Source organism: Lysinibacillus sp. UGB7 (genome assembly GCF_049058285.1).
Taxonomy (GTDB): domain Bacteria; phylum Bacillota; class Bacilli; order Bacillales_A; family Planococcaceae; genus Lysinibacillus; species Lysinibacillus sphaericus_B.
Genome location: NZ_JBMGUV010000007.1, coordinates 1 through 57671, shown reverse-complemented (window position 1 = coordinate 57671; position 57671 = coordinate 1). Strand labels below are relative to the sequence as shown.

Here is a 57671-nt window from a genome sequence, read left to right as displayed (position 1 = left end):
GAGTAATAAATACATGGCGGTTGTCTGTACCAAAGTGAGCGCGGATTCCATTGTTTAATTTAATAAGTAGCTTTAACATTTCCGCTAGTTCCGTATCTATAGGGAGCTTTAAAAATTTGTGATTCTTTAGCGTAGAGCCGTCTAGGTTTAAGCATAGGTTTTCAAAGTCTATATGACGCTCTCTAAGCTCTCCAAGCGTACGAATACGAATACCTGTCTTATACATTAATTTAATAGCGGCGGCGTCTCTAAAGCCTATAAAGGTTGTTTGGTCAATCAATTGCAAGAGCTTCTCTATATCAGACTCCCGCGCTCCCTTCTTTACTTCCTTATCAATCTTAATTTGAATATTGCTCCAGAAACGGTCTTTTACCCACCCATTATTATAAAACTTGCTTAATACGGCTTTAATCGACTTCAAGCGTATTAGTTTAGTCGCGGTAGTAACTTGTAGCACATCCAAATAGTGATAGAGCTTATTCATATCAATATCCTCTACATACTCAATCCGTCCAACTTCTATAAACTGTTTAAAGATGTACTCATAACTTTCAATTGTGCGCGGTCGATTCCCCGCAATACGCATTTGATTGAATACCGTATCAAGTGCAATGCTAATGTGCGTACAGTTTATTCTTTCCTCTTTACCACTAGCTAGAACGACAACATCCCCTTCCACTGCAAAGATACCGTGTTTACGTTTCCTATTTGCCATAGAAAAAAACCTCCTAATATGTTTTATTAGAAGGTCTTGAAACAAGCTCAAATATGCTAATTTTCCATAGGGATAAGAAAAGGGATATTCAACAAGAGTTCAACTCCCATTCAATATCCCTAGCTCTTAAAACGTTGATATACCGCCGTTTATAGGCTGGTAAATTATGGAGACGGCGGGAGTCGAACCCGCGTCCAGAAACTCCAATACTTCAGCTTTTATTTTGCCTTTTTCAGTGATCTTTTTTTAATTATAAGCTTATTCTATTTCATCTCATAACTATTCATTCTTCATATCATTCCCTTTATTTTTAAAATGAAGTTCTACAACACTGTTATCGGTTTCCCCAACTTCGACAATAATTTCACTAAGATTATTATATGTTTTTAAGTTATTACTAGTCTTTATACCATCATTAGAATGATAATAGTCGTTTAATTTATTCTTTTTTTTCTTAGTATTTAAGTAAACATATGAATAAAGCCTGTTCTCATACTCATTTTCATTAATGTTATCACTTTTGCTAAGATATTGTGCCAGGGATAATAATATTAATACCACACTTAGAAAGACCTGACTCACATGAATAATTCCTATTATTAAATTATTATAATCCATTGAATATGATATGTTAAAAACTCCAAGACTCATACTAATTAAGAGTGATTTTAAAGGACTTATAACTTCTAATCTATTATCTAAACCATAAGCCCAATCACAGAAAATATAAATCGCACTATACAAATAAAATAATTCTACTAATGTATGCATTGCTAAAGAAATTCTAGCTTCACTTCTTAAAATTGAGGATTTAAATTTATCAATATATACTATGTTTTTAGTAAGCTCTTCTCCATAAAATTCACATATAACTCCATTATTACACCTTAATATGTGGTTATTAATATCATATTTATCGTTTTGATGAAAAACCTCTCCTGAATAAACTTTTCCTGTTGATTTCTTAAAAACTTGTGATTGCACTTGAACAACATCTGAATAAAATGCTATCGAAATTTCTATACCTCTTGATATCATTCTGAATATTAAAAACCAAATCAATATTATTAATATAGAGTTTTCGCTACAAAAATAGAATAAGCTAACACTTATAATTACCGATAATACCGTAATCAGAATATTTAGCCAGTTAGTCCATTCAATAAAGAACTTTCTTTCAATTTTAATTTTGCACCATTCTATATTAGAATAGTTCTCTCCATTTTTTCCAATTGAATAATAAAGTTCATTTTGAGAATTATCTTTACTTACTTTATTTTTTGTTAATTCATGCTTGAAGAATTTTGAGAAAAATAAATCTGGGGAAACCAAATTTTTAAGGAAATTTAATACTTCTCTCCATGATTTAAAAGAAAAGTATTTTTTCGAACTAGACCATAATACATAAAAAAAAGATATATATAAATTTCTCTTATTAATTTGATATATATCATTTGTTGCCTTCTTTATTACAGAATAACTTATATATCTTTGTAAAAAGCATATGAAATTGTAAAGTAAAAAGGTAGTTCCTATTAAAATAAAATTAAAAAAATCTTCTTCAATCTCTGCAATTTTAGGTATTTTATAATGAATCTTAAAACTAATTAATATTGTAAAATAAATTACAAAAAATACTATAGAAATATTTTTACAAATATTTATCCATTTAAAATTTTCTAATCGAAAAAATAGTTCCTTATGTGTAGAATCATAAGGAAATTCCACTTTATGTATAGCCATCTTTCCACCCCTCACTCAACTCTGGACACTGTTAATTTTGGCGAATGTTACGTTGCTTAGCTTTCTGAATACGTTATCTTTGAACTTTATAATTATAGCTTATATTTGCATTAATTGGATAAACACTTTACTTTTCTAATCATCACAAAAGGTTAATTTTATGATTCTAAAAGAGTTATTTTCAGACGATTTGTTTACAAACCTAATGTTTAATGTCCAAATGAGAGGGCAACAATCACTTCCTATAAGTTCATACAATTTAGTTATTGAAATATAGGGGTTTAACTAACAGTATAAAAATAAGCCTAGAAATACAGCTTCTAGTTTACCTATTTTGAAATTCACATAGCATTGTACCAATAAACAGGCGTCCCTAGAGCCGCAATCATTTAGAAGTCTTCCATACGTCTTACATTAAACGATTTTCTCCGCTAAGAAGTATAATATAGTTCACGAACATGCTTCTAAGATCTGCTATTAATATATAGCAACTGATTACCAAATAATAGAACCTGCAGTTCACTATAGATTCTCTCAAGAATCTATAGTCCACTCAATCATTGTTAATGACCTACAAGTAATGCCTTACACTACACACTTAACAATACGATTTTTTCTCATTCATATATACTAAATCGCTTAAATGGCAAATATTAGAGTGCATGCAAGAGTTGGTAACAACGGAGCCTTATATGTAACTTCTAGTAAAAGAACAGCGTTTCAATTGACTAATTTTTCAGAATATAATATGATAAATATACAGAACAACCTCTATTGTTCTGTACCCTCACTATTTGCGTAATGTACAGGCGCTATGTTTTTTACAAACTTATACAACTTCAGCGGGCTTACAATTGAATAATGTTTGAACAAATTTTTTGAAAGATTAACGGGCGTATAACGTTACCGATCATCTTTTGAAATAAGCATTTGAGAGAAACAAATAAAAGTGAACACTTTCCCTTAGAATTTCTTTTTTGTTAACCCGCATAGTGAATGTACAATACAAAATATGTGAACAAACAGTTAGTTTTGTTTTCACGACCAAGTAGGCTTAGCCAATTGCTAGCAGCTGTGTGATAGATTTTTTCATTGATTGATGTTACCTTCTTCTATACAGAAGTTAAGTATGTGTGAACGTAACTCCTCCCTTTAATGGTAAAGGAATCACCAAGTAGCTGTTATCACTTTGCGAAAGGCTGTTCATCTGAGTCGTGCTAACAACAAATAGAATGATCGTTTTAGGCAACGATTTTTCCGAAGTATGTACATTTAAGCCATTGGTAATAACGAAGCATTAAGCGTAAAGGAAGTAGGAACTAAAGTGATGTTATGTAATACCTTCCCGCTGAAGGAACAATAAAAGCTGCCCATCTGAACACTAGATGATGGCAGCTTTTTTTAAACTTTCTATCTTACTGGTGGTAGTACCTGTGATTCACTTAATATCCGCGGTAGGTAATCGTTGGTATACCCGCGATTCAACTACAAATACACGCGATTCTCGTTACGATACTCGCGATTCAATCCCAAATACACGCGGTAATCTCTGGAATACCCGTTGATTCACTTAATACCCGCGTTTATCGTTACAATATTCGCGATTCAGCCCCTAATACCCGCGCTCATCGTTACAATACTTGTGATTCACTCTCTAATACATGCGGTAATCGTCCCAACACACGCGATTCAATCAAGAACCTGCAATTGGTGACAAACAATTGCAAAAGCACCTATCGAACAGCGCCAATGACTTCATCAATTTCCGCAAGTAGCGCAGCATTTTTCATCGTTGTGCTTAATTTCAAGTGGCTTTGATCGACTTGAATAACGGCTACATGCATGCCCTCTTTAATGCTTGCACTTGGTACAGGCCTCATGCTTTCCGTATCGAATGTCATGAGTAAGTCGGGAAATTTAGAATGGATGGTACCTGCTTTTGCTAAAGTCATATACTCGTTCCAGACTGTCAGGCTGAAATCCTCAACCGATAATTTGCCTACGTCAAAGCCATTGTCCTTGGTTAGAGAATAGTCTGTTACTTTTCCCGAGACAATGTGTACGCCATTCAACTGACGCATGACATTTTCCAATTTTTCATCCATTGTTTGTCCCTTAAGGAAGCTATAACCAAGCGCAATGGCATCAGAAATGGCATATGGTGCGCCATGTTCTTTTAAATAGCTAATGGTTACTGGGTTTCGCGTTACCCCCACCATGCCACCAGCTAACACGGAAGCATGGCGAACGCTTTTGGCCGTATTTTGCAAATCACCTTCTACAAAACCTTGTATGGCCCATTTATTTTTCCCACCAGCATAAAACTGCACCGATTGATAATGTTGTTGTTCATGTAAATTCAAGGAGCCCATGATGCCTGTTGGATGTGCTCGCCCATTACAGGGGGCATCCACGACCGGTACATGTAATAACACCGATTGCAGCCAGCCATTAATCGTTGTAATCGCCCCGTTTTCGTTCGTAATGATGCCTTTTAGTCGATTAGTCATATAGCTATTCATCTTACTAAAGCTCCAGCATAGCTGTTCATTTGATATATATTGATTGGCTGCTGACGGAGCACCCACCATGGCCACACAAGCGATTAAATCATCATTGCTCAATTCGGATATATCCATTAACTGAGGTGCCCCCACCGCGAAAATTTCCTCCACAAGCTTTAAGCCTTCCTCTAGGAGGCCACCCCCACCGCCTCCTAGAATCGTACCGCCATAGACAGCTGCAATACCATCTTCATACGTTAGCACTTTTACCATCAAGATACCCCCTTGCTATTTCCCCATTTTGAAAATGGAAGAGAAGAAACTATATAAAGCATCCCCAGCAATGACACCTGCTGCAAACACCGTCATTTCAGACTCTTTCTTCCCTTTCGTGACTTTAGTGAAAATAATACGCAGTAAAATACCGATTAACACTGCCCACCCAGCAAGAGGATTGACAAGCAATAAACCTGTCGCAAACAAGATACCCATTTGTCTCTTTGACCCACCAAGAAGTTGGATCAATGCGCCCGGAATGGCCCAAATCATTAACTGTTTCGCCACATCGCCTGTAACACCCGATTGAATAGTTGCCGCATAAACATGGTTGACCGGTGCTACCAAATCTTGTGCAAAATAAGATTTGTACGATAGTAAAACAACAATGGCAGAAATAGAAAAGGCTATAATCCCAGCGATCATTTGCTGTTTACGCCCTTCTTTTTCTAATGCTGGATTACTACCATGTCCACGTAAAATATACCCCGTTTTCAAATCATAGCCCATATCCGCAAATGCAACCCCTGTTGCTGCACTATAGCCAGCTAATAATGCCAGTGCTGGGGGCGGGAAACCAATCAAAATGCCGACAATTAGCGTAATAAATGCAACGGCAAACGCCGGGAACCATCCTGCATGCATGGCAGCAATACCAACGATGAGCTCATGGACAAAGGCAGCAACGGTTGCGAACACGATGAAGCCTACTAACATACCAATAGACATATGTGAAATGATTCCACCTAAAAATGCGATTAATAACGAAATCATTAAATAAGCGATAAATCCAGCACCAAAGGCCTGTCTAATTTCTTTCTTATTTTTAGAATATTGTAATTCTTCTGTCTTTTTATCGGACTTTTTCGCTAGTAAAGTAAAAGCTACTTGGAACAGCGCCACAATACCTGCACCAATCATAATGCCATGTGGAATATAATATTGATTTAAATCTACATTTAATAATTGAACCGAATAGCCTCTGAGTAAAAGACCAATTCCAAACATGGTAAGCGCCCAAATATTCCCGATAAACGCTACACCAAAAGCTGACATTGGAATTTTTAGTACGGAGCCCACAATACCGACTAACACACCACCGATTAAAACTTTTGCATTCTTACCGCCCTTATCTCCAGCTTTAATCGCTTCAGCAGTGGCAATCCCCGGTGGCCAAGTACCAGCCGCCGGGAAAATCTTCGTATCAAAAAATTTATATAATAATAAAGCATCTACAAACATCGCTAAAATAACACCAATAAACAATGGTAAAACTAAGGATTCATAGCCTAAAACATACGGAATACCAATGGGCAGCATTAAACTACTCGCTGCACTAAACGTTGCCGAAGATATTGCCGTTTGGATAATATTTTGACGATGAACTGATTTAAACTCTATGAATTTCCCAATAGGAATTCTTCCTATAATCATGGCGAATATAGCACCGACAATCGACGTATTTGCAGAAATTCCTAAGGAAGTAATCAGTTGCATCCCAATTATGGCACCAACAACAGATGTTAAAACTATCATTAGTAGAGTCATAGGTTCTAAGGCTCTAGGATGTAATACTTTATTATTCATTAAGTCAGCTCCTATCTAGTTATAGTTTAGTAATGTGAGATTGAATTTGATGAGAAACTTGTAATAACTGTGCAAGCATATATTTCTCCCTCTGCTCATTCATGTCATATATCAAACCAGAAATCGTAAGAGACGCCATAATTTCTTTCTTTTTATTGAATAATGGAACACTTATACCAAAAGCATGCTCATTGTATTCACCTACTGTCATACACCAATTATGTTGTCGAATGATTTGTAGCTCATTTTTCAAGTGTGCAAGAAGCTGTTTATGTTCTTCTTCTGACTGTTCTTTATTAAAATGCGCTAACAATTCAAGCTGTTTTTCTTCGTCTAAATAGGCAAACATTACTTTACAGGAAGCACCGATATAGAGCGGCGTTTTCGTTCCTAATGACACCGCATATTTTATATTCTTATTGCTTTCAGCTATTTTGGTTGTGACACCGTATTCATTATCCATATAAGTTAGAAATACGGATTCATTGATTTCACTAGCGAGATTTTGCATCAATTCATAAATGGTAGAATGCGGGTCATTTGAATGCGAAAGCACATCATAAAATATAAACATTTTGTAACCCATTTTATATTTTTTAGTGCCTTCATCTTGTATTAAGTATCCCGCTTCTGTAAATGTATTGATTGTTCTTTGCACAACACTTGTATGCATGTTTGTCATGCGTGCAATTTCACGCACCCCTAATGCGTTTTCTGTAGAGGCAAAACATTCTAGTATATCCAATGAGTTCTTTAACGTCTTGACAGTCATTACCTTCTCCTTTTTTTATGCGTTTTTATAGCGATAGTGCTTGTATGCCATTTCCAAAGAAATGTATTCATTCAACAAGTCTTTTTCGATTGCGTCTATGCTTCTCTCTTTGGGGTTGCCATAACCTCCCCCTGTTGCCGTAACAAGCTCTATTTGGTCTCCTTTTTGCAGTTCATAATTTGCTAGTACACCAATTGGCCCTACCTTCGTTCCATCTTGTTTATGAATAATCAGATAGTTATGTGAACCTTCATGTCCGCCATTTAGGCCAAAAGGTGAAAATTGATGTCTGCCTAAGTTAACAGAAACCTTTTGTCCATCATGATTAATGGTATAAACTCGACGTACACCAAAACCACCTCTAAATTCTCCTGCGCCTGCACCATCACAGTTTAAGCTATATTCATCGATATGGATACCGTATTTTGTCTCCGCAATCTCCACAGGGAGGTTATACGTTTCCCCATCCCCCATACAATATTGCCCGCTTTGCCCATCTACATCATTGGATGCGCCCCAACCACCAACAGATGGCTCGACAATTAGGAATGAATCGTCATTGTGTGGGTTTTTGCCCGTTAAAATAAACGTACAAACAGACTGTAAATGTCCTGCCGAAAGTCTGTCTGGCAGGTGCTGTGCAAGTGCTTTCCATATTAAATCGGCTGCGCCAATACGCGCCTCAAAGTTCATAGAAACGGGATGTGGCCGTTTAGCAGAGACGATGGAATTATCATCAGTTATGATTTTCAAACGATGAAATACCCCTTCATTGATGACATCGATATCACCAAGTAACGCTAAAAACATCACCCTCACACTGGCCATTAATCCAAATTGCGAACAGTTGACAGGTGCGTGCACCGCAGGATGTGATCCTCTAAAGTCACAAATGAATGCTTGGTCACTAATCGTAACTTTTACTTTTATAGGGTATGGTCCACCTTTTAATGGATCGCCCTCAATAAAATCTTCCGCATAAAACTCGCCCTTTGGTAATTGCTGCAGTTCAAGCTTTGCAATTTTTTCACCCTTGTCCAATAATTTTTGGATAGACAATTTAACAGCATCCGCACCGAACTTCTGACAAAGTTCACGGATGCGTTTTTCACCTGTTTTCAATGCGGCAACTTGTGCAAACATATCGCCGATGGATAGTTCGGGTAAACGCACATTGGTCGCAATAATTTCATAGACTGCTTCACTTAGTTCGCCTTTTTGATAGAGCTTGACACCTGGCAACTGTAAGCCTTCTTGATAGATTTCATTTGAATTACTGGTAAATGAACCTGGGTCCATTCCACCAACTTCTGTCCAGTGCGCCTTATTTGCCGAATAAGCAATCACTTCTCCATTGTAAAAGATAGGTATTACTAAGCCAACATCGGATAAATGCGAGCCACCCCCAACATAGGGGTCATTAATAATAATGACGTCACCTTCGTGTAAATCCGCACCGCCATTAAACTTGTCAATAACATGTTGGACCATTGGACTTAACATGCCGATAAAACTTGTCACACCGTTTCCTTGGCTAATTAAATTACCTTTTGCATCTGTCAAACCACATGCATAATCTAAAACTTCATAGATAACAGGACTCATTGAAGAACGGGCTAAAGCGACAAACATTTCATCCCCGATGGCTAGCAACGAATCTTGAATAATTTCTATTGCAAAAACATCTTTATGCATGATTTACTTCCCCTCCATCTCTACAATTAGATTGCCGTATTTATCTATTTTAATGGACTGCTTGTCATTGATTACTACCGTAGAGCTAGAATTTTCGACAATGGCTGGACCTTGAATCACATAGCCGGGCACTAACTTTTGTTGATCATAGACATTTACATCTACCCAACCCGTGTGTTTTACATATAATTGACGTGTCAATTTCATGCAAGTTGTACCATCAATGTGCGAGAAATCTAATTCCTTAAACTGAACAGCTTCGTCTTTGCCATAAATCGTGAGATGAAGATTCACTAGCTCAATCGGTGTTTGAGGTAGCTCAAAAGAAAATTCTTGCTGATGTTTAATATGGAAGTCTGCTGTTAAGCGCTGTAGTTCCGCTTCATCGAGACGTCCATTGGATGAGTTTAACTTTACAGCGTGTTCCTGTCCTTTATAACGTAAATCGTAATTCATTTCAAAATGATAGTGTTCTGTTGATAAAGGTGCTTCAGCATAGGCTTTTTGCATCACTTCTTTCATATTTCGTTGAATTTCGGCTAAATGATCTTTATGGAAATTCAATAAATTGGTTTGGATATAATCTTGTCGGTATTCGGTCATCATCATACCTAATGCTGAAAAAACGGATGAACCATATGGAATAATGACTTTTTTCATCCCTAACTCCTGTGCTAAATGAATAGCATGTAGTGGACCGCCGCCACCAAAGGCCACCATTGTAAACTCCGCTGGGTCATAGCCTTTACGAATAGAGATTAACTTAAGCGCATTTAACATATTTGAATTGGCTATATCTAAAATTCCTTGGGCCGCCTCTTCAGCCGTAACATTAAATGGTCTGGCAATCGATTGCATAAGCGCCTCTTCAATTTTGTTCATGGCTACTGGATGATCAAAGTTGGCTAATGATAGTTTGCCTAAAAAGACATTCGCATCCGTAATGGTAGGTTGTGTATTGCCTAAGCCATATGCCACAGGGCCTGGGTTCGCTCCAGCAGAATCTGGACCTACTTTTAATGAGCCAAATTGGTCGACTCTTGCAATGGAACCTCCCCCATTGCCAATCTCCACAATATCGACAACGGGTGTTTTAATGGGATAACCTGCAAACTTGTCGTTTTTTTCTATATAGTAATCTGTTGTGACATTCACTTTGCCGTCGGTAATCAGCGAACATTTAGCCGTCGTTCCGCCAACATCAAAAGCGATAATATTTGATTCATTGAGAAGCTGTCCTAATTTAGCAGCACCGAACATGCCCGCAACAGGACCAGATTCAACGAGGTTGATTGGCAACTCCATTGCTTTACCAAAACTGGTCGTCCCCCCATTGGATTGCATAATTTTTAAATGTTGTGTAATACCAATTGTCCCTAACTTTTCTTTCAAACTTTTTAAATAAGCATGTGCAATAGGTTTTACATATGAATTCAAGACGGTTGTATTGGTTCTTTCATACTCTCGATATTCTTTAATGGTTTCGCTAGAAAGGGTTATATAGACCTCTGGCCAAATTTTTAAAATTTCTTCTTTTAATTGTCTTTCATGTAGTGGATTTTTATAACCGTGAATAAATGAAATGGCAATTGCTTCAACACCCAATGCTTTAAATTTATTTACTAACGGACCTACTTCATCAATGTTAAGCGCTTTCATGATATTTCCTTTAAAATCGATTCTTTCATCGATTTCTTGTCTTAAATAGCGCTCTACAAAAGGTTGCGGCTTTATATATTTAAAATTGTACAAATCTGGTCGATTTCCCCGAGCGATTTCTAAGACATCACGAAAGCCTTTCGTCGTGATTAACCCAACTACTCCCCCTTTTCTTTCCGTTAATGTGTTAATAATAACTGTCGAACCATGAATAAATGACTCGACCAGCGATTGTTCCGTTACATGTCGACTTAAGACATTTAAAATCCCATCCTCAAAATGGCCTGGCGTTGTATGCCCCTTATCAAAATGAAGATTCCCCTTTTCATCTGTGAATACTAAATCGGTAAAAGTGCCACCAATATCTGTTGCTATTTTCAAATCCTCATCCCCTTCTGTTCCGATTATAGGAACACTGTTCCATTTAGAATTAAATAGATTATAGTCAAAAAAGATAGAAAATTCAATGTATTTTATAATAATTTTTTAGTCAAATTCTTTTTCATAGTAAAAAATGTCATTCACTTACATTTAAAGTGAAAATTACACTATAACTTATATGATATTTTCAGCAAAAGGAACGTCTTTATTTCCTTTTTGTATGTCAGCAAAAAGTGTTGCCATCTATGCAACGAGAGTCAACTATTGCCCGTTTATGCGAAAGATTTTTTGGCATATTTAGCACTGATTTTTAATGAATCGATTTTCTCCAATAAAAAAAGCCTATTCGAAAAAAAGTATTCGAATACGCTTTATGCCATGTTAAGCCTGTTCTTTAATAATTCCGTAATATATCAAATCCTCATATTTACCATCTTTCATAACATGGTCCTTTAAAGTCCCTTCCTTTTCCATGCCAATCTTCTCCATCACTTTTCCTGAAGCAGGATTTGATGAAAAATAGCGGGCAAACACTTTGTGCAGCTTCTTTTCTTTAAAAGCAAATTGTAAAATTGCTTGCGCTGCCTCGGTTGCATAGCCATTGCCCCAATAAGGTTCGCCAATCCAATAGGCTAGTTCTCCTTGGTTAAAGCTGGGATTGTTCGATAATGCAATAGCGCCCAATACTTCACTACTGTCCTTGTCTGTTACCGCAAACTCATACGATTGATCTGCCATAAAATTAACATAATGGTGCTCCATCCATGATAATGCATCGTTTAAACTATATGGGTAAGGTAAATACAATGTATTTTTGTAAATATGATAATTATTGCACAGCGTCGCGACCGCTTCGGCATCGGATGTTTGAAATAATCTAAGGACCAGTCTTTCCGTCGTAATCATTAATTTTTCACGATCATATCCCATTCCATCGACTCCCTTTATCTCCAATATGACAACCCTGTGTTTTACTTAACTTTCTTGGGTTATAGATATTGGTTCTACAAATATTACCAAAAATCCTGTCGCGCTATCCTCAGAATCGTTGCGTTTGTTTCATTCGGGATATATGGAAATTTCCAGCGTCAGAGAGTTTTAAATCACAAAAGACAAGTCATCTCACAAAATTTTAGAAAGGACTTGTCTTACACTGTAGCTATTAATAAGTAATGAACGAACTGTTTCGTTTCCTCTTTCGCTATTTTACCGTTGCAAAACTCATTTTTACGCAGGAGCCTCGCAGCTTTTCTCTCCTGATATGACTGTTTTTGGCATTCGTTCTATGCGTCAAATGATATCTTGCTGAACGTATTTTTCTTTAATGCCAATACCTATTTTAGCGATTCCCACAATTAACAGGAACAAAGGTAGTAAAAAAAACAAATGCCCTATACCTGGAGCAAATAATGTTGTCGTAGACAACGGACCAAATAATTTTGGGAAACCAATTAAAATAATCAATGGAAGTAGCAAATGGAATACGCCTAAAGACAAGCCATCTAAAATAACACGGATGGTCGTTACTTTCCGTTTTTTAGGTTTGAAAATTCTGTAAGCAGACCAAACAATGTAAGCGATGATGGCCAGTAAAATCAAATCCAAAATGATATATTTCATAAATGGATTGCTTGTAGATATAGCAGGTACTTTATTATGGACGAGCTTGAGAATGCCACTCGTTATTGCTTCATATTCATTCAGATTGAAATAATCCATGGAATTGATAAGTAGACTGATGCCATACTCCCCATCTAACATGACTTTTGAGTAGGTGTTTTCTGTCCAGCCATTATGGGCGATTACATCATTCACTTCCCATCCCATGGCATAGTAAGTATCATTGCCAACGAGTGCTGATGGATGATGCATTGTATCCATGGCATTTGCTGATAAAATACTTCTTCCTTTGAACTGTCCCTGATTCAATTGTGCGATCATGTAATTTGCCATATCTTCCACACTGGAAATAATGTAACCAGAAGCAACAGTTCCTTGGTGGTTTAATTGCTCAGTTGGCATCTTAAATCCAAAGACAGTTTGATAGCCTACCGCAATTGTATTGTTTAAATCATCTATAGGGTCCGCATAGCTATTGTTCATTGCAAGTGGTTTGAATACGTATTCCTTTATATACGCTGTATACGATTTATGTGTAACTTCTTCGATGACTGCACCTAGGATGCTGTAATTTAAATTCGAATATTGATATTGCTTACCAACCGGGAATGTCAATACTGTATTAGCCAAACCTTCTATATGTTCTTTTACTGTGCTATCTCCTTGTGATATCGCTACTTGACCATCAAATGTAGAAAGTCCGCTTGTTTGATTTAATAAGTGCTGTATGGTGATTTTTTTTGATGCCTCTTTATCTGCTAATTGAAACCACGGTATCACTGATTGTACTGGATCTTCTAGATTGATTTTTCCTTGTTCCACTAGCTGCATAATGGCTAGCGCTGTAAATGATTTACTAACCGAGCCAATAACAACTGGCGTTTGCGCTGTCATTGCTGTTCCATCTGGGCTCGAAACACCATATCCTTGCAAGTATTCCACCTGATTTCCTTTTACGATGGCCAATGAAGCACCGGGAATGTGCAATCTTTCTATTTCATGTGACATAAACGCATCAATTTTAGAAATATCTAGATTACTAGCTGTAGACTCATTTTCGTTTGCCCATACCATACCGTTAACATTTGTCATGAGCATGACTATGGCGATTACGATCATTTTAACGATTGAAAAGTATTTTCTTGTCATCATTTAATTTCCCTTTAATTGTTAATTTTTCCGACCTTATTATTGCTTTTATTAATTTGTTAACACCTTCTTAATTTTGAAATTTTTTGAACTTTACTTTATACGTAATTACACTAGAAAAAGTTTCAACATCACAATCTAAGGTATATACTTTGAGGTTTCTTACATAAATCAGTTCTCAGCTTGTTCGGACTTTAAGTAGAACGTGAAAAAGGCTCTACTTCTTATCGAAGTAAAGCACTTGCAATAGCCTTAGTGATTATTTTCACTTTTCCATTGTGCTTTGTTAAGTGTGTAATGATAATGCGTTTGGTTGTCGATCTCCATTTCTCCATTAAAATAAAAACCGCATTTTTGTATCACTTTATTTGAACTTACATTGCGGGGCACAACCACTGCATTAAGGTGTTCTACATCTGTCTGGTCAAACAAATATTGCAGCAAGCCTTTTATTGCTTTTGTGGTGTAGCCACGATTTCTGTAATGCTTTGATATCGCATAGGCAATTTCCCGGTTTGGTTCCCTTAGTTCTTCTTTTATACCTGTATTGCAGAAGCCTATGAATTCGCCCGTTTCCTTTAAGATCATGCCCAACCTCAAATAATTGTGACCACTGATATGAGGGACGGCAGACAAAAACTCTTTATTTTCAGGTATCTCATAATTTGTCACCCCGTCTAATCGTGCTCTCGTGGAACGCCAATCCGGCAAAAATTCATAAACTTCCGGTTGTGAAGTCAGTTCATAAAGAGCATCAACATCTTCCATACTAAACTCTCTCAGTAATATTTCACCACAGTCTATTGTAAATAAATTGTTCATCTCTCCATCCCCTATAGCTCGATAAAATTAAAAAATCTTCAAATCTTTTTTTAAATAGTAATGCTGAAAATCTCTACCGACATTATCTAAACTGCCAAACACTTTATAGCCATGTTTTTCATAAAAACCTAACGCTTGAAAACTTAACGTATCCACCTTTATGAAATCACAGTCTTTTTCTACAGCGATGTTCTCAAGCTCTACTAATAATGTCGTTCCTAATCCCGATTTTCGTAATTCTTCATCAATCATAAACGTATGAATTTCCAACCAGTTCCAACATACTTCTGCGAGTATGCCGCCAAGGACAATGCCGTTGTCATCTTTAAGGAATAAATTAATTTCTTCGTATCTACCTCTTAAATCTGTTGGGAAATGCTTTAAATTAAATTGATAAAGCGCCTCCTCGATTTTCTGTCTATTTATTTCTTGCGTAATCGAAAAATTCATCTTTCATCTCTCCTTTTATCTTAAGAGTTGATTTGATTATAGCCGACTGACATTCCTTGAAAAAACCTCATCGTTTTTTCCTAAAAGAAAATAAGCCAATGTGGTATTCAACCACATTGACCTATTTCAAAAGTTTGTACTTTTTCTTTTTTCTTGTAGTACAATTCTTTGTATACTCTTTAATGACAAATAATATTTTTCTGCCAACGTAATAGTCATTCCTGTTTGATAATCGTTAAAAATCTTAGCATTTCTTACAGCTAATTCTCTTCTCGTAGCAGTACTTGATCCCCAACTCTTTTTATTATCTTCTCTTCGCGGGATATAAATATATTCACCATCAACATAATTTTGTATTAACTCTACCAACTCAGCTGGTAGTAGATTCTGTGCTTTTTTATAGCTCATTTTTGCACTCCGCAGCTGGAAAGTTGTTCTTCTTAAAGTTAAGCGCCCTACAGATCAAAAAGAGATAGTGGGTTAATCCTTTACATCTTCCTTGCATTATTTCACTAACTAGCTACCATAACGCGTTGTTTTCTTTATTTTTCGGTCCAAGTCTATTACAATTTTCATATTGAGGCTTTGAATTCCTTTATTTTTTGCATTAAACCCTACTAAATTTTTCAGAGGTAACTAATTATTATGTCGTTTGTTAACTTCAATCGTAATGAACTCCGGCAAATAGCTGGGAGTACATCCTTTTGCTACTATTTCATCTTTGTAAAGACCCGTTTTCTCACCAAGTTTAATACAACGTGTACGATTCTTTTCATCATAAACGCCTATCCAGCCTGCGGTGAAATTCATAGCCCATTGAACTTCCGGTTCTTCCTTCGTAATATTAGCTTCTAATGCAGATAGCAAGTCTGCGGTGTTATCAGGCGGTGTTTGTCCAGTCCATCTCAATCGCCCTTGATAATACCAGAAAGCTCGCCTTTGAAGAGCAGAAGGACTATTTTCCCATGTCTTCATCAATGCAATCTTCTTCTTGTCTTTGGTGAGCTGATTAGCCATTAACCAATCCATTAAGTTATTTCGCTCATCAAAAGTGTGAGTCTGCATATCCTTATCAAGCTTATTTAGCACATCATGTGAAAGAAGTTTTTTGTCCATAATTAAGATTGCTAATAGTCTGGGCAAAAACTCTTCGGTTGACCAAAGTTCCATAGCTAGTTCGTGATCTTTTTTAATGTCTTTCGCGATTTTTCGTAAGTCGCCTAGCTTACTTTTACTATTGATCTGAGGTAAAATGTTTTCTGCTTTTGAAGAGCGTTTTATTTCTGTATCTTTTTTTTCATCCATTTTATACAACTCCTTTATTAAAGCACTGTTTCATAATATGTCCTTGACGGGATATATCAAGAACTTAATTTCGTTATAAGTCTTATTGCAGTGGTGTGCCTCCAAAGTTTACCTTTTTTAATATTGTAGGCAAATTCGCATTTATGTTCCTCAATTAATAAGAAGCCATTTACATTTTAACATAAATACCCAATTTTGAATTTTTGGCTCTTTAATAGATTGGGGATTCGGGAAAAGTAAGGGATTTTATTGAAGAAAAGCGCCCGATTGTTGAATAAGTCTATAAACTAAGCTGTGCCGTTAGTTCAATAACTTCAACAAAAAAAACTTCAATCCTTTTTAAACAACAAGAAAAAACGAATTCTAAAATCAAAATCCGTTCTTCGTAAATTCTAATCAAAAGCGTTCCATCGTTAAATCAGTATTTACTGAAACCGCAGCTTTATTACCTTTAGCAGCTGAAAGCATTAAAGAGGATGGTTTAGATCTTTCTGTTTCCCCTGCAATATATACGTTTTTTTGGGTTGTTCTACCAACACCATCTGTTATAACTTTTCCATTTTCATGAATTTCACAGCCAAGCTTCTCAGCAAATTGATTTGGGTGATAATAAGATGGGGCAACAAATCCACCCGATCTTATAATTGTTGCTCCTGTTTCAAACTCTATTTTTTGTAAGTAACCGTCATTACCTATTAAGTCTTTTATCTTTTCCGATATAATTTTGATATTGTGTTTTTGTAACTCTATTTTACCTTCTTTAGATAATTGAACTCCATTCGTTAAGACAACCAAATCCTGCGACCAATTATAAATTAACTTAGTCAAATGCAGTACATGCTCTTCTTTTTCTGCAATAACCACTAATGGCTTATCTTTTTGCTCCCATCCATCACAATACGGACAACTAAATAGACTTTTCCCATAAAACTTTCTTATACTTGGTATAGTAAATATTTCTTGAATACCGGTGGCGAGTATTATTTTTTCTGAAACAAATTCCTGACTAGTAGATGTTTTGACAGTAAATCGCTCATTACCTATATCCTTAATGATTTCAGTAACTGTTGCAGTAAAATATGATACGGACGGGTAATTCTCCAACTCTTTTAACGCTATTTCTTTAAACGCTTGTGGTTTTATCCCATCTCGAGTAATAAATCCATGTGACGCTTGTGTCACTCTATTCCTATTAGTTCCATCGTCAAATAATGTAATGTTTCTCCTAGCCCTTCCTAAAGTTAAGCTAGCACTTAACCCAGAAGGACCTCCACCTATAATGATACAATCAAGGACATTCATTTTTTTACCTCCGTATTGATTTGGTTTTATTTTGAATTGTTATTTGCAAAAGAGAACTACATTATTTCCCACATGATGGATTTCCATTCTTTACACACTAATATTAAATATGAAAAGAAATGGCGGTGTGTTTAGCGACAACAGGAGACATTGCTTTTATTTTTATTCCTAAATCTGAACATCAATAGTATAGTGAGACTACAAAAATCATTCATGAATAATAAATTGACAAATCAAAAAGGATCAATTTATCGTTATTAATAAAATAACCCTATTTCATATCGAATTATTCAGTTTAATTCCAACTAGGCAACCTCTTCACAATGTGCGGAGTGTATTTGGCAACACATGGGTGCTAGTGGGTTATATAGGCTTAAAGAAAAAATGAGTTGCCTATGCAACTCAATGTTCTTCAAGTAAAGCACCCCGTTACTGTAAGTACTTTCCTTCACAATCTAACAAATAAAACTACATAATCTAAGCAGAGATAATTAATTCGTTTGATTTCGAAAGGAGAATAGCTCATAATCGTCCCTATAATAATGATACCGATAAAAGAATCGAAAAAGTTAAGCAAATACTCCATAGGGAACCCAGTATTTTTTGATTTTTAATATCTCTATTTTGTTTTAGTTTTTCTAATAGCTGAACTAAATTGATAAACCATAAAAATGAAAATAACAACGGTAAAAAATAATAAAATAAAAATAAATCAGTCATTCCATATCCTCCTTCAAACTGCCCTTAGTTTAACTAACCTGCTGTTTATTTAGTTTTCAAAAAGAAAAAGCTAACCTAAAGGCAGCCTTGTTCTGCTAATGCACCTGTTTGTTTAAGTACATATCGCGCCCTTTAACGGAATAACGATCTAATCTATCTTAAGAGCTCTTCAATTAAAGCACCCCGTTTAGTTCAATAAATATTTTTCTAGCTATCCATAATTTAATTGCTCCCACTCACTTAAGTACATACGTTTTGTAATTTTCTTAGGATTTTCAAGTTTACAAATAAACTCTAAACTATTCCATCTGGATCATTAAAATGTATTTTGGCGTGAGCATAACCATTATGAGCCATTCCAAAAGGTTCAAGAGGCTCAAAACCAAATGCTTCTCTTGGTTCATATCCCTTATTTTTAAGCCAACTAACTGATTTATTTAATCCTTCCAACGAGACTTGAAAAGCTATATGTCTGATTGAAGGATGATATTCAATTTCTACTTTATCGGTTTCCCATAATCACAACCAACTTTTATCTTTTTCAATCCACAAAAAAGCTAATTTATCCTCAACACAGTGGTCAAACTCTAAACCAAGATTTGTATAAAATTCAATAGGTTTTTTCAGGTTACTTTTAGCAGCACAGCTTCACCCGATACACAATATTAATCCACTTTCCGAGGATTTTTAAAATAAACGAACCACCTTAAAATTATTTCTACTGGACCGAGTGAAAAGCGCTTTAAATATAGTTGACTTGCTTTTAGCTGAATGCCATAAATGATGACCGATAAAAGGATTCCAACAAATATACCCAATTTTCCAAACAACCCAAAACCGTAACCATAAAAAATAATCGTACAAATGAGCGATTGCATTAAATAGTTTGTGAGCGATAGTTTTCCGATTGGGGCAAAATAATCGTTCATTTGCGTTTGATAGCGGCTAAATAACCATGCAAATAAGGCAATATAACCAATCGCTAACACATATGTCCCTGCCGAATAAATAAATAAGCTGTACGGCGTGTCAAAAATAATAATCCCCTTCAGCAATAGCCCGACTGGTACGAACAGCGCCACTTTTTTATATGTCTGAGTGCTTTTTTCTAGCTGTAAAAATGCGCCCCTTTTCGCCAGGCCCATTCCGAATAATACAAATGGACCTACTGCAAGAAAGCTTATAGCAACATATAAAAGCCAGCCAATTGGTAGGATGAATAATAGTGTAAAGCCACCCTCTACAATAAATTCACCTAATCGTTGCGTCAATATTTCTGCATATGTACCGTCCTGATAAATCATGATTTCCGCTGTCGTTAAAGGCTTAACGAGCTGTATAAAACTGCTGCCAAAAAAGGTTCCCACTCCTAGGATTGCTGTTAAAATGAAGCCCCACACAAAATACGTTTTCACACGGCGCTTTAAGAAGAATAATAATAAAATGAAAAGAGTCGAGCCATATGACAATAAAACGTCGCCTTCCCACACAAGCGCAATATGCATCGCCCCTAATACGGATAAGCCAACTGCCCGTCGAAACACAATATTTTTGTACTTTAACCCCGAAGCCTCTCGTGATTCAATCATTTTTATCAAAACATAACCAAATACAAAACCAAAAATCGGATAAAATGACCCTTCTACAACAATTTTTACAAAATAATAACTTACTTTATTAAGCCCGCTCGCCGATTCAATAATTTCTACTCCTGATGCACCAAATTGGAAATGAAGCATATTTGCTATTAAAATTCCGATTAGCGAAAAACCCCTCAATGCGTCCATCAGTTCAACACGTTCTACCTTCAATTTCTCACCTACTTTTTCGTAATTAATTACTATACGAATGTAGCAAAGAATAGTTTCATGATATTGTAAGAAATGGTTTTTTAACCAAAAAAATCACCGGGTACCCTAGAATATTCACATTCACGTACTTAGTCCCTTTCTCAATCCCTGCTTCTATCTCCTTGAATAAGAAAAAAGGGCTGTCTATACAGCTCAACAATCTTCCACGAAAGCCCCGGTTAGCTTAATAAGGGGTGAAACTTACAAATTAGGTTTAATGCATACTCCAGTTGAAACATTAAAGCGCGCTGCTTCCATTTTTGTCTGGTCACTGTTCCAGCCTATTTCTAATAGTAGGTTAATATTGTTCTCTGCATCTTTTCTAAGCATAAAATTATAACTTAATTACTTTTTATAAAAAAAGTTGGTACAGAGTCTACATTTTTACAATTGCAGGAATAGTGGTATTGCTAATTGTAGGGACTGTCTTATTAATACTTCATTTTAAGGCATCGTTGATACCAGATGAAAAAGAAGAAGCAAAAGTAATTTCACAAGCAGAACAATACTTACGAGAGATATATCCAACCATGGAATACGAAATCACTCATGTCCTTTATGATCGTGATAATCAATATGATAGTTTTTATTATGCTGCAGTGATTTTAAATATAGAAACACAACATACATTCATGGTTTACGAAAACAGTTATACGGAACAAAGGAAGATGATATAACAATCCAAGAGGAAACAAATTTCATCGAACAAGTAAGACAGAAAGTTTTCAGTTATATAACTGAAACATTTGGAGAACCACAGGGTATGGCATTTACGCCTTCATATGCATTGGGGGGTACACCTACGCTTAATATTAGCTTAAACAACAAAAAAAAGAGATAAACGAAGAAATGTTTCAATCTTTTATTGATTATCTCCAACATGAATTAAATGTCGAACAAGCACATGTAAATATTATGTATGATAATGAAATAAGGGATAAAGAATTTTAATAAAGCATGAGGATATTTTTTCTCATGCTTTATTTTGTTTAAACTTCAATTGCTATTTATTTTGGAAAATTTATAGTTTATTAGACAATTCCTTCTTGAACTAATTAGAACCATAAAGTTGTTTCTGTAAAATTTGAAAGGCAACCATTAATCATAGCCCCCGATTATTTAACTAATCTTTCAATTCATTCTTTGTTTCATCCACAAATGACCAATACATTTGATAAAATTCTTTCTCTTTCATCGATTCTGCTGGTGTTAGACCATAATGCCAATTTCCAATAACACATGCTAATAATGTATGTCCTCCGACCATTACATCTAATCGGCTATTTAACAGAATTCATTAATTCAAAGAAGTATTTTGGTTCTTGAGTTTGATTTAGATTGAACCATGATTGTAATGTCTCTAGTGCAAATACATCTAGCACCTTCAATACATGCATCGCAAATTCCAACGGCGCTATTCCTGATGCCGTAACTAAATTCCCATCAGTTACTGCTGGTTCCATTTCATAATATTTTTCTCCAATATAATGAGGACAAATCATTTTTAGATATTCTAGATTGTTGCTTGTATGCCTTCTTGCGTCTAGCAATCCTACCTTTGCAAGCCCCAATGTTGCCCCACAAATCGCCGCAACAACAGTACCTTCTTGTAAAGATTGACCAGCTTTTTTCAATATAGGTTCGTGCATTGCCTCTAACCAAGTGTTCCCACCTGGAAGAACTAAAACATCCTTGCTTTCCAACATACATTCGTCAATCGAAATACTAGGTAGTATCGTCAATCCGCCCATTGTAGTAACAGAATTTTTATCAATGCCTACCGCAACCACCTCTAAAGGTGCTAAATCTTTTTTAAAATATCTGCCCGAGTTCAGTTCAGCAATTAAATAACCTACTTCCCAGTCTGCCATCGTATCAAATACATAAAGATAAACTTTTTTTGTATACATACTACACACTCCTTTTAGTCGATATACCCTATTATAAAAAAACTTCACTGACATCCTCCGTCAGTAAAGTTTTCAAACTTGATAATAATTTATTAATTCATAGAGAACTTCAATCAGTTTTTGCTTCAAACTTTCCGGTTCAATTACTTGAATAGATTTGCCATAGGGTAAAAGTAAATACGGTACATACGTATGAATTGCTTCTTCTTCTAGTAGAAATATCACTGTATTTGAAGTCCGTTCTTTGAAATGATGTCCTAAAAACCAATGCTGGCATAAGTTATCTAACGCACTTGCCTTACCACCAACAACTAAAGGCATAAGCCCTTGCTTATCTTCTACTTCTGGAAGTAGGTTTTTCATAAAAAATTCATCTGCCGAAAAAGACGTTGGTCGATGGAAAGTACTTTCTGTTTGACTAATACTAACAATTCTCCCCACTCTAAAACTGCGGATTTCATTCCTTAGATGACAAAAAGCTATGACATACCAATTGTTATTCCAATAAAGTATGCCATATGGATCAACAATCCGACGTTTAGGTTGCTGTTCACGACTTGTATGGTATTCAATTTCTACAGACGATTCGTGTACTATACCTTGCTCCAATTTTTTCAATATTGGCTCCAGAGATGCTTTTCCGATTGGACTGAGTACTTCAAGTCCTTGTAAATGTTGCTTGATCAGTCTTTCCTGCTCTTGATTGGCATACATCTGTAGCTTTGATGTTGCTCTGTCCAATGCCTCCCCTAAAAAATATCCAGCTTCTTTTGCAAAAGTAGCAGCATGTTGTAATGCCGTTTGCTCCTCTACATCAAAAAGAAGTGGACTTTCAATAAAATTATTCAGCAGGGTATACCCCCCATTATGACCAGAGTCAGCGATAATCGGCACACCACTGGCAGAAAGTGCATCAATATAACGGTAAACAGTCCTGATATTCATCTCTAACTTTTCAGCTATTTGTTGTGCAGTCATTTTCCTGCCAGAATGCAACATCCATAGAATCGCCATCATGTTGTCAATTTTAGCCATAATTTTTCACCTCAAAATTCCGCTTTATCCGAACGTCGTCTTCAATAGCCCATAAATTCATTTTGCTTAACACATGTAATTTCAATGTTAAAAGTGTATGTTAACACATTTAGTAAAAACCGGTTCAGTTCCATGACTAGTTTGAGTGCTGTTTCAACTAGTATATAATTAAAACATAACATTTCATCGATAATTGCATTTGAATGTTTTATATTGAAATAAAGGTAGTAACAGATTTTTTTCTGAAGATAATTGTATGAAATGTCACATGAAGAAAAAATACTTTGTGATGTAATTCATCAATCTTTCTAAACAATTAAGGAGAGCCAACATGTACAAACATAAAGACAACCCAGAAGTCATCTTCTTTTGTGACCCATCGGAATGCCTGATGCATCCATTTGATAAAAAACAAATCGTCTTTACAGGGGCCCTTTCCACGATGACACGTTCAGAGGCTGCAAAAAAAGTAAGAGCTTTTGGAGGAATTATGCAAGGAGCCGTTACCCAGGAGACAGCTTTCTTAATTCTTGGAGATAAACGTCGTGGTATAAGTACGAAACAATTAAAAGCTGAGCAGTTGATTAGCCACGGCATCGATATTCAGATTATACCAGAGGCTGATTTTTTGTGGCTCATTTCTATGCACAAAGAATAGCCATCACCATCTTTTACGTGGAAATAGCTTAATCAAAAATTAATACGTATAAAAAATAATTTTTGGACTATACTATTAAAGATTTCACTTTGAATCCTATATGACTAGGAGGGTTAACCCGATGAGTAAGGTTGATCGATAGCTCTGAAGGACCATCAATACTGATAAAGCTAAAGTACGGTTTTCTTAGGTAAATCTTAGAATCCAATGCGGAAGCGAGGCAGTGTGTCATGGAGGAATAAATGTAAGTGGTAATCGAACCCGGAATTTATTTTCCGGGTTTTTTTATTGTCTGTCTAAAATCCCTTGCTTGGCAAGAGGTTACTTGCCCTTATTTTTTTATGTCCAACTTAGAGGTATCGATTCATTTTTTTGTTCGTTAATTTACTTCATATGTATACCCCCTTCTTATTTGAAATAACAGGAAGGGGGTAAGACTTGTCATACTATTAGAAGAATTTTTATGTAAGAGACAGACAGCATTTATTGAATTATTTGGTAACAGCGAAACATACATCAATTGGCTTATTAGTATATCCGCTTCCTTTTAATGTATCCCAACCAATAACAGGATCATTCTAGATTGCAAAATTTTTCAACTAAAAAAATTGGGTATGCCTTAATGTTATAAGTTTTTCCGGCTGAAACTGCAATTGGATAGTCATCAGTAAAACTTACATATGCTCAAGTAACTCCATAAAAAAGAACAGATCATACGAATGGTTAACAAAACCATTTGTATAATCTGTATTCTTCCTAATTGTATACGTTTTTAAAGTGGTAAGAATATTTTTTTATCGTATATTTGTGCTCAATTACTTTTGTACTCAATTACATGTAATACTTTTACTTCAATACTTTTTGAATATTCTTCTAGCGTTTCTTCCGTTTCTCCCCCTTTAAACTGCACCTCTTTCTGTGCTTTTGCAATGACCTCAATCACTTCTTGTTTAGATACATTCTTAGATGATGCAATTTCTACAACCGATTTACCAGTTGCCAATTGTTGTTTTAATTCTGTTGCATTCATATTTAATAAAGAAAATAGGTCCTGATTATTTAAAAACGCATTTGCAAAGTAATCAGGCTGACCATTCGTTGTAAACAAAGCCTCATCAGTAAAACTAAATTCAGTTGGTAGTTCTTTACTTTTTTGAGTTGGTAGCTCTTTACTTTCTTGTTTTGTTGTTTCATCCGTTTGTGTGTGAACTATTTGTACGGGTTTTACTGACTCATCTTTCTGAATTTGTGTAGCGTAGGTATGCCCGCCGCCTACTATAAATGCTGTTGAAATACCAAATGCAATGATTAAATTCTTTTTACTCATCTTAATCCCTCTTTTCATTTATTTGTATTACATAAACTATTATTGCTGAACAATGTAAAGATAAAATCAAGATGAGATGAATTCAGAATGAAAATTTTCAACACAATTTCAAAACATGTATTCTGTCATGCCACAAGAAGATATTCATACAGATATTTTGGATGCTTTATGGCAAGATCACAAATTAAATGCGATGGACAATCCTTATGGGACAAGTCACGCTCATTTAAAGGGTAATTGTGCACATATGGAAGCACCACCGTGTTTAACGTGTCACGATGGAAGTCCATGTAAGGACTTAGCAATTGACTTTTCCGAATTAGACGTACAGAAATATGAACTGCATGAACGAATTGAGACCCTACGCCAGCAGCAAGCACAAACCCCTACACCAAAACAGAGTAAACGTGAGATGAGTGATAGCAATAAAGATGTAATTATTGAATCATTGAAGCGAAGAATCATGAAAAAGGAGGAAGAAAACAAACAATTGCGGAATCAACTAAAAATGGCATACACAGACGGCTATAATCAAATATATAAATTGAAAGATGCAATTTTATCACAAACACTTAAACTTAGCGGCAGTTTTGTTGCCAGTTGCTATATGTGAAGGCTTATCAGCACTTAGTGTACCGAACTCCAACGAAGGAATCTTTCATGCAATAAACAACCAGTCATAATCAAAATATATGGAAATAATAAATTTTTTTTATTTTATCTTAATAAAACCAATACCCTTTCAACACTGAATTTATTGGAAGGGTATTAAAGTTGTTTAATTTTATTTGAGATCGTTATTTTACAAATAAAGCTGAAAAATAAACTTGTTTTTCGAGAATCGAATCCCGATAATAACACCCTCAAATTGAGTATTACTCATTTATTACTTCACTATTTTTTCCAAAAACTTTTAATATTTAATTTGAAAAGGCTTATAATTATTTAATATCATGCTAGAATTTTTTTCTTAATCACAATTTCTGCTATAGCTAAACTAATAATCCAGCATAGCCACACAGCAATAGTATAGGAAAGCCCATAGGAAAGATTTAATCCATTATGTGTAACTGCGACAATAATATAAATGATTGTATTGGCAAAAGTGAGAAAGAAACTCCGAGTAATCCATTGACTATGTCTTACAATATCTTTTCTTTTGATAGATTTATAACCGAGAGTTGTTGTTATCAGCCAGAGCGTATTTAAAATAAGAAATCCGAATGTACTTAGCCAACCACCTGTCGCAAATAGAGAAACATATACACCGGGGATAAAGTTTAATACAATTGAAAAGATATAGATTCGACCATTAAAACGGTGAAATGGTAATCGTTTATTCCGTAAACTTTTCATCATGCCTACTGGGCCTGTCAATAAAGCAATGACAGCTAGAATAATATGTATCCGTAACATGACGGCCCATACAGTAGGATTAGAAATGATTTCATCCTTATTGTTCAGGAACTTTTCAAAATCGGGATCCACCATAAAATTTTTCGATAATGTATGCATGATCCACATAAAAGCAATGATAAATAAACCAATTACAAGTAATTTTTGTTTTCTTATAAGTAGCTCCCTCCATTAGAAATTCCGAAACTATCGTTCAAACCACTTGTCTAGGACCATCATGTCCTAAAGAAATCACCATCATTAAAACATACAATCATATTAGTTTTAACATACTATAATCTCCCTTTTAAGTACTTATTTTGTTTATACAGAGTGAGTTCTTTCCTTTTTCACATTAAGCTCAGGAAGTGACAATGTAAGAATTGCGGCAATTAACAAAATAATAATTGAAAGATAAAAAGAAAAATTATATGTGGCATGGTAATTGTACATTAACCCTGGTACATATGATCCAATCTTTCACTTTCTTTATAAACTTTTATTTTCGATTGATTAAAACATATCATTTAAAAAAGTACATTTTTTGTTATAAATTTAATTGGAGATCTGCAATTGAATATAAAACAGCGGAACCACTTATTTTTACTCTATCCTCTTTGTATTTACAGTATAGTGTTCCACCACGTTTAGAGAGCTGTCTAGCAATCATGTCGTTTTTTTCTAATCGTTTTGCCCAAAAAGGAATTAAACTACAGTGTGCTGAGCCACAAACTGGATCTTCATTTACCTGTAACTTTGGCCAAAAAGCTCTGGATACAAAATCAACTGCTTTTCCCTTTGCAGTCACAAAAACTGCAAGTCCTTCTGGAAATTGTGCTAATTTAGCAAAGTCAGGAGATAAATTAAGCACATCATCTTCTTTTTCGAGTACAAACACCAAATCTCTCCCTATATAGGTTTCAATAGGCGTTATACCAAGTGCTTCCACCATCTGTTCTGTCAGAATATATTCCTCAATTTTAATACTCGGAAAATCCAATTCATAAAGATTATTATTTTTCAAAACAATCAGTTCCCCGCTCATTGTTTGAAATCTGATTTTTTCTAGTTGTTTTTCATAATAGTTAGTGATTACATATGCGGTTGCTAAGGTAGCATGTCCGCAAAGGTCAATTTCCCCTCCTGGTGTAAACCATCTTAAATGATAATTGTCTTTATCCCCTTCCTTTACAGCAAACGCTGTTTCAGAAAGGTTATTCTCGCTAGCAATTTTCTGCATCAAATCCTCAGGTAACCAATCTTCCATAATACAAACACCAGCTGGATTACCTTCAAATAATTTTTCAGCGAAAGCATCTACTACATAATATTTCATATTGAAAAACCTCCTGTATATTATCTTTTCTTTTGTATTACTTAAACTGTTCAAGCTTCTCTCAATTTTTTAACATCGCAATACACCCTTCCCAGTGTTATAATTTGTTCATTTGAAATCCCCTATATTTTATACCGAAACCATGTATAACACTCAATGCACTTGTATAACACTTAATGGAGGGTAAACATGCATATTGAAATTCAACGAAATTCTGAAACTTCACTTTCCAAACAAATATTTCTATCAATTGTTGATCACATACGATCAGGTCTAATACCACAAGGTAGTCAGTTACCTTCTGTCCGCGAATTATCTAAAGAGTTAGAAGTAAGTTTTGTTACTGTTGTAAAGGCATATAAAGAACTTGAAAAGGGAAATTTTATAACTTCTATTCAAGGAAAAGGTACATTTGTAAATACTGAAGAAACAGAAATAGAGGAAATAAAAAACGATTATTTACCATTTAGTTGGCAACTACCTATACAAGATTATCTTCCGAGAGCTCAGTTTTCCCGCTTTCATCACGTTCCAGGTGAAATTCAACTTTCTTCTTCTATGATTGACCCTGGGCTTCTTCCTAATCGATATTTAGAGCAAGAAATTCATAAAATGCTTTCGGAGAATCCAAGAATTTTATCACAATACAGTGAAATCCAAGGAGACTATAATCTGAGGGAAGCAATGACTCAATATTTAAAACAATTTGAAGTTCCTACTACACCTGATAACCTTTTAATTACAAATGGTTCGCAGCAAGGATTAGACCTTGTCGCACGTACATTTGTTGGCCCAGGCGATGTTGTGGTAATGGAAAGTCCTACTTATCCAGGGGCAATTGATATTTTTAGAGGGAGAGGCGCTACGATACTTACAGTTCCAGTTGATAAAGAGGGTATGAAAGTGGATATACTTCAAAATTTATGTGATAAATACAAACCAAAAATTATTTATACAATACCTACATTTCATAATCCTACAGGTGCGGTTATGTCCCTAAAGCGACGTAGGCAAATATTAGAGATAGCTAAAAGTATTCAATGTATTATTGTAGAAGATGACCCATGGGGTGAGATTTATTTTGATAAAAAACCTCCTGCTCCTATTAAAAGTATAGATTATTATGGTCATGTGATCTATTTAAAAGGGCTGAGTAAAACATTAGCTCCAAGTTGCAGAATTGGGATACTTTCAGCTTCAGGTTCTATATTCAATCGACTATTAGCGGCTAAATCAAATGCTGATTTAGGAAGTCCATTATTAACACAAAAGTCATTATTACCATTCATTACTTCAAAAAAAATGATTGATCATATGAAAAAATTAAGAACAGCCTTAAGAGTAAGACGAGATTTGACTCTCGATTTATTATCACAATACGCGCCAGAAGAGATTTCATGGATTATACCAAATGGAGGGTTGAACATATGGATTAGTCTTCCAACCTGGATAGATACAAATCTGCTACTCATGGAAGCCAAAAAAAATTTTGTAACATTTTTACCGGGATCAGCTTGTTACCCTGTGGAGCAAGAGAATCACCATATGCGATTAAGCTTTTCTTATATGAATGAACAACAGTTACAACATGGAATTATAACATTATGTAATATTTTCAATTCTGAAATTACATCCAAAAAAATGAAAAATAATACTCCCTATTTTTAAAAAGGTTCATTTATTCTTTTAGAAATGACAAAAAAGTAAAATAAACGTTTTTTTGACATGCTTTTAAAATCTCTTCTTTCATTAAATCAACGTTTGAAGCATCTTTTTAATCAATTTTTAAAAAAGCAATAACCAGACTTTGTTACAAATAATCTAACTTAATTTCAAATCTACAATAAAAGGGTAATACATATTAGTCATGTGTAGTATGTATTACCCTTTATTTTAAAAAGTTCTATATATAGATCTTGATAAACCTAATACATCCACCACCATTTTTCACAACCGTTTATCATTGCGAAAATTTAAAGGGAAATGAACAAAGTCATGATAAACACCAAACTTATACCCTCTTTCCTTATAAAAAGAAATAATGTCTGGAAGTACTTGAAGTGTTTGATGTACTTCATGCATGAGTACAACTTCTACATCTCTTGAAGTTCCATTTTTTATGTTCTCTACAATTTGATAAGGGTTATTTTTCAATTTCCAGTCTAAAGAATCAATTGTCCAATCCCATACTTTAATATTCGCTTCTACAATTTGATTGCGAAGTTGTTCATTATCTAAGCCTGGTACTGAACCATATGGCGCTCTAACTAATTTAGGGTTTGTACCTGTAATATCATGAATTATAGCAATTGCTTCATTCATTTCTTGTACAAACTGACCGTCCGTGTATAGATGTTTACTATTATGTGTCATGCTATGTGCTCCTACATAATGCCCTTCAGATGTAGCTCGCTTTACATTGTTTTGTAAATTTTCATTCTGCAAATTGGCTCCTTGCATAAAAAAAGTTGCTTTTACATCATGTTCTTTTAATACATCTAAAAATTGTCCCGTCAAAAGACTAGGACCATCATCAAATGTTAGATATACAACTTTTCCTAAGGGTCTACTTATTGGTTTATTCTCTATTTTAAGCTCCTCTTTTATGACTTCACTTTGTTGCTGTGGTGCCATTTGTTTACTTTGTTCCTCTGCAATTATTTTGACAGGTAGTGTATTGGATTTCTCTCTTATATAGAACATTAGAATAATAGTAGTTAGAACAATTCCGATTATTTTTAGTCCTTCTATTACCCCATTCTTCTTGATAGTTTTTCGTGATGTTTTCATATTGTTCAACCTCTCCTTTACAAAGGCTAGTCTAATTGAACAATATAAAGATAAAATGCAGATTGTGTCGAGTTAAATTAAAGAAAATTGCTGACTCTGCTCTTTTTCTTTTTAATTGAAATGTGTATGGTCAGCTCACTCTCTCAACGGTTCAACGATTTATCTTTGAACATAAAGCACGGTCAGGAATTAGTTTTATTTCATATTTATCTTTTCTTCATTTTATCTTTATCTAGACATCTTACTATTGGTTCATGTTAATCAGCTGAACTTAATAGATTAGGAGTGTTTAAAAAAATGAAGAAAAATAGTTGGAAGTATCTTTTAGTATCATTTATTTGTTCTAGTTTCGTTTGTCTAATGTATGTTACTCAAGGTAATAGTGCTGAGATAATTGAAATTGACAATAATGCAATAGAAAGTAATACCATTGGTTTATTAGAGGGAAAAAACATTGTGATTGATCCTGGCCATGGCGGCGTTGATATTGGCACAACTGGCTTAACCTTTGGAACAAGCGAAAAAGAGGTGAATCTTACAGTAGCACAAAATATTAAGCGGGAGCTTGAAAAAAGAACAGCCGCAACAGTCGTCTTAACACGTGATAAAGATATAGATTTAGGCCGTAATCAAAGAGAAGCATTACAAAAAAGGATTCAAATTGCCGATGATGTTTCAGCTGATTTGTATATTAGTATTCATCATGACGCTTTTACCGACCCTAGTGTTAACGGAATAGCTGTTCATTACAGTTCACATCAAAACAAGAGCGAAAAATTAGCTGAAATCCTGCAAGCATCTATCTTTAAGCAAAGTATTAATGCCAAAAATCGTGGTGTAAGAGACAGTGATTTTTATGTTTTAAAGAATAATTCCGCTCCTGCAGTATTACTAGAGCTGGGCTTTACGTCAAATAAAGAAGATGAAATCCGAATGGTTTCTAAAGATTTCCAAAGCAAAATTTCCATTTCTATCGTTGATGGGATTATTAAATTCTTTGCAAAATAAATCAATATGAAATAGGTAGCTCCACAAAAAACAGCTCATACGAATGGTTTATAAAACCGTTTGTATGAGCTGTTTTTCACTCTTTTATTAGTAAATAAAAATAAAACTGTACGCCATTCTTTGTATTGCAAACACCGTATTCGACCCCATGTAGCATTAATATATTTTTGGAAATCGCCAGTCCTAAACCAGTTCCACCGTCTAACCTTTTTCTAGAAGCATCAATCCGATAAAAGCGCTCCCAAATTTTCTCTAGATGCGCTTCTTCAATATGAGCACCTTTATTCTCCACACTTATTTTCACCAGTTCCCCTTTCACCTCTATCGCCAAAATTATTTTTTCTTAGGAAGGCGAATATCGAATTGCATTCATCAAAAAATTTGTAAGAACCTGTTCGATACGGCGTTGGTTGGCTACTACTTCAATCGGTGATAAATCGGTTTCAACTTGCAATTGTTTTTGTTGTATTTCAGGCATTAGTTTTTCGCAAATCTCTTCTAACAGTGAATCGATATAAAAAGAATCCATTTGCATTTTATACGTACCCGATTCATACTTTGCTAATTCCAGCATATCGATAATCAATAAATCCATCTTATCGACTTCTTTTTCCAATGCATCGAAATAATACTCTTTCTTATGATTTGCTACATTCCCTCTCAATATCGTTATACAGCTTTTCATAATACTTAAAGGTGTTTTCAATTCATGTGATACACCGGAAATAAACTCTTTCCGCGTATTTTCTAGCTTTTTCTCCTTTTCAATATCTTGCTGTAGCTGTTCAATGTACATACTTAACCCGTTCGCAAGTAAGTTGATATTCCTCGATAAGTCTCCAATTTCATCATTTGAATGAACAGCAATTGTCTCAGAGAAATCTAAATTCGCTATTTTCTCCGTTGTACGATTAATCCGTAATAATGGCTTTGCAATTTTTATTGAATAGTAATAAGATGCCAATAATATTAATAAAGAAACAAAAGCAACAATGTAAATATAATATTCTTCTTTGGCACGTGCTAATAAAACGAGTGGGTTGTAAGGTTTCGTTACACAATCATCGGCCCCTAATTCAAAACCTAATAATGTATCATCTTCATCTGTACGAGCAGTCAACATAATAATCGAGATATTTGAAGTTTTTCTAATTCGGCGGCAAATACTCCATCCAATTTAGGTAGCATAATATCTAATATAATTAAACTAAGCTCATTTTCTTGAAATATCTTAAGTGCCTCTTCCCCATCTTTAGCTTCTAATACCGAATAACCTGCATTCAGAAAATAATCTTTAAGAATCTCTCGTAAAATATCTTCATCTTCAATAATTAATATTTGACCAATCATTTTTATCTCCTGCTTAACTATTTATTATACTCATTTCATTCTAACCAAGTATAAATGTAAGTAACATTCAATCTCCGTATTGATGAACTTTACATGTCCATATTAAGCAAGTAACTAAGTAGAATCAACGACATTACTGTATCTTTGTTTAATCTTCACATCAGGTAGAATTTCTGCAAATCATATATTCTTTTCTGGGTAAAGTAAAGAATTTGACTAGTTAACGAATTTAAGCCGTAGAAAAGCCAATATTAGCTGTTTGGCATTGGTCATACTGTTCTGGTATGCCAAGGCCTCTCTCAAATTCTAATCTCTCCTCTGTCTCAGTCCATTTTACTTTTCTTTAATACCCATCGTATTGTTCATTTTTGTGAATAGCGAGATGGCAAGAAGGAGAGCGATACACACAGCGCCGAGGCCAAACCAATTTATATACAGAATGGATGTACGGCTGATGACAACCCCCCCCACACCAGATCCTAATGCGAAGCCAAATTGTATGAAGGATGTATTCACACTCAACGCTATATCAGAATTCCGAGGTACCAAAGTGACCAGATATAGTTGTTGGGCAGGAGAGATACTCCAGGTTGCCAACATGAAAATCATGAGGACCACTATTAAGAACAAGACATTGTCACAAGAAAGAGCGAATAAAATAAGCGTTGCTCCTTGTAATAGGAGTCCGAGACTAATTGTAAATGTTGACCCTTTTGTATCTGCTAATTGTCCTCCTATTCTTGAACCAACAAAGCTACAAATTCCTGAAAGAAATAGAACGCCGCTAATTTCGGCTATGGAAAGTGAGGATGTGGCCTGCAAGAAAGGCGTAATATAAGTGAATAGCGTCGAATAACCACCGATGTAAAATAATGTGATAGCCAGGGCTAACACAATCCTTGAATCTTTTAAAATGGAGAGTTGCATCCCGAGGGTAACTGCTTCTTCTTCCTTAATTACCGGAACTTTTTTGTGGATAACGAGTAATGGATAAATGCTTATTAGACCTATCAAAATAAACAAAACTCTCCAGCCAACAATCTCACTAAAAAACGTACCAATCGGAACGCCCAGCACAAGTGAACTACTGAGCCCCATCAAAATAATGCCGATAGCACGACCCCTTCTTTCTTTTTCAACCAGTCGAGTGGCTACAGCCATGGCTACCACCGTAGCGATTCCTCCGCTAGCTCCCTGAACAATTCGTACTAATAGTACGGTTTCGTAAGTAGGACTTATAAACATTAGTCCGTTGCTACCTATAAAAATACCGAGAGTAATCACTAATAGCTTCTTTCGATCCACATTAATTGTTAAGGCGATCAGAATCGGAGCGACAATGGCTGCTGCAAGCGCAAATACAGTTACCAATAGTCCTGCTTTAGAAGTAGATACGCCCAAATCCACGGCAATCATTTCAATGATACCTGTGATAATGTATTCAATGGTCCCTATCAAAAAAACAGCAAGAGCCAAAATATAGATGAGAGTGTTGTTTTTCAATTTAGATTGTCCCTTCTCCATTGGTTTAAGTATATTCCCCTGCCCGGTTTGTTTTCCTTAATAGACGTATACAGTTTCCTTGACAGGGAAAAAGCGTGCTTTATCCTTCATTCGAGTAAGAATCGCTTGAGACGTTCATCTATCCATTCCGAATCCTGTTCATGCTGTCCGATGCCCGCGCAATGTCCCCAGTTGGATTCAATCGGGAGGAAAATGGCGTTTGGCATGTGTCGGGTTTCATATTCGTTGTCCTGCGGAGGGAAGAATAGGTCTGTGCTTCCAGGCATGACTAGCGCCCTTGCTGTAATGCTACTTAATGCAAGCTCGAAGTTGCCGTTATAAATCGAGTTCGCGCTAATATCTCCGGTGATGCCGGTACGTAGCATGGTGATCAAATTATTGGCATCAAAACTGAAAAACACTTGATCCCAGTAATCTACGAGATATTCTTCCAGGGTGTGGTAGCCCTCTTGCTGGTAAAGCTGCTCCAGATAATAAGCCTGAGAGAAGCCCCAAGCCGCATAAACCCGTCCCATGGCCGCCAATCCAACTTTCGGTTGCTCGTTGTAAAAACCATCCTTCCAGGCAGCATCGGCTTGAAGCGCGGCAATCATTCCCTCGAATACAACCTTTGCATGAGGTCGGGTTTTAGCGGTTCCTCCAAATGGAGCGATGCGCTCGACCATATTGGGATAACTTGCCCCCCACTGAAAGGTCTGAACAGCACCAAGTGACCAACCGACAACAAGCGCGATATTTGTAATGCCAAATTTCTTCGTAACCAATTGATGCTGAAGTCGCACATTATCATAAATAGAAACATGCGGAAAGTGTGCCTGGTGATAAGGCGGTGGTGTATTGCTTGGTGAAGAGGACAGCCCGTTTCCAAGCATATTGGGGACAATGATAAAATACTTTTCTGGGTCCAGTGCCTTACCAGGTCCATTCAACCATTCGTTATCGGTATGCAGTCCTGCAAACCAAGTAGGATAAACGATCACATTATTTCTAGCCACATTCAACGTACCGTAGGTTTTATACGCCAGCACGGCATTGGGTAGGGTGTCACCGGATTGCAGCTCCACATTCCCCAGTTCATACAGTTCATAATCTTTCATATCAAAATCTCCTCCCTATCATCAAAGACTTATTGTCTTTCTTGTCATAACTTTACGAGGATGCTATTGTTAAGTCAAAGAAACGTTTTTGAATTGAACGTTCATTTTTTTTGAATATAAGGAGGTTTTGCAGTATGGAATTGCGGCAACTCAAAACATTTCATACCCTTGCTACCACACTCAACTTTACCCGCGCAGCGGAAGTACAGAACTATGTTCCCTCAACGGTGACTATGCAGATGAAATCATTGGAGGAGGAACTCGGCGTCAAGCTGGTGGACCGACTTGGGAAAAAGGTGGCTCTGACCGATGCGGGCAGAAGTTTTCTAGGCTATGTGGATCATATCTTATGTGAGCTGGAAGAAGCGCAGCATGCTGTGAAGCAATCTGGCGAAATGACCGGTACACTGACCATAAGTGCGGATGAAACCTTGTGTACATACCGACTTCCGGCTGTGCTTCGCCGATTTCGTTTGCGTTATCCGGGGGTTCGGTTGATGTTTCGCCCTCTCAGTAAGCCGAACCTGAAGCAAAGCTTGCGCGAAGGGAGTGCGGACATTATTTTTATGCTAGATGAGCTGAAGGGAGGAGCGGGAATCTGCGGGGAAAAGGTGCGTGACGAACTCTTTTATCTATTAGTCGCACCGGAGCATCCGTTAGCTTCACAGACCGATTTGACGATTGAGGACTTTAATGGCGAAACCTTCCTGTTGACGGAACAGGGCTGCTCCTATCGGATGTTTTTTGAACGAAGCCTTTCTCAAATGGCCATGGGAAGCATTACGGAATTGGAATTTAACAGTGCTGAGGCAATTAAGCAATGTGCAAAAATAGGGATGGGCATCGCCATATTGCCTGAAATGGCCGTAACGGGCGAGCTGAATCGTGGTGAGTTGGTTCCACTGCCGTGGGATTTGACAGCCGTCTCCTTTGCTACCCAAATGTTTTGGCATGAAGAGAAATGGATGTCCCCCGCCATTGAAGCCTTTTTGGACTTAACCAGAGAGACTTCCTGACCCATCCGTAAAGAAAAAACTGGATGTCAATTAAGTGAAAAAGTCGCACTCACGAAAAAAGCTAATTCTTTTAACAGATGATTAAGATGCACATGCAATGAAAATGGTCATCAATAGTTGCGGCACGTTTACGTAAAGTCTTTGAACTATAAAGTGAAACTGCAATCAGCGGGATTTTCTTCATCCCCCGCTGATTGTTAGTTGAACTAATCGGGCTATTACGGCGTTGATCGATCACCAGTTTACGCATCCTCCTCTTTCCACTTGAGGTGGGCGTCTTCCTGACCAAGTCTCTATTATTCCCATTTCTTATAAATTAGGGCACTAAAAAATTGAGTTACATAATATATATATAAATACTTATTGTTAATATAACAAATATTAATAAACTTCTGATTTTACTTTTCTTCCATATAGTTAACATTGACAAGATTCCGCCTAAAAACATTAAAGTAATACCCATTATTTTCATGATGCTTACTCCAAATAAAGTTCCTAAATGTGCAAAAAAAGATCCTATTACGATAAAACCAATTGTAAAAATAAAACGGCGGGACCTAAAATCATGCATGGCTGATTTTCTATCGTCCGTATTCATTTTTAAATAACCTCTAACAACCATAAATGTTGGTATGCCCCAAATAATGACAAAATTCACAAGGGACATAGTATCTTTCCTCAATAGTCTTACCCCCATTTAGTGTAAACAGCTCAATGATCTACTAGTAAAGCTTCGTCCGTTTCGCAACTTCTTTCTATCAGAAAATACTATCAATCGTCATCAAGTCCCAAACTTCCTTGATTCGTTTGCCATCAAGGTTTACTTTTCGAAGTAAATTTTCAACATCTTCTCCTATGATTTCACTTGCAGAATCATAGAACTTCCAAAACATATACCGACCTGTTCCATGACCTATATAGTAATTTTCCTTTTTATAAATGAAATGTATCTCTCTACCCATATGTAAATCTTCAAGAAATTCTTCATATTTGTAATCATTCATCATTTAAACTCCCTTCGTTCAACAAAAAGAACGTTGACCCTTTCTTGAATCAAAGTCCCCGTGAGTTAAATAGTATTTGATGCTTCGGCTTCCATTGTCTGTTTTTGTAAGTTGAATATTTTTATCGTTGCTTTCCCTAATAAAAATCCAAGAATTCCTCCAAGAATGTTAAGTAGCATGTAGCCAATTTCCATACCCGTATGGCGTGGCACAACTAATCCAAGCCCGCTAAAAAGAAGTCGGGAAATTTCGATTGTCATACAACTGAAAATAACCATAGCAATTACTTTCTTTATATTATGTAAATTGAACAGAGCTACATACATGCCCAGGGGAATGAATAGTAACACGTTATAAAATACAGCCAAAGATCCCCCATTAAAATCTTGAACTGTATCGTATCATATATGCCAAACCAGTCATTCGTTGATATAAATGTACTACCCATGTCAGTTGGATTTTGAGGAGGAAGTGTAATTCCACCGAATTTTATTTGAATTAAACTCATTAAATAAAAGAGGAAACTGGATAAAAGGACTCTTCTTACATAACTTCTATTTATTTTTCTAAAATAATCAAGAAATATATCTATAAACATATAAACAAGCAACAGTAAGAAACCTAAAGGAATAATATTGTAAAGAATGTATGTTGAAAATATATATTTTCAACTCTTATATTTTGCAATCAATACTCATTCTACTTTTTTGACAATATAAGGCAAATAAAATTATTCCACTATTACTCTTCAACCAAAAATCATTCAACCTACTTTACTGTTCTGTCACGATAAACAATCAAAGTAATTGCATTTAATAGGATGGTAACGATGACAAGAATTGCCGCTGCGAAAGCCACAGCACCCATTGTGTCCATAAGAGCAGACCAATCCTCAATCTTTACTAGATGATAGTTATAGAAAATCTGGAAACATAGCGAAATAGCACAAGCACTGATGCTCAAAATGGCAAGACCGCCCCATTTGCTATGACCATGCTTTTCATATCGCATAAGATTTACAACAGGAATAATCCAAGCAATTAGTCCAAGTACGAGACTTCCAATATTAAGCAAACTAATCATATCTTAATCCACTTTGTGTTTTCTTTCTTGTTCAGCAATGCTGCTCCTTTAATTGAAGAAAAATAAGAGTTATCTAAACCGCTCATAAGCTTCAAGTAAAGCGCTGTGGCGGGTTGAAGAAAGATTTTTTATTTCATTTCATAATCATGTTTCGTTATAATTTGCATTGTCAGAGCGATACTAATTAAAGTAACGATTAGTATTAATATCCTTTCCTCATTATTCAAATGAAATCCATAAATAATACTCAAGCAAATCACACAACTTAACGAGTTTAAGCCGAAAAAAAGTCCCCAAATGATAGCCTTAAATCTTTTATAGGCCCTACTACCTGTTAAATACCTAATATAAAAAAAGCAAACCAAACCTATCCCTACTATTATAAGCAATGACTTTATGAAAGAAGATGTTAAGGTGATCGGCTCTTCCCAAGGCATATCAATAAAAATAATGTTAGAGAAATTAGTCAAATGGAAAACAAAGACACAGAGAAGAACATAATAGAATAAAACCCACTCGACTACATAGATCATCGGGAATATAAGCTTTTTCCACATTTTCTTACCTACCATCTTGTTTATTTCCTCCATAAACTTTCTAGATTATAAATTTTGACGGGTAAAATTGGTAAAAGTTCCATAACTGTAATCAAACTCAAAAATTGAGTTTGATTACGTTCCGTTGATTTCCGCTACAGCGGACGCTTTTCGCGGCCATGGCTTCAGTCTCCTCGTCGCTACGCTCCTGTGGGGCCTTCAACTCATGCTATTCCCGCAGAAGTCGCCGCCTGCGCTCCAATCAACTAGTGGTCGTCTATCAATGATTGTGGTGATGGATAGGATGACGAAACATATAAATAATGAACGACCTCAATTAGAAATGCTGACACCGGAAAATCATTAAACGTCATAATTGGGCGCATCATGTGGAAGACGCCGATCATTTACTCTTTCAAAGTGACATGAAACAAATCTATGCTCGTCGAATACTTATAAATCCAAAAGAAATGAATTAGTACTTGTGAATAGAATACTAGCAACTAAAGGGTAAAGACCCAAGCAAGAACTGGCACCCAACAATTAATACAGGATACTACTACTTAAAAGAGCAGGAGCTTACCTGTATTCAGAATCATTAAAAACTCATTCTATGCGAGATAGATTTACCAATCGCTGAAAATATTGAATATATAAACTGCTCAGCTGGAATAGCAGCTTTGTTATCTTCAACGAGCAGTAACATGATAAAGGATTCAGTAAGAATCTACGACATTCAAAAAAGCAGTGGCATTCTCAAGTCGTTCAATCTAAGGAGGGAAAACCCCTCCTTTTTCTTATTTACACTACAAATACATTTCTGTGATATAGCTATATGTACTTATAGAAGTACAACTGAAATAGATGTTTGTATACTTGTTCTTTGCGTTTCTAAATTTAAAATTATTTTCGTCACCTGATTAGCATTGTCTCTTAATAAGGAACAAACAGGAAGAAATATAGTGCCCGGTGATGGGTCAGGATCTTTGCAATTATCTGCTATGATTTTCTTGTTGTTATATATCCGTTGGGCTCTTTCGATTACGATATCTAGTTTTTCCTTGCATTCTTGAAGCATATCCTTTACTTCTTTATCTCTATTTATTCCTTGTAACGGATATTTAACCCGCTAAGAGTACCTTTATACTGTGTATAAAAAATATCGTATAGTTTATTGGTTAGTAATTTGTCCATTTCTGATGTTATCTGAGCAATAAGGGGTATGTGATCTTGTCCGTTTATATTGTTCTCCCCCGCACCATATATACCGGACAACTTAAAAACCAATTCAGTAAACGCTGACACGGCCTTCATATATGGACCAACACTTGGACTATCTGGCATAATAGGCATAATATCCTCCTTTTTCATATACTTAATTATTAACGAAACAAAGCTGAAATATCCCATTTCATGAATGTAGTTTTTAGAAAGTTGGTGTCTCTCGGTAATTTATAAGGTGAGGGGGGCAGAAACTGTACCCTTTTATAAGGCTAAGCTGCTTTAAGAAGATGATTTCTGTACTGAGCTTTAAATTCCATTGGAATGGCCTCCTTGGTCGGAGTGGATGAAGGCTCCTTCGGCAAGTTTGATTTTCCTATTATTTTATATAATTACCTATCTTGAATATCTTAAAAAATGGTATCCTCAATTTATCTTGCAACGTCCAGCCATCTTAATCTCTATCCTATTATGCCGTGAGATCCAGCCTACTCCTCCATTCGGATAATCTTTAACCTTCAAAATCTAGGTATAAACAATGTAATAATCAAAAAGAGAGCAACTGTAATATTTGCTCCCTACTCTATATCCATATGAGAATGTATTTATTCTTTAATAGCCGATTAGACGCATTACGCGCCGTATATCATTTTTTTGCTAGATAAACCTAAACGGTGTTAATCCACATGAGCCTGACTACAAGACTGGATTTTCTAGTAAAATAGCAATCCCTTGACCGCCACCGATGCATAAGCTCGCTACGCCGTATTGAACGCCTCGTTTTTGCATCTCTAATGCCAGCGAGTAAGTAATACGCGCACCACTTGCCCCAACTGGATGCCCCAGTGCTACTGCCCCGCCATTGACATTCACCTTCTCTTGATTAATACCTAATTCCTTTAAAACGGCTAATGACTGTGCTGCAAATGCTTCATTTAGTTCAAATAATCCGATATCCTCTACTGTTAAATTTACTTTTTTCAATACTTTACGAATCGCCGGAGCTGGGCCAATTCCCATGATCGTTGGATCGACACCGGCCGTTGCAGAAGCGACGATTTTTGCTAATGGCTGTAACTGATGCTCCTGTAAGAAAGCTTCTGATACAAGCACAATTGCTGCGGCGCCGTCATTAATACCACTCGCGTTCCCCGCTGATACCGACCCATCTTTTTTAAATGCCGGTTTTAGTTTTGCTAGGGCTTCCAACGAAATTTCTTCACGGATATGCTCATCCTCCGATATTTCCACCATACCTTTACGTGTTTTCACCAAAACTGGTGCAATTTCCTCGGCAAAACGGCCTGAACGACGAGCCTCAGCTGCGCGTTTATGTGAATTGTAGGAGAATTCATCCTGTTCTTCTCGTGATATTGCGTATTTCTCCGCTAAGTTCTCAGCCGTCACCCCCATACCACAGCCTGCAACCTCATCGTATAAAGTCGCCCACAACATATCTTCTACGACTGGTGCTTTATTGGGTGATCCAAAGCGTGTACCACGTAAAACTTGAGGTGCTTGGCTCATATTTTCAGTCCCCCCAGCAATTGCGGCTTGCACATTGCCAAGTTCAATTTCCTGTGCTGCGGAGACAATCGCTTGTAAGCCCGAACCACATAGACGGTTAACCGTAAGTGCTGTACTTTCCTCCGGTAATCCGCTTTTTAATCCGATATGACGTGCTAAGTATGCCGCGGAACTTGTTGTTTGAATGATATTACCAAAGACGATTTCTTCAATTTGAGTTGCTTGCACCCCTGAACGCTGTAATGCTTCTTTTACAACGACCACACCAAGATCAATATCCGTTGTATTAGCAAAGGCGCCCCCAAATGTACCAAATGCTGTTCTACTACCATTTACAATATATGCCGACATGGTTAAATCCCCCTTTTTTACATTCCACCTGAAACATTCAGTGCTTCGCCAGTAATACCCGTCGCTTGCTTCGAAGAAATGAAGTAGACACTGTCAGCAATTTCTTCAGCTGTAATAAAACGTTGCATCGCTTGCTTCGGATACACAATTTCATTTAATGCCTCGGCCTCTGACATGCCTCTGCTCTCTTCAAGATCATTTAATTGTTTCACAAGTAAAGGTGTTTTTACCGGTCCTGGTAGAACGGCATTTACCGTAATTCCGTGTGATGCACCTTCCAGTGCTGCTACACGTGTTAAACCAATTACACCGTGCTTTGCTGCGACATATGCTACTTTTTCAGGAGTTGCTAGTTCACCATGAACCGATGAGATATTGACGATACACCCATGTTGTTGCTTTTTCATATACGGGAACACATATTTCGTCATTAAGAACGGTCCTTTTAGCATGACATTTTGCAGTAAATCCCACTTATCTTCTGGAAAATCTTCAATTTTAGCACGGTATTGAAGACCCGCATTATTCACAAGCACATGAAGTTCGTGTTTTTCACAAATACCATTTATGACATGCTGGACAGAATTTGCATTTGAAACATCTAACTCAACCGCCTCAACCTTCCCTGGATATAAGTCTGCCACTACCTGTGCTGCTTCCATCTTTAAATCTGCAGCGAATACATAATCCCCTTGTGCAACAAACTTCTCCACCATCGCTGCTCCTAAACCGCCGCCTGCACCTGTCACTAGAATATTACGCATGCTCAAGCCCCCTTTGAATTTTACTAAATGTTTTAAGCTGTTGAATCAACGAACGATCACGCTCGATTACGTATTCATCTAGGCCTTTCCCCGGATATTCAAAGAAACCTTTAGAAGATTTGACGCCTAGATTGCCTTGTTCGGATTTATCTTTAATGACGCTAAACGAACGAACTTTTGATTCTATCACTGGCTGTAATTGATCCAATACGATGCCCCAAATATCTAGTCCACCAAAATCAATAATCTTCAGTAAACCACTCGACGCAAATCGGAAGCCTGGACCTGCGAATATCGCACTTTCTATATCCTCCTCTGACACAACGCCGTCTTCTAACAATGCTAAAGCTTCACGCGCTAATGCTACTTGCATACGGTTTGCTACCAGCCCTGGCACTTCACGGCGAACTTCAATCGTCACTTTTCCCACTTTTTTCATCAATGCATCTACTTCATCGTATGTCTCCTGCTTTGTATCAGGTCCTTTTAGCAGCTCCACAAGCGGTACAATATGCGCTGGATTAAAAAAATGGGTGAGCAGCACTTTATCCTTACGCTTTTCTAGATGACGTACGATTTCTGAAAGTTTTAAACTGGAAGTATTTGATGCTAAAATTGTGTGTTCAGCGCAAACCTCATCCAGTTGCTGAAAGATTTTCTGCTTGAGCTCCAGATTTTCTGTTGCAGATTCAATGACCAAATCACAATCAGCAAGCTCTTCTATATTTGTAGTACAGGTTAACCGTTCTATAATTATTTCATCTGAATCTTCAAACACTGTCCCCTCCTCACTGAAAATCTTCAGATAGGTTTTCAGTTTTTCGCGCGCTAATTGTAGGGATTCTTCGTTAATATCCTGTAAAATCACAGGCAGTCCTTTCGTGATAAATTGAAACGCAATGCCAAACCCCATTGTTCCCGATCCAATAACCCCAATTTTTCGAATCATCTACCTTCCCCCTTAAGTGTTAGTATAATAAAACTGCTGCTATAAGCATTGGAATACTTGCAATTAATGGTGCAACAACGGAAACTGCAAAGATATGCTTGTAAGCATCTTTATGTGTTAACTTTGAAGCTACTAAAATCGTAATAACAGCACCATTATGTGGTAGTGAATCTAGACCGCCCGACGCAATGGCCGCTACCCTGTGCATAGCATCTGGATTTAACCCCATTTTCAGGTAAGTAGATGATAGTGCTTCCATCGCAATGCCTAGTCCACCACTTGAAGACCCTGTGATTCCTGCAAGTGCCGTTGTTGCTAAGAACAGTGAAATCAGTGGACTACCTGGAATTTGCGCCATCGCTTCATTGAAAATGCCGAAACCTGTTGTAATCGCAATGACCGAGCCATAACCAACGTCAGCGCTCGTATTGATAATTGGCAGTACCGCTGATACAGCCCCTTCGTTCAATGTATTTTTCTTGATTTCAATGTACTTCCAAAATAATACGCTTGCTAATACTACAACACCCATCAGCGTGTATATGATTTCAACCTTGAAGATATTCAATGCAATTAACAAAGCAACTGGCGGAATTAAACTCACAATCGCATTTGGTAATGCACGACCCTCGTAGATATCTTTGATGCCTTCTGTACCATCTTTATCTGGATTTGTCATACCTGCATACGTTTCCTTGCGTTGTTCTGAACGTTTTAACGCAAACTTCATGTACCATAAGTTAATCGCAATGACGAACACCGCTGCAATAATCCCTAGTAAAGGAGCCGCTGTAACAGTTGTCCCAAGGTACTTCGTTGGGATAATGTTCTGGACAGAAGGCGTTCCTGGTAACATCGTCATTGTAAAGGTCCCAATCCCTGTAAAAAACGCGGCCATGAATAGATGCCACGGAATATCTAACTCTTTGAATAATGGCTTCGCGATTGGTAATACTGCGAAAATTACGACAAATAAACTTATTCCACCGTACGTTAAGAACGCACAAATAACCATAATGGCTACTAACACTTTATATTTACTATCTTTTCCGATAATTCGAAGTAAAAGATTGGCGATTTGACGAGCCGCACCACTATCATCCATGAGCTTACCGAACATCGCTGCAAATAAAAAAATAAGGAAATAATTTCGAACATAGCCGATAAATCCTGTCATGTACGTTTCTTGGAACGTCTCTAGAATTGGAAATCCATTCGTCACCATGACGAATAAACTTACAACAGGAGCGATGATAATAATACTAAATCCTCTTAGTGCTAATACGATTAATAGAATTAATGAAATCGTAATCGTAATCAAACTCCACATAGGCTTCCTCCTTCAATTAGTTATTTATGTTTCGTCTTAACGGTAAACCAATGCGTGCTTCTAATTCTTCAACTGTTAAATCACCATAAATATCCTTGATGAAAATCTCACCATCTTGGAATATAAAGTTCGCATACTCCGTCACAAATTGATTAACACGCCGTTCACCGCTAGAATCAAGTGTTAACGTATCCACTAATTTAGACGAACCATCTTTTGTAAAAAGAGTACTTGCTACGATTACTTTTTTCGCTCCAGCGACTAGGTCCATCGCGCCGCCGACGCCTAAGATGGGTTGATTTGGCACAGACCAGTTCGCAATCTCACCATAACGGTCAACCTCAAGTGTTCCTAGAACAGCTACATCAACGTGTTTCCCCCGAATCATCGCGAATGAGAAAGCGCTATCAAAAAATGCCGCTTCTGGCGTTATTGTCACAGGCGCTTTGCTGGCATCGATTAAATCTATATCTTGTTCCTTGTCATTCGGTGGGGGGCCCATGCCGATGAGGCCATTTTCAGTTTGTAAATATATCTTTTTATCTTCAAGATATTTCGAAACAAGCGTTGGAATTCCTACACCTAGATTTACTACATCGCCGTCTTTTAGCTCACGTGCAATACGCTTTGCAATTATTTCTCGACTATTTGGCTTCAACATAGGTCCCCCCTTGTTTGATGTATTTACTTTCAATTACGTAATCTACAAAGATGTGTGGTGTGACAATTTCTTCAGGGCTTAGTTCCCCAATTTCAACGATTTCATCAACTTCCACAATGACTACTTCAGCGGCAGTGGCCATTATGGGGTTAAAGTTTCTTGCAGTCGTGTGATACACCAGATTGCCTGCTTTATCGGCTTTCGCTGCTTTGATGAGGGCGATATCTCCTTTGATAGCTTTTTCAAATAAATAACGAACGCCATCAATTTCACGGACTTCCTTCCCTTCAGCTAGTCGTGTCCCAACAGCAGTTGGTGTATAAAAACCACCAATGCCAGCACCTCCACAGCGAATCGCCTCTGCTAAAGTCCCCTGTGGTATTAAATCAATTTTCAACTTTCCCAGAGACCAAGCCATAATCGCTTCTTTGTTAATCGTGAAAAACGAACCAATTGCTTTCTCGATTTTTCCTGCCTCGAACACTTTATGAAGTCCTTTACCGTCATCCCCAAGATTATTGCTGACAACCTCATAATTTCCTGCCTCAAACTGCGCAACAGCATCTAATAAGGTTAACGGCGTACCTGAAATGCCAAAACCTCCGACTAACAAACGCATAGAATCTTTAAACAAAAATGCTAGCTCTTCTGCTTTTTTCAGCTTTTCCATTTTTTATCCCCCTCCTCATTAGACTAGACTATAGTCTGATGATATAATGAGGTAAAGTTATAGTCAAACATTTTTCAGAATATTTTTTCATTAAGGAGCAAAAACGAATGGATTTAGAGAATAAAACAACAAAAGGTCTTCAAACACAACTTCATATCATGACCGTAGCACTCGATTTATTCAAAACCTTAGGCTACGATAACGTTTCGGTGGATCGAATTGTCAAGGAGAGTAAAACTTCAAAGGGGTCTTTTTATCAGCATTTTCCTTCTAAATCAAGTATTTTCATGATGCGTTTTATGGAAATGGATGAAAAATATGTTCATATCTATGAGGAAATAAAGCTAGAAAATACTTTAGCAATAGAACGATTGGAAGCGTTCTGTCTTGCCGTATTTCGTTGTATTGAAAAAGAGATGGGCAAAGATTTAATGCGTGTCATTTACTCTGCAGCAATCATCAGTAATGAGCATACTTTTTTCACAAATGAGAATCGTAAATTATATGTAATTCTGCGCCAAATTATTGAAGAAGGAAAAAAAGATAGCTCGATTAGAGACGTTGAGTCCACGAAAGTGTTTTTTCAGATGATTGTACAATGTTTGATGGGAGCCATTTATTATTGGGGATTGCAGTTAGATGAAGTAACATTGGAAGATCTAGGAAAACCACTTGTGAAACAACTTGTTACAAGCCTCCGTTTATAATTATTTACACAACGGATTGAATATAAAATGCACTAGAGTTTCCTTAAACACCTGCCCGTTGACAAAAATTCAGCTGTTAGTTTACCGCGTGGTGGCACAGGTTTCCATCAAGCTGCACAGGCATGGTAAAAACGGGTGCAAGCAAAGTTTATCTCGTTGCCGTGGTGCCTACGTTGAGAGTAGACTTGCTTTGGATAGTGGTTTTGGCGTGGCATGCTGTGAAAGGCATTCGAAGGAACGGTTGTCCTGCAACAATTATGTGATGCCCCTTGCCAAATTTTTCAATTTGTTAAATATTGTTCCCGTCTACTCATGAATAAGACGTAAAAAAAGATGATATCTATTAAGACATCATCCCGTAGCACATAAAATTTGATTCAACAAACGCTCAAACCATTTATCCCTGATTCATTGCACTTACATCCATATACGCGATTTCCCATAGATGACCGTCTACGTCCTGAAAACCCCAAACATACATAAATCCATGATCTTGGGGGTCACTCGAAGATTTACCACCAGATGATAGTGCCTTATTTACCAACGCATCCACTTGATCTCGACTTTCAGCTGATAAGCAGAAAATTGCTTGTGCCGAAGTAGCAGTATCCACAATTTTCTTCTTACTAAACTCTTTGAAACGTTCTTCCAGCATTAACAACGCAAAGATATTGTCACTGATAATCATACTGGCTGTGTCCTCAGTGGTGAATTGTAGGTTGAACTCAAAACCTAGCTCCTTGAAGAAAGTAGTCGACTTGTTCAGGTCTTTCACAGGTAAATTGATAAAGATATTTTGGGATTGATATGCCATTTTTTATCACCTCAAGTACACATTAGCACAGGCAAAAAAGCCCTGTCAAAATTGTAGTTGTGCACTAATCTGTTTCCATAGTGAAAGAGCGCTTTCCCTTATAGCCGGTTATTTTTTAATTAGTTTGGGAGGAAACTTTTGAACGAGCAAACTAATTAGAAATAATGCGACAATAATTGTTAAGAGATAAAAGGTCCAACGTACTATTATATGAAGTTTCAATTATTTTACAAATTGACCGTACCATAAATAATTCCTACCGCTAAACCAGTGGCCACAATGCAGAGAATGGCAACCGCAGAAATTTGAATCCACGACATCTTGTTTAGTGGCTCTTTGTCTTTGGTTATTTTAGACATAACAATAACTAAAGAAGCCACTAGCATCAAAACACTATATACTTGTGACCACATCTTATCCACCACCCTACGCTATTCTTTTACATGAATATTGTTGAATGATTATAAGAAGGGCACCTCCGGCATACCCTACATGCAAAAATAGGCAACTCATAACATAGTGAGATTGCCTTTTTTGGCATTTCATTTGTTCAGTGCTCGCTACCATATTCGGTGAGATTAGATTTCTCTGTAAATCATGCTTTTAATCCATCAATAAAAGCTTCGATTTCTTGTTGTGTTTTGCGGTCCTTACTAACAAATCGGCCTACTTCATACCCTTTATCGTAAGCAAGAAAACTTGGAATACCATATACATCTAATTCGATACATAGATCGATGAATTGATCGCGGTCAATCTTAACAAAACGATAATCAGCATAATTTTCTTCTATTGCAGGTAGTATAGGATCAATGACACGACAATCTACACACCAATCTGCTGAAAAAACAAATATCGTATGTTCACCCTTTTTTAGTTCTTCAAATTGCTCAATCGATTGTAAATTTTCCACTAAAAAAATCTCCTTAATAACTGTTATTTTTTCTAATAATACCATATTCGAATAATGTTATTTTATATTTCAGGTAAGTATTTAATCTTGATACTATAGAATTGAAATTATGAAATCAACTTAAATAGATGTAATTTTCGAACAAATATGTTCTAATACCTTGTAAACAAGTAATAATAATTTTATCCTTACTTGAAAGAGATGTAATTAAGTTAAGTAAAATAATGAATTGGAAGTGATTAGATGAAGAATATATTATATAATTCTATATTAGATTTGGTTGGGAATACGCCAATCGTTCGATTAAATCAACTTGTAGACGAAACGTGTGCAGAAGTCCTTGTTAAATTAGAGTATTTTAACCCAAGTGGTAGCGTAAAAGATCGTGCAGCCTATTCTTTAATTCAACAAGCTGAGCGTCAAGGATTAATCGGAGAAGGGGCTACGATTATTGAGCCGACTAGTGGTAATACAGGTATTGGGCTAGCAATGAATGCTGCTGCTAAAGGATATAAAGCGATATTTGTTATGCCTGATAACATGACGCGAGAACGAATATCCATATTAAAGGCCTATGGTGCGCAAGTTATTTTGACTCCTGCTGTCGAAAAAATGCCGGGAGCTGTAAAAAAAGCACTTGAATTACATAGCCAAATAGATAACAGTTTTGTTCCGCAACAGTTCGAAAATCCAGCAAATCCAGCGATTCATCGAATTACAACTGCGCCAGAAATCCTAAAACAAACAGCGGGTAGATTAGATGTCTTTGTTGCTACTGCTGGAACAGGCGGTACAATTACTGGAACGGGTGAAGTTTTAAAAGAAAAATTGCCTAATCTAGAAGTGATTGTTGTTGAGCCAAAGGGTTCCCCGGTACTCTCAGGCGGGCAACCGGGCCAGCATAAACTCGTTGGCACGAGTCCAGGATTCATTCCCCCTATTTTAAATACGGATGTTTATGATGATATTGTACAAGTAACAGATGAAAATGCATTGCAGACAACGCGTGATTTAGCAAGATTGGAAGGAATTTTAGTGGGGCCTTCTTCAGGGGCAGCAGTATGGACAGCGATTCAAAAAGCTCGCGAGTTAGGTCGTGGTAAACGAGTTCTTTGTATAGCGCCTGATAATGGAGAGCGTTACTTAAGTATGGACGGGTTGTTTGGCGTTTCTAATTTTGGCTCTCTTGGGATCTAGATGTTTCAATTATGAAGATATTGGTTGAGGATGATTATTTTCCGCATGTAATGCATGAATAATCTCTTTATTGATTAATTTCAGATTTTCAGGAGTTTTCATCATTTTAAACGCTGCATCTCGGGATTCATTAGATGTAACATACGTGTTTGGCAATGCATTCAGTGTATGTGCTACTACGGCAAGTTCACAGGTTTCACATCTACAAAATGTTTGATATTCCGGTCCTTGTAGTAGAAAGCTCACTAAACCACGCACAATTTCTTCTGTAACATTTACTAAAATAGGATTTGACATATTCAAACCTTCACCTCATTTTATATTTTATTGTTTTACTATTCCTGAAACGATAATAGTGTTAACAAAGCCTTGCTCAAGAATTTCTAGCCAACTGGCTTCATTCATTCACCGGGAGATAGGTAATCTTCTAAGTAAAATTATATCGAATTATACGAAAATCATCCTATTAAATTGTACCTACTATTAGGTACAATTTAATAGGTATAACTTTTCACTCTTATGATAAATTATACAGTAGCTCATGAAAAATAATAATAAACCACGAGCCACTTAAATATAAAATAATTAATAACACTTCTATCAAAAAATGATGAAGTGAATAATCTTATAGTAATGGGTATAAAATATTCGATTTAATAGGTGATAATCATGAGGACAAAAAAAATTAATTTTAATAAAATTGCATCAACTAAATTATTGATAAGTGCGTTATTTATAATTGTATTATATATACTTTTATCAGCTCATATTTTCTATGATTTTATAATCTTTATTACTATACTCTCGTTAAAAATAACTATACTAGAATTCCTAATTTTCCTCTTATTATTTTCGACTTTCCTATTGATAAATACATACTTAATAAAAAAACAAAAATACTTAAAATACGTATTTCTTGTACTCTATATCATCTATAGGATCGTACACGATATTGTCCTTATTGATGACTTTGAAAAGTTCATCATCGCATCCTATATTGATTCCTTCATGATTATATTTTCACCTATGTTTTTAAGTATCTCGTTCCTTTGTATTCTTTCTTTCTTTGTTTTACTAAAATATCTTATACTATTTTATTTCTACCCAGCTTATTATCTAGATGAGTTAATTTTCGCATTTAATACAGCTGTACTTGTTTCTATTTTAATCTTGTTCACTCTAAAATTTTTAGTTAGAACATTTAAATCAGAATATGAAATACGAATAAAGGATAACATTTTATTAATGATGGAAATATTAGAGCTAAAGGATCCGTATACAAAAGGTCATAGTGAACGAGTTGCCGAATATGCAACAATTCTTGCTGAAGAAAGCCGAATATATACAAAAAAAGATTTGGAAAATTTCTATCTCGCTTGTTTATTACATGATGTTGGGAAAATAGGAATACCCGATGAAATTCTAAATAAAGATTCTCATCTTACAAATGAAGAATATAGTGTTATTAAAAAACACAGTCTTCTTGGCGCAAAATTATTGAATAATCTTTCATTTACTCCTCCTTTTATTCATAAACATCGGTCTATAATACGTTCTCATCATGAGAAATGGGATGGAAGTGGTTATCCAGACGGATTAAAAGGTCATGAAATTCCTTTAAATGCAAGAATTGTTTCTATTGCCGATGCGTTTGATGCAATGACATCTACAAGGTCTTACCGTAATGCACTGTCCGCAGAAGAAGCTTATAAACGGATTATTGAAGGGGCAGGTACTCAATTCGATCCGAGTTTAATAGAAACTTTTCAAAAGGTATATCCTAAGTGGATTGAACTTTTGAAGAATAAAAATAACGAATAAAAATTTAACAAATTATCTATGTAATTAGCTAAATAGAAGCGTTCCAAATGGTCCAATTTACACTTTTTAACAGCTGTCCTAAAAACGTTTCATTAATTAAATTCTGTATCCCCATAATTGGAAAGTTATTTATTAAACTAGCCATCGAACCTACTAATATCAAAGGGATTAACATAGTAAATGAATTACGAATCGCAATTAAATACCGATTGTCCGTAATTTTTTGAAGTGTTACATGAAAAAAATCCATCCTATCTCTCCCTGCCTATATATTCTATAGGTATATTTTCTTATAAAAATTGAATCCTGAACATATTAAAAAATACCGTTAACAACTTACCATTAAAATATTTACATATAATAAAAAGTACACTTATTATATTTAATAAATTAGTTATTTTAAATTTCGAAATAAACAGTTTGGACAGGTGGACAGTAGGAGCACAGCGAAACAATAAAATATGACAAGGATTAGATACGTGTAAATGCCAATCTTCATCAGAAAAAATTTGGACATAAAACGCCCCGCAAAAGTTAGATTTTGTGGTCTAACTTTTACAGGGCGTTTCATTTGGAGGATGGAGATGAGTATGTTCAGAACAAGTAAGTTCATTAACATTAATTCATGTTAGTTACAGCTAATTTTTTTCATTACAAGCAGACATTTTTAAATTATATATTATTTAACACAATTCAAAATATCTTCAGCTAGCATTTTTGATCCACCAATTCCCTTCAGATATTTCAAATCCCCTATTGCAAGCCAATCAATATTACTTAAATGCGTCATCATATTTGCGATTTTTACTGAATCAGGTTACTGTGATTTATTTAAATAATTATCATTAATAATAATATTCCCTGCTATCGATAAAGCATTTAAACAAGTAACATATGTCATACGATAAAGCTTATTGTCTTCCCATTCGTCCGGGAATAATTCCTTGATTAAATTAAAATAACGTCAAGTTAAGCTTCTTTTCTTTAGAAAGCTTTGCTAAGTCACATTTCTTTGTTAGCAAATAAACAATATTATACAAATTCTGTAAAGTAATATTTCGTTCCTTACTTCGAATCCCGATTAATGTTCCTTTAGTAAAGAATGGACTTACTGGTTTTAATATTAAATTAGTAGCCACCCAACTCAAATCATCACTTTCCCGGTTTAAATAACGACTTAATGAAGTGCCAATTCCTTTTGCTTTCGTGTTTATCACATCAAAAAGTCGGATTTCCTCATCTTCATCAAAGTAATGAAATGCTAAAAATGGGACATTCAATGTCGTACCTGTCTCCTCAATATATTGCTTAATCCCCCCTAATCGATGCTGTCCGTCCATTAATGTAGCCTTGTTCCTACAAATTAATCTGCCAAATGAAGGACGCGACCTATCATAAGCTTGAAATTCCCAGTTTCCACTCGCATTTAAAAGTATCGGCGTATATAAAGAGCTTTCTCCCTGTGAAAGATAATTTGCAAAATCAGCGCAGCGTTTTTTGCTAATGGGGCGCTGATATCCTTTGCCAGACGGGTCATTATATAGCTTTGAATATGCAAAATTGACTGCGATTTGAGACGAAACAGCACCTTGATAAGTTACACGCCCTCTCGTTTTTGATTGTATAACATTCTCAATAGCAATATTTGAACTTAATGAATTATTCATCTTGTATTATTCCTCGTTAAATTACATTAAAGTATATTAAGTCTTTGGAGACTAAAATCAAACATTTTGGTGTTTAATGTCCCTTCATGAGTTTCAAAGCCTCACATAGTCTAAAATTGAGGTGATAATGTGAAGTGAATAGTAAAATTAGTAGGAGATAATGTAAGAGAATTACGAAATCTTAAAGGGTTAACACGAGAAGAATTTGCTGAAAGATGCAATTTAGAAATATCTTATTTGGCTCGTATTGAGCGAGGGGAAAAGAATATTACACTCCAAACCCTTGAAAAATTAGCACTTGGTCTTGAAGTGTCACCATATACAATTTTATTATTCAATGAAATATCAAATCCAGAACAACACTTTAGAAATGACGAACTTTTAAAAATTTTAAACGGAAGACTAATTAACAGATCTGAAACAGAAATAAAAATGGTATTAAAAGTGGTCGATGAAATTTTAAAAGCACTAGATAACTAGCTGCTTAATGAAACTAAAAAATCCCAGCAAAGTTTTAACACGTTTGCTGGCATTAATCATTATTTTATGCAACTTCCAATACATTCAACGATATTCACCATATTCATTCAACTCAAGAACATGATTTATGCCACCCCTTGGTAGTATTCAGACAGTTAAACCTTCAGGGTGTTACCTCATTGGGAAAGGGATTATTTTAAATTTCATTCTGACAATGAGGTAATCAACATTTTTAGCTCAACAACATAATTGCCACAGAATATAATACACATTATTTAAATTCATTTACAAAACAACCTTTCGGAATATTTAATAAACTATCAACATCTTTCTCTATATCATCACACTCTAATACATGACTGACCTTGTATAGTCTCATTGAATAAAAATTTAAAATTTCGGTTGTAGCTTAGAAATAAGTCACGAAGTTTATAAAAATGTTGCGATGTTTAAAACAAAGTCGCGACGTTTATAAAAAAGTTCGAATACGTTATTGTGGATTAAAACAAGGTTTGACCGTTTTCCCCTTTGGTTTAGTAATCTAAAAGGGTATTTTTATAGTGAAAACGAAAAGAACATCTGAATTGAAAGATCGATTAACGAACTGTTGAGTGACAATAAGTTGTTCTGTTAAAGGGCCATTTAACGGAATAAGGTCTTAAAGAGAACTGGTTAGGGAATTTCGAATTTTTACATGACAACAAGTTTCTATTTAAAAAGTTAATGTTATGAAAAATCCGCTCATCTAGAACAGATGAACAGATTTGAGGTTTATATGTCTAACATAAGCATAATCCGATGGTTGTAATGTCACTTATTCATATATATATTTACCTATATTATCAATATCCCGCTCTGTTACAAAAGGCTGGATTTGTATGACCAGATGTGATTTTATTCTAAGCGGTATAGTAGAAATAATAAAATCTATATCATAATCTACTTCCAACTCTTTTTCTTCTGCTAAGTTAGTCGAAATAAGAGGTGGAAATTCTATTTTATTTCCAAATTGATTCTTTAATTTCGCTGAAATATATTTTTCCCAGCCGCTTCCTTCTCCTGCAATGATAAGAGTTTTTTTGGGTCTAAATTCATTAGAAATTCGAGAAGCTTCTATGTACATTACAATATTAATAATTTCTTCATCTGGTACATGATTAGTTATTTTATGCTTTCGTACCCAATCTATATATACGTCCTTAACTTTCAGAAAAGTTTTAAAGTGTTGTTTTTTCAAAGAAGATGTAGTGTTTTTTTTATTACCTGGAATATAAGAAAGCAAATTTAAAATATATACTTTCTTCCTAAAGTATAGAATAATTGAATAGATAAATTCCTCATCTTTAATATAACAATTACCGAATTTATTATCTAACATAGATATAAAATCTCTTGTGATATTATACACAGGTAAACTACTTTCATAAAATAAGCTTACTTCATTTTTTCTTTCTTTATCTGGATACTTATATATATAATCGAAACATTTAAAAACAATCGTTATAGTAATTTTTTCTGCGTCAGAAAATGATATATTATGATCTCTTTCAAACTGATCTAAATGTAAAGATATTTCATTGTACTGCGGTGTATCCCTATTAAGATTTGAAAATTCATTAATCCATTGTAATTCATGTCCTTGTTGTTTCCTTAATAGTAAAATAGCTAAAAAATATGCAAATTTACGTCTAGAACTTATATATAAAACAATATCCATCGAATTTTCTACTCTCTCTAAAAAATCAAAAATATCATCTTTGGCAAATGAAAATGGCCAATCTGTACTCATGTAAGCTTTTGAATATAATTTCGTAAACATATGGATTACTCTCCAGTTATCACCTACTATCTTAATCGGTTTCCTTTCAAGTTTTAGACCAAAATGAGCTAAGTCTCTTTCAACTTTTTTTAAAGCTTTAGAGACGACATATGGTTGAACAAACAGTTCTTCAGCTATATTCACTACCGTTGTTTCATTGTTCACTATTAACTTATTTAAAATCTGAAATGTTAAAGATTTTCTAAAAAATAACGTAATCACTTCATTTACTGATGCATGGATAGGCATTATTAATTGAACACCATACCCTTTTTTTATTTCAATACTCCAATTTTCAGGTATTACATCTTTTATATAATTCAAATCTTTTCTAATTGTTTTATCTGTAGCTTCTATGGCATTCGATATCTCTTCGAATGTATACCACCTTTTTTCATTTGAAAGAAATTGTATTTCTTTCATTTTTCGTTGTAAATCTGATTGCATCTTAACTTCAAATCCATTATCCTCCACAAAAAAATTACGCATTATTTTCATCCTTTATAACTTAATTTTCCCTAACATATTAATTGTTAAAATGATGTTATTATCAGGGATCATCACCATAAGCGTGTGGTTTATTTCCGTTCCGACTGTGCGCTTTCACTCTGATCCTCACGAAGTCGTCATGCTTTTTAACAAATGTCATCCACAACTTTTGGTGAAGAGCTATTATCAAACTAAATTTCCTTTTTATTCAAAACCATTTTAATACAATTCGTTAAAAAAGTAATTTAAATTTCTATATTATAAAAATACAGCATTTATTATACCATAATATGTACTTTATAGAGGTTCTTTTATCCCGCATATTTCAAAGTATATATAATTCAAATAAACCATCCACCAATTTAAAACTATGACAAAAGTATTAGAATAAAGAGAAATCATTTTTTTCATTGACATAGCTTTGACATAAACCATATAATTTCCAAATAATAAACCATAAACTTTCTAACCCTATATCTACAAGGCTTTAAGTCATTTTATAGATTAAACTAAACGAGTTATTATACGAAATTATATTTTAATAGATACTATGAAGTGTATGAAGTGTCCTTCCTGCAACAATTGGAACATTTATGTGAATCGGCTACACTAAGTTGGACATAAAAAATAAGGGCTAGTACACTTAGACTACCAATTTACAGGAGCGTGCTA

Annotated in this window: 54 protein-coding genes and 3 pseudogenes (1 of these 57 running past the window's edge); 11 read left to right on the top strand and 46 right to left on the bottom strand. The window is 35.6% G+C overall.

The features are described 5' to 3' along the window. The 16 genes from ACOMCU_RS08390 to ACOMCU_RS08315 all read right to left on the bottom strand — a co-directional run. Positions 1 to 715 carry the 5' portion of a tyrosine-type recombinase/integrase gene (locus tag ACOMCU_RS08390; protein ID WP_421049907.1) on the bottom strand. The gene continues 260 nt to the left of window position 1, outside the view, so 715 of the gene's 975 nt are visible here — the first part of the coding sequence; its start codon is at positions 713 to 715; its stop codon lies off the left edge, out of view. A gap of 279 nt (positions 716 to 994) precedes the next feature. Then, positions 995 to 2458, bottom strand: coding sequence for a hypothetical protein (locus tag ACOMCU_RS08385; protein ID WP_421049906.1), 1464 nt, complete (start codon positions 2456 to 2458; stop codon positions 995 to 997). Between the two features lie 1733 nt (positions 2459 to 4191). Next, positions 4192 to 5235: a DUF917 family protein gene (locus ACOMCU_RS08380; protein ID WP_421049905.1), complete on the bottom strand. Its 1044-nt coding sequence runs from the start codon at positions 5233 to 5235 to the stop codon at positions 4192 to 4194. A gap of 15 nt (positions 5236 to 5250) precedes the next feature. Further along, complete coding sequence (locus tag ACOMCU_RS08375; protein ID WP_421049904.1) at positions 5251 to 6825, bottom strand: OPT/YSL family transporter; 1575 nt, start codon at positions 6823 to 6825, stop codon at positions 5251 to 5253. A gap of 19 nt (positions 6826 to 6844) precedes the next feature. Further along, positions 6845 to 7597, bottom strand: coding sequence for an IclR family transcriptional regulator (locus tag ACOMCU_RS08370; protein ID WP_421049903.1), 753 nt, complete (start codon positions 7595 to 7597; stop codon positions 6845 to 6847). 15 nt (positions 7598 to 7612) lie between these two features. Then, positions 7613 to 9292 carry a hydantoinase B/oxoprolinase family protein gene (locus ACOMCU_RS08365; protein ID WP_421049902.1) on the bottom strand — a complete coding sequence of 560 codons (1680 nt, stop codon included), beginning with the start codon at positions 9290 to 9292 and terminating at the stop codon, positions 7613 to 7615. A gap of 3 nt (positions 9293 to 9295) precedes the next feature. Further along, positions 9296 to 11332, bottom strand: a complete 2037-nt coding sequence (locus ACOMCU_RS08360; protein WP_421049901.1) for a hydantoinase/oxoprolinase family protein — start codon at positions 11330 to 11332, stop codon at positions 9296 to 9298. 381 nt (positions 11333 to 11713) lie between these two features. After that, positions 11714 to 12262, bottom strand: a complete 549-nt coding sequence (locus ACOMCU_RS08355; RefSeq protein ID WP_421049900.1) for a GNAT family N-acetyltransferase — start codon at positions 12260 to 12262, stop codon at positions 11714 to 11716. A gap of 360 nt (positions 12263 to 12622) precedes the next feature. Continuing rightward, the gene (locus tag ACOMCU_RS08350) at positions 12623 to 14104 is read right to left on the bottom strand and encodes a serine hydrolase domain-containing protein (RefSeq protein ID WP_421049899.1); all 1482 of its coding nucleotides are present in this window, start codon (positions 14102 to 14104) and stop codon (positions 12623 to 12625) included. Between the two features lie 249 nt (positions 14105 to 14353). Beyond that, positions 14354 to 14923, bottom strand: coding sequence for a GNAT family N-acetyltransferase (locus ACOMCU_RS08345; RefSeq protein WP_421049898.1), 570 nt, complete (start codon positions 14921 to 14923; stop codon positions 14354 to 14356). 27 nt (positions 14924 to 14950) lie between these two features. After that, positions 14951 to 15373, bottom strand: a complete 423-nt coding sequence (locus tag ACOMCU_RS08340; RefSeq protein WP_421049897.1) for a GNAT family N-acetyltransferase — start codon at positions 15371 to 15373, stop codon at positions 14951 to 14953. A gap of 126 nt (positions 15374 to 15499) precedes the next feature. Beyond that, positions 15500 to 15781: a CD3324 family protein gene (locus ACOMCU_RS08335; RefSeq protein WP_421049896.1), complete on the bottom strand. Its 282-nt coding sequence runs from the start codon at positions 15779 to 15781 to the stop codon at positions 15500 to 15502. A gap of 228 nt (positions 15782 to 16009) precedes the next feature. Beyond that, the gene (locus ACOMCU_RS08330; protein WP_421049895.1) at positions 16010 to 16678 is read right to left on the bottom strand and encodes a DNA alkylation repair protein; all 669 of its coding nucleotides are present in this window, start codon (positions 16676 to 16678) and stop codon (positions 16010 to 16012) included. Between the two features lie 396 nt (positions 16679 to 17074). Further along, a complete protein-coding gene (locus tag ACOMCU_RS08325; RefSeq protein WP_421049894.1) occupies positions 17075 to 17980 on the bottom strand; it encodes an NAD(P)/FAD-dependent oxidoreductase in 906 nt (301 codons plus the stop codon). 534 nt (positions 17981 to 18514) lie between these two features. Further along, positions 18515 to 18700 carry a hypothetical protein gene (locus ACOMCU_RS08320; protein ID WP_010860930.1) on the bottom strand — a complete coding sequence of 62 codons (186 nt, stop codon included), beginning with the start codon at positions 18698 to 18700 and terminating at the stop codon, positions 18515 to 18517. Between the two features lie 665 nt (positions 18701 to 19365). Continuing rightward, positions 19366 to 20511: a DUF418 domain-containing protein gene (locus ACOMCU_RS08315; RefSeq protein WP_421049893.1), complete on the bottom strand. Its 1146-nt coding sequence runs from the start codon at positions 20509 to 20511 to the stop codon at positions 19366 to 19368. Positions 20512 to 20957: 446 nt separating this feature from the next. On the opposite strand from ACOMCU_RS08315, the gene ACOMCU_RS08310 reads away from it, so the two are divergent. After that, positions 20958 to 21227, top strand: a complete 270-nt coding sequence (locus tag ACOMCU_RS08310; RefSeq protein ID WP_421049892.1) for a hypothetical protein — start codon at positions 20958 to 20960, stop codon at positions 21225 to 21227. Positions 21228 to 21673: 446 nt separating this feature from the next. Here the strand turns inward: ACOMCU_RS08310 and ACOMCU_RS08305 are convergent, their stop codons facing one another. From ACOMCU_RS08305 to ACOMCU_RS08295, 3 genes are all read right to left on the bottom strand, one after another. Beyond that, positions 21674 to 21817: a hypothetical protein gene (locus tag ACOMCU_RS08305; protein ID WP_421049891.1), complete on the bottom strand. Its 144-nt coding sequence runs from the start codon at positions 21815 to 21817 to the stop codon at positions 21674 to 21676. 13 nt (positions 21818 to 21830) lie between these two features. Further along, positions 21831 to 22460 (bottom strand): type 1 glutamine amidotransferase family protein, encoded by a 630-nt coding sequence (locus tag ACOMCU_RS08300; RefSeq protein ID WP_010860934.1) that lies wholly within the window; start codon positions 22458 to 22460, stop codon positions 21831 to 21833. A 72-nt stretch (positions 22461 to 22532) separates the two neighbouring features. Then, on the bottom strand, positions 22533 to 23495 hold the full coding sequence (locus ACOMCU_RS08295) for a helix-turn-helix transcriptional regulator (RefSeq protein WP_421049890.1): 963 nt from the start codon (positions 23493 to 23495) through the stop codon (positions 22533 to 22535). A gap of 331 nt (positions 23496 to 23826) precedes the next feature. On the opposite strand from ACOMCU_RS08295, the gene ACOMCU_RS08290 reads away from it, so the two are divergent. Beyond that, positions 23827 to 24153: a BRCT domain-containing protein gene (locus ACOMCU_RS08290; protein WP_421049889.1), complete on the top strand. Its 327-nt coding sequence runs from the start codon at positions 23827 to 23829 to the stop codon at positions 24151 to 24153. An 811-nt stretch (positions 24154 to 24964) separates the two neighbouring features. On the opposite strand, the gene ACOMCU_RS08285 is transcribed toward ACOMCU_RS08290, so the two are convergent. Beyond that, positions 24965 to 25480: a hypothetical protein gene (locus tag ACOMCU_RS08285; protein WP_421049888.1), complete on the bottom strand. Its 516-nt coding sequence runs from the start codon at positions 25478 to 25480 to the stop codon at positions 24965 to 24967. A gap of 127 nt (positions 25481 to 25607) precedes the next feature. Between ACOMCU_RS08285 and ACOMCU_RS08280 the strand changes: the two genes are divergently transcribed. Next, positions 25608 to 26093, top strand: a complete 486-nt coding sequence (locus tag ACOMCU_RS08280; protein WP_421049887.1) for a hypothetical protein — start codon at positions 25608 to 25610, stop codon at positions 26091 to 26093. 338 nt (positions 26094 to 26431) lie between these two features. Here the strand turns inward: ACOMCU_RS08280 and ACOMCU_RS08275 are convergent, their stop codons facing one another. Both ACOMCU_RS08275 and ACOMCU_RS08270 read right to left on the bottom strand, forming a co-directional pair. Next, positions 26432 to 26995 carry a DUF2306 domain-containing protein gene (locus tag ACOMCU_RS08275; RefSeq protein WP_421049886.1) on the bottom strand — a complete coding sequence of 188 codons (564 nt, stop codon included), beginning with the start codon at positions 26993 to 26995 and terminating at the stop codon, positions 26432 to 26434. Positions 26996 to 27422: 427 nt separating this feature from the next. Further along, entirely contained in the window at positions 27423 to 28211 is a 789-nt protein-coding gene (locus ACOMCU_RS08270) for a PhzF family phenazine biosynthesis protein (protein ID WP_010860940.1), read from the bottom strand. A 189-nt stretch (positions 28212 to 28400) separates the two neighbouring features. Here ACOMCU_RS08270 and ACOMCU_RS08265 point away from each other — a divergent pair, with 189 nt between their 5' ends. Continuing rightward, positions 28401 to 29879 (top strand): PLP-dependent aminotransferase family protein, encoded by a 1479-nt coding sequence (locus tag ACOMCU_RS08265; RefSeq protein WP_421049885.1) that lies wholly within the window; start codon positions 28401 to 28403, stop codon positions 29877 to 29879. Between the two features lie 279 nt (positions 29880 to 30158). Here ACOMCU_RS08265 and ACOMCU_RS08260 read toward each other — a convergent pair whose 3' ends face one another. Beyond that, positions 30159 to 31001, bottom strand: coding sequence for a polysaccharide deacetylase family protein (locus tag ACOMCU_RS08260; protein ID WP_010860942.1), 843 nt, complete (start codon positions 30999 to 31001; stop codon positions 30159 to 30161). A 297-nt stretch (positions 31002 to 31298) separates the two neighbouring features. Here ACOMCU_RS08260 and ACOMCU_RS08255 point away from each other — a divergent pair, with 297 nt between their 5' ends. Then, positions 31299 to 32009: an N-acetylmuramoyl-L-alanine amidase family protein gene (locus tag ACOMCU_RS08255; RefSeq protein WP_421049884.1), complete on the top strand. Its 711-nt coding sequence runs from the start codon at positions 31299 to 31301 to the stop codon at positions 32007 to 32009. 76 nt (positions 32010 to 32085) lie between these two features. On the opposite strand, the pseudogene ACOMCU_RS08250 reads toward ACOMCU_RS08255, so the two are convergent. The 4 genes and pseudogenes from ACOMCU_RS08250 to ACOMCU_RS08235 form a co-directional block, all read right to left on the bottom strand. Continuing rightward, positions 32086 to 33021, bottom strand: a pseudogene (locus ACOMCU_RS08250) (sensor histidine kinase); the annotation flags it as partial. Beyond that, positions 33022 to 33359, bottom strand: a pseudogene (locus ACOMCU_RS08245) (response regulator); the annotation flags it as partial. It abuts the pseudogene before it with no gap. Positions 33360 to 33692: 333 nt separating this feature from the next. Continuing rightward, the gene (locus ACOMCU_RS08240) at positions 33693 to 34862 is read right to left on the bottom strand and encodes an MFS transporter (protein ID WP_421049987.1); all 1170 of its coding nucleotides are present in this window, start codon (positions 34860 to 34862) and stop codon (positions 33693 to 33695) included. 107 nt (positions 34863 to 34969) lie between these two features. Continuing rightward, positions 34970 to 35980: an alpha/beta fold hydrolase gene (locus tag ACOMCU_RS08235; protein WP_421049883.1), complete on the bottom strand. Its 1011-nt coding sequence runs from the start codon at positions 35978 to 35980 to the stop codon at positions 34970 to 34972. A gap of 134 nt (positions 35981 to 36114) precedes the next feature. Here ACOMCU_RS08235 and ACOMCU_RS08230 point away from each other — a divergent pair, with 134 nt between their 5' ends. After that, positions 36115 to 36996, top strand: a complete 882-nt coding sequence (locus tag ACOMCU_RS08230) for a LysR family transcriptional regulator (RefSeq protein WP_421049882.1) — start codon at positions 36115 to 36117, stop codon at positions 36994 to 36996. A 70-nt stretch (positions 36997 to 37066) separates the two neighbouring features. On the opposite strand, the gene ACOMCU_RS08225 is transcribed toward ACOMCU_RS08230, so the two are convergent. From ACOMCU_RS08225 to ACOMCU_RS08170, 12 genes are all read right to left on the bottom strand, one after another. Then, a complete protein-coding gene (locus ACOMCU_RS08225; RefSeq protein ID WP_421049881.1) occupies positions 37067 to 37246 on the bottom strand; it encodes a hypothetical protein in 180 nt (59 codons plus the stop codon). Between the two features lie 87 nt (positions 37247 to 37333). Next, a complete protein-coding gene (locus ACOMCU_RS08220; protein WP_421049880.1) occupies positions 37334 to 37678 on the bottom strand; it encodes a hypothetical protein in 345 nt (114 codons plus the stop codon). 76 nt (positions 37679 to 37754) lie between these two features. Further along, entirely contained in the window at positions 37755 to 38000 is a 246-nt protein-coding gene (locus ACOMCU_RS08215; RefSeq protein ID WP_010859066.1) for a hypothetical protein, read from the bottom strand. A gap of 65 nt (positions 38001 to 38065) precedes the next feature. Then, entirely contained in the window at positions 38066 to 38368 is a 303-nt protein-coding gene (locus ACOMCU_RS08210) for a hypothetical protein (RefSeq protein ID WP_010859067.1), read from the bottom strand. A 400-nt stretch (positions 38369 to 38768) separates the two neighbouring features. After that, positions 38769 to 39083, bottom strand: a complete 315-nt coding sequence (locus ACOMCU_RS08205; protein ID WP_421049879.1) for a hypothetical protein — start codon at positions 39081 to 39083, stop codon at positions 38769 to 38771. A 1637-nt stretch (positions 39084 to 40720) separates the two neighbouring features. Beyond that, positions 40721 to 40972, bottom strand: coding sequence for a hypothetical protein (locus ACOMCU_RS08200; protein WP_421049878.1), 252 nt, complete (start codon positions 40970 to 40972; stop codon positions 40721 to 40723). Positions 40973 to 41536: 564 nt separating this feature from the next. Continuing rightward, a complete protein-coding gene (locus tag ACOMCU_RS08195) occupies positions 41537 to 42718 on the bottom strand; it encodes a thiolase family protein (RefSeq protein WP_010861388.1) in 1182 nt (393 codons plus the stop codon). Between the two features lie 17 nt (positions 42719 to 42735). Next, positions 42736 to 43482, bottom strand: coding sequence for a 3-hydroxybutyrate dehydrogenase (locus tag ACOMCU_RS08190; RefSeq protein WP_421049877.1), 747 nt, complete (start codon positions 43480 to 43482; stop codon positions 42736 to 42738). After that, the gene (locus tag ACOMCU_RS08185) at positions 43475 to 44431 is read right to left on the bottom strand and encodes a 3-hydroxyacyl-CoA dehydrogenase family protein (protein ID WP_421049876.1); all 957 of its coding nucleotides are present in this window, start codon (positions 44429 to 44431) and stop codon (positions 43475 to 43477) included. Before ACOMCU_RS08185 ends, ACOMCU_RS08190 begins: the two co-directional genes overlap by 8 nt. 19 nt (positions 44432 to 44450) lie before the next feature. Continuing rightward, positions 44451 to 45761: a GntP family permease gene (locus ACOMCU_RS08180; protein WP_010861385.1), complete on the bottom strand. Its 1311-nt coding sequence runs from the start codon at positions 45759 to 45761 to the stop codon at positions 44451 to 44453. Between the two features lie 16 nt (positions 45762 to 45777). Then, complete coding sequence (locus ACOMCU_RS08175; RefSeq protein WP_421049875.1) at positions 45778 to 46422, bottom strand: 3-oxoacid CoA-transferase subunit B; 645 nt, start codon at positions 46420 to 46422, stop codon at positions 45778 to 45780. Continuing rightward, a complete protein-coding gene (locus ACOMCU_RS08170; protein WP_010861383.1) occupies positions 46406 to 47092 on the bottom strand; it encodes a CoA transferase subunit A in 687 nt (228 codons plus the stop codon). Before ACOMCU_RS08170 ends, ACOMCU_RS08175 begins: the two co-directional genes overlap by 17 nt. A gap of 107 nt (positions 47093 to 47199) precedes the next feature. Between ACOMCU_RS08170 and ACOMCU_RS08165 the strand changes: the two genes are divergently transcribed. Further along, positions 47200 to 47799 carry a TetR/AcrR family transcriptional regulator gene (locus ACOMCU_RS08165; RefSeq protein WP_010861382.1) on the top strand — a complete coding sequence of 200 codons (600 nt, stop codon included), beginning with the start codon at positions 47200 to 47202 and terminating at the stop codon, positions 47797 to 47799. Positions 47800 to 48196: 397 nt separating this feature from the next. Here ACOMCU_RS08165 and ACOMCU_RS08160 read toward each other — a convergent pair whose 3' ends face one another. The 3 genes from ACOMCU_RS08160 to ACOMCU_RS08150 form a co-directional block, all read right to left on the bottom strand. Continuing rightward, a complete protein-coding gene (locus tag ACOMCU_RS08160; protein ID WP_421049874.1) occupies positions 48197 to 48613 on the bottom strand; it encodes a VOC family protein in 417 nt (138 codons plus the stop codon). 227 nt (positions 48614 to 48840) lie between these two features. Next, positions 48841 to 49026: a hypothetical protein gene (locus ACOMCU_RS08155; protein ID WP_421049873.1), complete on the bottom strand. Its 186-nt coding sequence runs from the start codon at positions 49024 to 49026 to the stop codon at positions 48841 to 48843. Positions 49027 to 49208: 182 nt separating this feature from the next. Further along, entirely contained in the window at positions 49209 to 49571 is a 363-nt protein-coding gene (locus ACOMCU_RS08150; RefSeq protein ID WP_080647775.1) for a thioredoxin family protein, read from the bottom strand. A gap of 198 nt (positions 49572 to 49769) precedes the next feature. On the opposite strand from ACOMCU_RS08150, the gene cysK reads away from it, so the two are divergent. Next, positions 49770 to 50723, top strand: a complete 954-nt coding sequence (cysK, locus tag ACOMCU_RS08145; RefSeq protein WP_010861378.1) for a cysteine synthase A — start codon at positions 49770 to 49772, stop codon at positions 50721 to 50723. A 9-nt stretch (positions 50724 to 50732) separates the two neighbouring features. Here the strand turns inward: cysK and ACOMCU_RS08140 are convergent, their stop codons facing one another. Next, positions 50733 to 51020, bottom strand: a complete 288-nt coding sequence (locus ACOMCU_RS08140) for a late competence development ComFB family protein (protein ID WP_010861377.1) — start codon at positions 51018 to 51020, stop codon at positions 50733 to 50735. 372 nt (positions 51021 to 51392) lie between these two features. Here ACOMCU_RS08140 and ACOMCU_RS08135 point away from each other — a divergent pair. Continuing rightward, a pseudogene (locus ACOMCU_RS08135) lies at positions 51393 to 51884 on the top strand (hypothetical protein); the annotation flags it as partial. Positions 51885 to 51968: 84 nt separating this feature from the next. After that, positions 51969 to 52544, top strand: a complete 576-nt coding sequence (locus ACOMCU_RS08130; protein ID WP_230491924.1) for an HD-GYP domain-containing protein — start codon at positions 51969 to 51971, stop codon at positions 52542 to 52544. Between the two features lie 28 nt (positions 52545 to 52572). On the opposite strand, the gene ACOMCU_RS08125 is transcribed toward ACOMCU_RS08130, so the two are convergent. Together ACOMCU_RS08125 and ACOMCU_RS08120 are read right to left on the bottom strand one after the other, a co-directional pair. Next, the gene (locus tag ACOMCU_RS08125; RefSeq protein WP_421049872.1) at positions 52573 to 52794 is read right to left on the bottom strand and encodes a hypothetical protein; all 222 of its coding nucleotides are present in this window, start codon (positions 52792 to 52794) and stop codon (positions 52573 to 52575) included. Between the two features lie 703 nt (positions 52795 to 53497). Then, entirely contained in the window at positions 53498 to 54211 is a 714-nt protein-coding gene (locus ACOMCU_RS08120; protein ID WP_421049871.1) for a DGQHR domain-containing protein, read from the bottom strand. Between the two features lie 138 nt (positions 54212 to 54349). Here ACOMCU_RS08120 and ACOMCU_RS08115 point away from each other — a divergent pair, with 138 nt between their 5' ends. Then, positions 54350 to 54691 carry a helix-turn-helix domain-containing protein gene (locus tag ACOMCU_RS08115; protein WP_421049986.1) on the top strand — a complete coding sequence of 114 codons (342 nt, stop codon included), beginning with the start codon at positions 54350 to 54352 and terminating at the stop codon, positions 54689 to 54691. Positions 54692 to 55505: 814 nt separating this feature from the next. Here the strand turns inward: ACOMCU_RS08115 and ACOMCU_RS08110 are convergent. Then, entirely contained in the window at positions 55506 to 56999 is a 1494-nt protein-coding gene (locus ACOMCU_RS08110; protein WP_421049870.1) for a BglG family transcription antiterminator, read from the bottom strand. Positions 57000 to 57671: the final 672 nt, after the last annotated feature.

Coding starts and splice junctions, on each gene's coding strand:
- ACOMCU_RS08385 (WP_421049906.1), bottom strand. CDS start 2,458: ATGGCTATACATAAAGTGGAATTTCCTTATGATTCTACACATAAGGAA.
- ACOMCU_RS08380 (WP_421049905.1), bottom strand. CDS start 5,235: ATGGTAAAAGTGCTAACGTATGAAGATGGTATTGCAGCTGTCTATGGC.
- ACOMCU_RS08375 (WP_421049904.1), bottom strand. CDS start 6,825: ATGAATAATAAAGTATTACATCCTAGAGCCTTAGAACCTATGACTCTA.
- ACOMCU_RS08370 (WP_421049903.1), bottom strand. CDS start 7,597: ATGACTGTCAAGACGTTAAAGAACTCATTGGATATACTAGAATGTTTT.
- ACOMCU_RS08365 (WP_421049902.1), bottom strand. CDS start 9,292: ATGCATAAAGATGTTTTTGCAATAGAAATTATTCAAGATTCGTTGCTA.
- ACOMCU_RS08355 (WP_421049900.1), bottom strand. CDS start 12,262: ATGGGATATGATCGTGAAAAATTAATGATTACGACGGAAAGACTGGTC.
- ACOMCU_RS08350 (WP_421049899.1), bottom strand. CDS start 14,104: ATGATGACAAGAAAATACTTTTCAATCGTTAAAATGATCGTAATCGCC.
- ACOMCU_RS08345 (WP_421049898.1), bottom strand. CDS start 14,923: ATGAACAATTTATTTACAATAGACTGTGGTGAAATATTACTGAGAGAG.
- ACOMCU_RS08340 (WP_421049897.1), bottom strand. CDS start 15,373: ATGAATTTTTCGATTACGCAAGAAATAAATAGACAGAAAATCGAGGAG.
- ACOMCU_RS08335 (WP_421049896.1), bottom strand. CDS start 15,781: ATGAGCTATAAAAAAGCACAGAATCTACTACCAGCTGAGTTGGTAGAG.
- ACOMCU_RS08330 (WP_421049895.1), bottom strand. CDS start 16,678: ATGGATGAAAAAAAAGATACAGAAATAAAACGCTCTTCAAAAGCAGAA.
- ACOMCU_RS08325 (WP_421049894.1), bottom strand. CDS start 17,980: ATGAATGTCCTTGATTGTATCATTATAGGTGGAGGTCCTTCTGGGTTA.
- ACOMCU_RS08320 (WP_010860930.1), bottom strand. CDS start 18,700: ATGACTGATTTATTTTTATTTTATTATTTTTTACCGTTGTTATTTTCA.
- ACOMCU_RS08305 (WP_421049891.1), bottom strand. CDS start 21,817: ATGGTCGGAGGACATACATTATTAGCATGTGTTATTGGAAATTGGCAT.
- ACOMCU_RS08300 (WP_010860934.1), bottom strand. CDS start 22,460: ATGTATACAAAAAAAGTTTATCTTTATGTATTTGATACGATGGCAGAC.
- ACOMCU_RS08295 (WP_421049890.1), bottom strand. CDS start 23,495: ATGGCTAAAATTGACAACATGATGGCGATTCTATGGATGTTGCATTCT.
- ACOMCU_RS08290 (WP_421049889.1), top strand. CDS start 23,827: ATGTACAAACATAAAGACAACCCAGAAGTCATCTTCTTTTGTGACCCA.
- ACOMCU_RS08285 (WP_421049888.1), bottom strand. CDS start 25,480: ATGAGTAAAAAGAATTTAATCATTGCATTTGGTATTTCAACAGCATTT.
- ACOMCU_RS08280 (WP_421049887.1), top strand. CDS start 25,608: ATGCCACAAGAAGATATTCATACAGATATTTTGGATGCTTTATGGCAA.
- ACOMCU_RS08275 (WP_421049886.1), bottom strand. CDS start 26,995: ATGCATACATTATCGAAAAATTTTATGGTGGATCCCGATTTTGAAAAG.
- ACOMCU_RS08270 (WP_010860940.1), bottom strand. CDS start 28,211: ATGAAATATTATGTAGTAGATGCTTTCGCTGAAAAATTATTTGAAGGT.
- ACOMCU_RS08265 (WP_421049885.1), top strand. CDS start 28,401: ATGCATATTGAAATTCAACGAAATTCTGAAACTTCACTTTCCAAACAA.
- ACOMCU_RS08260 (WP_010860942.1), bottom strand. CDS start 31,001: ATGAAAACATCACGAAAAACTATCAAGAAGAATGGGGTAATAGAAGGA.
- ACOMCU_RS08255 (WP_421049884.1), top strand. CDS start 31,299: ATGAAGAAAAATAGTTGGAAGTATCTTTTAGTATCATTTATTTGTTCT.
- ACOMCU_RS08235 (WP_421049883.1), bottom strand. CDS start 35,980: ATGAAAGATTATGAACTGTATGAACTGGGGAATGTGGAGCTGCAATCC.
- ACOMCU_RS08230 (WP_421049882.1), top strand. CDS start 36,115: ATGGAATTGCGGCAACTCAAAACATTTCATACCCTTGCTACCACACTC.
- ACOMCU_RS08225 (WP_421049881.1), bottom strand. CDS start 37,246: ATGCGTAAACTGGTGATCGATCAACGCCGTAATAGCCCGATTAGTTCA.
- ACOMCU_RS08215 (WP_010859066.1), bottom strand. CDS start 38,000: ATGAATGATTACAAATATGAAGAATTTCTTGAAGATTTACATATGGGT.
- ACOMCU_RS08205 (WP_421049879.1), bottom strand. CDS start 39,083: ATGATTAGTTTGCTTAATATTGGAAGTCTCGTACTTGGACTAATTGCT.
- ACOMCU_RS08200 (WP_421049878.1), bottom strand. CDS start 40,972: ATGCCTATTATGCCAGATAGTCCAAGTGTTGGTCCATATATGAAGGCC.
- ACOMCU_RS08195 (WP_010861388.1), bottom strand. CDS start 42,718: ATGTCGGCATATATTGTAAATGGTAGTAGAACAGCATTTGGTACATTT.
- ACOMCU_RS08190 (WP_421049877.1), bottom strand. CDS start 43,482: ATGCGTAATATTCTAGTGACAGGTGCAGGCGGCGGTTTAGGAGCAGCG.
- ACOMCU_RS08185 (WP_421049876.1), bottom strand. CDS start 44,431: ATGATTCGAAAAATTGGGGTTATTGGATCGGGAACAATGGGGTTTGGC.
- ACOMCU_RS08180 (WP_010861385.1), bottom strand. CDS start 45,761: ATGTGGAGTTTGATTACGATTACGATTTCATTAATTCTATTAATCGTA.
- ACOMCU_RS08175 (WP_421049875.1), bottom strand. CDS start 46,422: ATGTTGAAGCCAAATAGTCGAGAAATAATTGCAAAGCGTATTGCACGT.
- ACOMCU_RS08170 (WP_010861383.1), bottom strand. CDS start 47,092: ATGGAAAAGCTGAAAAAAGCAGAAGAGCTAGCATTTTTGTTTAAAGAT.
- ACOMCU_RS08165 (WP_010861382.1), top strand. CDS start 47,200: ATGGATTTAGAGAATAAAACAACAAAAGGTCTTCAAACACAACTTCAT.
- ACOMCU_RS08160 (WP_421049874.1), bottom strand. CDS start 48,613: ATGGCATATCAATCCCAAAATATCTTTATCAATTTACCTGTGAAAGAC.
- ACOMCU_RS08155 (WP_421049873.1), bottom strand. CDS start 49,026: ATGTGGTCACAAGTATATAGTGTTTTGATGCTAGTGGCTTCTTTAGTT.
- ACOMCU_RS08150 (WP_080647775.1), bottom strand. CDS start 49,571: ATGGTATTATTAGAAAAAATAACAGTTATTAAGGAGATTTTTTTAGTG.
- cysK (WP_010861378.1), top strand. CDS start 49,770: ATGAAGAATATATTATATAATTCTATATTAGATTTGGTTGGGAATACG.
- ACOMCU_RS08140 (WP_010861377.1), bottom strand. CDS start 51,020: ATGTCAAATCCTATTTTAGTAAATGTTACAGAAGAAATTGTGCGTGGT.
- ACOMCU_RS08130 (WP_230491924.1), top strand. CDS start 51,969: ATGATGGAAATATTAGAGCTAAAGGATCCGTATACAAAAGGTCATAGT.
- ACOMCU_RS08125 (WP_421049872.1), bottom strand. CDS start 52,794: ATGGATTTTTTTCATGTAACACTTCAAAAAATTACGGACAATCGGTAT.
- ACOMCU_RS08120 (WP_421049871.1), bottom strand. CDS start 54,211: ATGAATAATTCATTAAGTTCAAATATTGCTATTGAGAATGTTATACAA.
- ACOMCU_RS08110 (WP_421049870.1), bottom strand. CDS start 56,999: ATGCGTAATTTTTTTGTGGAGGATAATGGATTTGAAGTTAAGATGCAA.